52 protein-coding genes, 1 tRNA gene and 1 other annotated feature (2 of these 54 running past the window's edge) are annotated in these 55,888 nt (G+C 67.6%); of the genes, 33 read left to right on the forward strand and 20 right to left on the reverse strand.

Annotated features, from left to right (window positions below):
• Positions 1-426, forward strand: the final stretch of a protein-coding gene (locus EDF69_RS12650; RefSeq protein WP_132884114.1) for a PQQ-dependent sugar dehydrogenase. It extends 1,044 nt beyond the left edge of the window; only the last 426 of its 1,470 coding nucleotides appear in the window; the start codon falls outside the window, past its left edge; the stop codon is at positions 424-426.
• A gap of 54 nt (positions 427-480) precedes the next feature.
• Here EDF69_RS12650 and EDF69_RS12655 read toward each other — a convergent pair whose 3' ends face one another.
• The 4 genes from EDF69_RS12655 to EDF69_RS12670 all read right to left on the reverse strand — a co-directional run bounded on the left by EDF69_RS12655 (position 481) and on the right by EDF69_RS12670 (position 4,114).
• Positions 481-957, reverse strand: coding sequence for a DUF2141 domain-containing protein (locus tag EDF69_RS12655; RefSeq protein WP_132884115.1), 477 nt, complete (start codon positions 955-957; stop codon positions 481-483).
• Positions 958-1,070: 113 nt separating this feature from the next.
• The gene (gene clpX / locus EDF69_RS12660) at positions 1,071-2,336 is read right to left on the reverse strand and encodes an ATP-dependent Clp protease ATP-binding subunit ClpX (protein ID WP_125960446.1); all 1,266 of its coding nucleotides are present in this window, start codon (positions 2,334-2,336) and stop codon (positions 1,071-1,073) included.
• 144 nt (positions 2,337-2,480) lie between these two features.
• A complete protein-coding gene (locus EDF69_RS12665; protein ID WP_132884117.1) occupies positions 2,481-3,107 on the reverse strand; it encodes an ATP-dependent Clp protease proteolytic subunit in 627 nt (208 codons plus the stop codon).
• Positions 3,108-3,196: 89 nt separating this feature from the next.
• A complete protein-coding gene (locus EDF69_RS12670; protein WP_132884118.1) occupies positions 3,197-4,114 on the reverse strand; it encodes a glycosyltransferase family 2 protein in 918 nt (305 codons plus the stop codon).
• Between the two features lie 296 nt (positions 4,115-4,410).
• Here EDF69_RS12670 and EDF69_RS12675 point away from each other — a divergent pair, with 296 nt between their 5' ends.
• From EDF69_RS12675 to EDF69_RS12685, 3 genes are all read left to right on the forward strand, one after another.
• Entirely contained in the window at positions 4,411-5,418 is a 1,008-nt protein-coding gene (locus EDF69_RS12675; RefSeq protein WP_132884119.1) for a DUF5700 domain-containing putative Zn-dependent protease, read from the forward strand.
• Between the two features lie 17 nt (positions 5,419-5,435).
• Positions 5,436-6,389 (forward strand): hypothetical protein, encoded by a 954-nt coding sequence (locus EDF69_RS12680; RefSeq protein WP_132884120.1) that lies wholly within the window; start codon positions 5,436-5,438, stop codon positions 6,387-6,389.
• A gap of 87 nt (positions 6,390-6,476) precedes the next feature.
• Positions 6,477-6,965: a M1 family metallopeptidase gene (locus EDF69_RS12685; protein WP_165890060.1), complete on the forward strand. Its 489-nt coding sequence runs from the start codon at positions 6,477-6,479 to the stop codon at positions 6,963-6,965.
• A gap of 157 nt (positions 6,966-7,122) precedes the next feature.
• Here the strand turns inward: EDF69_RS12685 and tig are convergent, their stop codons facing one another.
• Complete coding sequence (tig, locus tag EDF69_RS12690) at positions 7,123-8,778, reverse strand: trigger factor (RefSeq protein ID WP_132884122.1); 1,656 nt, start codon at positions 8,776-8,778, stop codon at positions 7,123-7,125.
• Between the two features lie 69 nt (positions 8,779-8,847).
• Positions 8,848-8,932: transfer RNA gene (locus EDF69_RS12695), tRNA-Leu, on the reverse strand.
• Between the two features lie 113 nt (positions 8,933-9,045).
• Between EDF69_RS12695 and EDF69_RS12700 the strand changes: the two genes are divergently transcribed.
• Positions 9,046-9,279, forward strand: a complete 234-nt coding sequence (locus EDF69_RS12700) for a hypothetical protein (protein WP_129340580.1) — start codon at positions 9,046-9,048, stop codon at positions 9,277-9,279.
• Positions 9,280-9,290: 11 nt separating this feature from the next.
• Complete coding sequence (locus EDF69_RS12705; protein ID WP_129340579.1) at positions 9,291-9,509, forward strand: hypothetical protein; 219 nt, start codon at positions 9,291-9,293, stop codon at positions 9,507-9,509.
• Positions 9,510-9,529: 20 nt separating this feature from the next.
• On the opposite strand, the gene EDF69_RS12710 is transcribed toward EDF69_RS12705, so the two are convergent.
• The 4 genes from EDF69_RS12710 to gatC form a co-directional block, all read right to left on the reverse strand.
• Positions 9,530-10,450: an oxygenase MpaB family protein gene (locus EDF69_RS12710; RefSeq protein WP_132884123.1), complete on the reverse strand. Its 921-nt coding sequence runs from the start codon at positions 10,448-10,450 to the stop codon at positions 9,530-9,532.
• A gap of 331 nt (positions 10,451-10,781) precedes the next feature.
• Positions 10,782-12,284 carry an Asp-tRNA(Asn)/Glu-tRNA(Gln) amidotransferase subunit GatB gene (gatB, locus tag EDF69_RS12715; protein WP_132884124.1) on the reverse strand — a complete coding sequence of 501 codons (1,503 nt, stop codon included), beginning with the start codon at positions 12,282-12,284 and terminating at the stop codon, positions 10,782-10,784.
• Positions 12,285-12,461: 177 nt separating this feature from the next.
• Complete coding sequence (gene gatA / locus EDF69_RS12720) at positions 12,462-13,946, reverse strand: Asp-tRNA(Asn)/Glu-tRNA(Gln) amidotransferase subunit GatA (protein ID WP_132884125.1); 1,485 nt, start codon at positions 13,944-13,946, stop codon at positions 12,462-12,464.
• Positions 13,946-14,233, reverse strand: a complete 288-nt coding sequence (gene gatC / locus EDF69_RS12725; protein WP_125962276.1) for an Asp-tRNA(Asn)/Glu-tRNA(Gln) amidotransferase subunit GatC — start codon at positions 14,231-14,233, stop codon at positions 13,946-13,948. The genes gatA and gatC overlap by 1 nt, the downstream gene beginning before the upstream one ends.
• A gap of 152 nt (positions 14,234-14,385) precedes the next feature.
• Here gatC and EDF69_RS12730 point away from each other — a divergent pair, with 152 nt between their 5' ends.
• The 5 genes from EDF69_RS12730 (at position 14,386) to EDF69_RS12750 (ending at position 18,964) form a co-directional block, all read left to right on the forward strand.
• Positions 14,386-15,495 (forward strand): DUF3089 domain-containing protein, encoded by a 1,110-nt coding sequence (locus EDF69_RS12730; protein WP_132884126.1) that lies wholly within the window; start codon positions 14,386-14,388, stop codon positions 15,493-15,495.
• Positions 15,492-15,953: a Holliday junction resolvase RuvX gene (ruvX, locus tag EDF69_RS12735; RefSeq protein ID WP_132884127.1), complete on the forward strand. Its 462-nt coding sequence runs from the start codon at positions 15,492-15,494 to the stop codon at positions 15,951-15,953. Before EDF69_RS12730 ends, ruvX begins: the two co-directional genes overlap by 4 nt.
• 52 nt (positions 15,954-16,005) lie before the next feature.
• Complete coding sequence (locus EDF69_RS12740; protein WP_132884128.1) at positions 16,006-16,554, forward strand: hypothetical protein; 549 nt, start codon at positions 16,006-16,008, stop codon at positions 16,552-16,554.
• A gap of 206 nt (positions 16,555-16,760) precedes the next feature.
• The gene (locus EDF69_RS12745) at positions 16,761-17,750 is read left to right on the forward strand and encodes an aspartate carbamoyltransferase catalytic subunit (protein ID WP_132884129.1); all 990 of its coding nucleotides are present in this window, start codon (positions 16,761-16,763) and stop codon (positions 17,748-17,750) included.
• Positions 17,747-18,964 carry a dihydroorotase gene (locus EDF69_RS12750; RefSeq protein WP_132884130.1) on the forward strand — a complete coding sequence of 406 codons (1,218 nt, stop codon included), beginning with the start codon at positions 17,747-17,749 and terminating at the stop codon, positions 18,962-18,964. Before EDF69_RS12745 ends, EDF69_RS12750 begins: the two co-directional genes overlap by 4 nt.
• Before the next feature lie 13 nt (positions 18,965-18,977).
• Here EDF69_RS12750 and EDF69_RS12755 read toward each other — a convergent pair whose 3' ends face one another.
• Complete coding sequence (locus EDF69_RS12755) at positions 18,978-20,204, reverse strand: SPOR domain-containing protein (RefSeq protein WP_204991380.1); 1,227 nt, start codon at positions 20,202-20,204, stop codon at positions 18,978-18,980.
• A gap of 200 nt (positions 20,205-20,404) precedes the next feature.
• On the opposite strand from EDF69_RS12755, the gene EDF69_RS12760 reads away from it, so the two are divergent.
• A complete protein-coding gene (locus EDF69_RS12760) occupies positions 20,405-21,421 on the forward strand; it encodes an SPOR domain-containing protein (RefSeq protein ID WP_132884132.1) in 1,017 nt (338 codons plus the stop codon).
• 316 nt (positions 21,422-21,737) lie between these two features.
• Here the strand turns inward: EDF69_RS12760 and serB are convergent, their stop codons facing one another.
• Positions 21,738-22,619, reverse strand: coding sequence for a phosphoserine phosphatase SerB (gene serB, locus EDF69_RS12765; protein WP_132884150.1), 882 nt, complete (start codon positions 22,617-22,619; stop codon positions 21,738-21,740).
• Here serB and miaA point away from each other — a divergent pair.
• From miaA to leuA, 6 genes are all read left to right on the forward strand, one after another.
• Positions 22,618-23,547 carry a tRNA (adenosine(37)-N6)-dimethylallyltransferase MiaA gene (gene miaA / locus EDF69_RS12770; RefSeq protein ID WP_425336639.1) on the forward strand — a complete coding sequence of 310 codons (930 nt, stop codon included), beginning with the start codon at positions 22,618-22,620 and terminating at the stop codon, positions 23,545-23,547. The two genes, serB and miaA, sit on opposite strands and share 2 nt — an antisense overlap.
• An 82-nt stretch (positions 23,548-23,629) precedes the next feature.
• A complete protein-coding gene (locus EDF69_RS12775; protein WP_132884134.1) occupies positions 23,630-25,375 on the forward strand; it encodes an acetolactate synthase 3 large subunit in 1,746 nt (581 codons plus the stop codon).
• Positions 25,376-25,428: 53 nt separating this feature from the next.
• The gene (gene ilvN, locus EDF69_RS12780; protein ID WP_125962287.1) at positions 25,429-25,944 is read left to right on the forward strand and encodes an acetolactate synthase small subunit; all 516 of its coding nucleotides are present in this window, start codon (positions 25,429-25,431) and stop codon (positions 25,942-25,944) included.
• A gap of 83 nt (positions 25,945-26,027) precedes the next feature.
• On the forward strand, positions 26,028-27,047 hold the full coding sequence (gene ilvC, locus EDF69_RS12785) for a ketol-acid reductoisomerase (protein WP_125962288.1): 1,020 nt from the start codon (positions 26,028-26,030) through the stop codon (positions 27,045-27,047).
• A gap of 291 nt (positions 27,048-27,338) precedes the next feature.
• Positions 27,339-27,950, forward strand: coding sequence for a YceI family protein (locus EDF69_RS12790; protein ID WP_339538453.1), 612 nt, complete (start codon positions 27,339-27,341; stop codon positions 27,948-27,950).
• A gap of 265 nt (positions 27,951-28,215) precedes the next feature.
• Positions 28,216-29,886 (forward strand): 2-isopropylmalate synthase, encoded by a 1,671-nt coding sequence (leuA, locus tag EDF69_RS12795; protein WP_132884135.1) that lies wholly within the window; start codon positions 28,216-28,218, stop codon positions 29,884-29,886.
• A 228-nt stretch (positions 29,887-30,114) separates the two neighbouring features.
• Here the strand turns inward: leuA and folE are convergent, their stop codons facing one another.
• On the reverse strand, positions 30,115-30,738 hold the full coding sequence (gene folE, locus EDF69_RS12800; protein ID WP_132884136.1) for a GTP cyclohydrolase I FolE: 624 nt from the start codon (positions 30,736-30,738) through the stop codon (positions 30,115-30,117).
• 142 nt (positions 30,739-30,880) lie between these two features.
• Between folE and EDF69_RS12805 the strand changes: the two genes are divergently transcribed.
• The 4 genes from EDF69_RS12805 (at position 30,881) to EDF69_RS12820 (ending at position 34,009) form a co-directional block, all read left to right on the forward strand.
• On the forward strand, positions 30,881-31,072 hold the full coding sequence (locus EDF69_RS12805; protein WP_132884137.1) for a hypothetical protein: 192 nt from the start codon (positions 30,881-30,883) through the stop codon (positions 31,070-31,072).
• A gap of 58 nt (positions 31,073-31,130) precedes the next feature.
• Positions 31,131-31,412: an SWIB/MDM2 domain-containing protein gene (locus EDF69_RS12810; RefSeq protein ID WP_125962299.1), complete on the forward strand. Its 282-nt coding sequence runs from the start codon at positions 31,131-31,133 to the stop codon at positions 31,410-31,412.
• Between the two features lie 151 nt (positions 31,413-31,563).
• Positions 31,564-31,619: a sequence feature (sul1 is cis-regulatory element that is thought to sense ions involved in sulfur or methionine metabolism; They are found in Alphaproteobacteria), on the forward strand.
• Positions 31,620-31,685: 66 nt separating this feature from the next.
• Entirely contained in the window at positions 31,686-33,179 is a 1,494-nt protein-coding gene (locus tag EDF69_RS12815) for a SulP family inorganic anion transporter (RefSeq protein ID WP_132884138.1), read from the forward strand.
• Between the two features lie 137 nt (positions 33,180-33,316).
• Positions 33,317-34,009 (forward strand): hypothetical protein, encoded by a 693-nt coding sequence (locus EDF69_RS12820; protein ID WP_339538457.1) that lies wholly within the window; start codon positions 33,317-33,319, stop codon positions 34,007-34,009.
• A 75-nt stretch (positions 34,010-34,084) separates the two neighbouring features.
• On the opposite strand, the gene EDF69_RS12825 is transcribed toward EDF69_RS12820, so the two are convergent.
• A complete protein-coding gene (locus tag EDF69_RS12825) occupies positions 34,085-34,618 on the reverse strand; it encodes an Rrf2 family transcriptional regulator (RefSeq protein ID WP_132884139.1) in 534 nt (177 codons plus the stop codon).
• An 86-nt stretch (positions 34,619-34,704) separates the two neighbouring features.
• Here EDF69_RS12825 and EDF69_RS12830 point away from each other — a divergent pair, with 86 nt between their 5' ends.
• Positions 34,705-35,484 (forward strand): class I SAM-dependent methyltransferase, encoded by a 780-nt coding sequence (locus tag EDF69_RS12830; RefSeq protein WP_132884140.1) that lies wholly within the window; start codon positions 34,705-34,707, stop codon positions 35,482-35,484.
• A 9-nt stretch (positions 35,485-35,493) separates the two neighbouring features.
• Here EDF69_RS12830 and EDF69_RS12835 read toward each other — a convergent pair whose 3' ends face one another.
• Positions 35,494-35,940, reverse strand: a complete 447-nt coding sequence (locus EDF69_RS12835) for a MerR family transcriptional regulator (protein WP_132884141.1) — start codon at positions 35,938-35,940, stop codon at positions 35,494-35,496.
• A complete protein-coding gene (locus tag EDF69_RS12840) occupies positions 35,937-37,628 on the reverse strand; it encodes a long-chain-fatty-acid--CoA ligase (RefSeq protein WP_132884142.1) in 1,692 nt (563 codons plus the stop codon). Before EDF69_RS12840 ends, EDF69_RS12835 begins: the two co-directional genes overlap by 4 nt.
• 228 nt (positions 37,629-37,856) lie before the next feature.
• On the opposite strand from EDF69_RS12840, the gene EDF69_RS12845 reads away from it, so the two are divergent.
• Genes EDF69_RS12845 through EDF69_RS12870 form a run of 6 tightly spaced genes read left to right on the forward strand, consistent with a single transcriptional unit; the run spans position 37,857 to position 45,749 of the window.
• Positions 37,857-38,996: a thiolase family protein gene (locus tag EDF69_RS12845; protein ID WP_125962295.1), complete on the forward strand. Its 1,140-nt coding sequence runs from the start codon at positions 37,857-37,859 to the stop codon at positions 38,994-38,996.
• Positions 38,993-41,314 (forward strand): 3-hydroxyacyl-CoA dehydrogenase/enoyl-CoA hydratase family protein, encoded by a 2,322-nt coding sequence (locus EDF69_RS12850; protein WP_132884143.1) that lies wholly within the window; start codon positions 38,993-38,995, stop codon positions 41,312-41,314. Before EDF69_RS12845 ends, EDF69_RS12850 begins: the two co-directional genes overlap by 4 nt.
• Before the next feature lie 44 nt (positions 41,315-41,358).
• Positions 41,359-43,149, forward strand: coding sequence for an acyl-CoA dehydrogenase C-terminal domain-containing protein (locus EDF69_RS12855; protein ID WP_132884144.1), 1,791 nt, complete (start codon positions 41,359-41,361; stop codon positions 43,147-43,149).
• Positions 43,150-43,165: 16 nt separating this feature from the next.
• Positions 43,166-44,071: an NAD(P)H-dependent flavin oxidoreductase gene (locus tag EDF69_RS12860; RefSeq protein WP_239555471.1), complete on the forward strand. Its 906-nt coding sequence runs from the start codon at positions 43,166-43,168 to the stop codon at positions 44,069-44,071.
• Complete coding sequence (locus EDF69_RS12865; protein WP_204991293.1) at positions 44,068-44,817, forward strand: electron transfer flavoprotein subunit beta/FixA family protein; 750 nt, start codon at positions 44,068-44,070, stop codon at positions 44,815-44,817. Before EDF69_RS12860 ends, EDF69_RS12865 begins: the two co-directional genes overlap by 4 nt.
• On the forward strand, positions 44,814-45,749 hold the full coding sequence (locus EDF69_RS12870) for an electron transfer flavoprotein subunit alpha/FixB family protein (RefSeq protein ID WP_132884581.1): 936 nt from the start codon (positions 44,814-44,816) through the stop codon (positions 45,747-45,749). Before EDF69_RS12865 ends, EDF69_RS12870 begins: the two co-directional genes overlap by 4 nt.
• 279 nt (positions 45,750-46,028) lie before the next feature.
• On the opposite strand, the gene EDF69_RS12875 is transcribed toward EDF69_RS12870, so the two are convergent.
• On the reverse strand, positions 46,029-46,445 hold the full coding sequence (locus tag EDF69_RS12875) for a membrane protease subunit (protein WP_125960928.1): 417 nt from the start codon (positions 46,443-46,445) through the stop codon (positions 46,029-46,031).
• Between the two features lie 296 nt (positions 46,446-46,741).
• Between EDF69_RS12875 and sugE the strand changes: the two genes are divergently transcribed.
• The 3 genes from sugE (at position 46,742) to EDF69_RS12890 (ending at position 49,163) form a co-directional block, all read left to right on the forward strand.
• The gene (sugE, locus tag EDF69_RS12880) at positions 46,742-47,059 is read left to right on the forward strand and encodes a quaternary ammonium compound efflux SMR transporter SugE (RefSeq protein WP_132884580.1); all 318 of its coding nucleotides are present in this window, start codon (positions 46,742-46,744) and stop codon (positions 47,057-47,059) included.
• Between the two features lie 360 nt (positions 47,060-47,419).
• Positions 47,420-47,827 carry a DUF2147 domain-containing protein gene (locus EDF69_RS12885; RefSeq protein ID WP_132884582.1) on the forward strand — a complete coding sequence of 136 codons (408 nt, stop codon included), beginning with the start codon at positions 47,420-47,422 and terminating at the stop codon, positions 47,825-47,827.
• A 34-nt stretch (positions 47,828-47,861) separates the two neighbouring features.
• Positions 47,862-49,163 carry an OmpP1/FadL family transporter gene (locus EDF69_RS12890; RefSeq protein WP_132884579.1) on the forward strand — a complete coding sequence of 434 codons (1,302 nt, stop codon included), beginning with the start codon at positions 47,862-47,864 and terminating at the stop codon, positions 49,161-49,163.
• Between the two features lie 199 nt (positions 49,164-49,362).
• On the opposite strand, the gene EDF69_RS12895 is transcribed toward EDF69_RS12890, so the two are convergent.
• Genes EDF69_RS12895 through EDF69_RS12905 form a run of 3 tightly spaced genes read right to left on the reverse strand, consistent with a single transcriptional unit; the run spans position 49,363 to position 53,252 of the window.
• Entirely contained in the window at positions 49,363-49,653 is a 291-nt protein-coding gene (locus EDF69_RS12895) for a DCL family protein (RefSeq protein ID WP_132884578.1), read from the reverse strand.
• 12 nt (positions 49,654-49,665) lie between these two features.
• Positions 49,666-52,263 carry a DEAD/DEAH box helicase gene (locus EDF69_RS12900; protein WP_204991381.1) on the reverse strand — a complete coding sequence of 866 codons (2,598 nt, stop codon included), beginning with the start codon at positions 52,261-52,263 and terminating at the stop codon, positions 49,666-49,668.
• A gap of 26 nt (positions 52,264-52,289) precedes the next feature.
• Positions 52,290-53,252 carry a HamA C-terminal domain-containing protein gene (locus EDF69_RS12905; RefSeq protein ID WP_132884576.1) on the reverse strand — a complete coding sequence of 321 codons (963 nt, stop codon included), beginning with the start codon at positions 53,250-53,252 and terminating at the stop codon, positions 52,290-52,292.
• Between the two features lie 521 nt (positions 53,253-53,773).
• Here EDF69_RS12905 and EDF69_RS12910 point away from each other — a divergent pair.
• On the forward strand, positions 53,774-55,888 hold the 5' portion of the coding sequence (locus EDF69_RS12910; protein ID WP_132884574.1) for a sigma-70 family RNA polymerase sigma factor. It continues 210 nt past the right edge of the window; 2,115 of the gene's 2,325 nt are visible here — the first part of the coding sequence; it begins with the start codon at positions 53,774-53,776; its stop codon lies off the right edge, out of view.

Raw genomic sequence — 55,888 nt, forward strand, 5'->3', positions numbered from 1 at the left:
GAAACCGGAAAGGAAGAGATCAATCTCGTCTCGACCGCAAACGCCGGCAACTACGGCTGGCCCGCGAAGGAGGGCACGAGCGTAGTCCTCCCGCCGGCTCCCAAGGACGCGATCGATCCGGTGATCGAGTACACGCGGCCTGAGGGCGGCGGGGTCGTCGGCGGCTACGTATATCGCGGGTCCGTCGCCTCGCTCCGGGATCAATATGTCTTTGCGGACAAGAGCGGGATCGTGTTCTCGGTCCCGCGATCGAAGATTGTTGCCGGAATCACGCTCGGGGCAGCGGCGCTGGAACGCCGTACGGCGGACTTTGCACCGGACCAGGGTACCCTTGGCCACCCCGCCCTCTTCGGTGAGGACCTGCAGGGCGAACTGTACGTAGTCGATGCTGGCGGTGACGTATTCCGCGTGCGGCAGGCCGATTAGCAGAGTCTCGCACCCACCTCGGACAGCTCTCCGAGGTGGGTGCGGGATCGAGCTCTATTTGACCGGCCCAATGCTCAGCCCGCGGCGGTAGTTCATCGTCACCGCCACGCGATTCTCGCCCGAGCGCACCGGGATCACCACCTTGGCGAAGTCCGGCTCCAGGCGCATCAGCGACAGCTTGGGGTCGCGGGAGAAGCCGCCGCCGTCGTTCCAGTCGGACTTGCCGTTGCCGTTCGCGTCGTGGCGGACCGCCACCGCATAATCGCCGGCGCGCGGCACGGCGATGCAGATGGTCGCGCCCTCGCGCGCGGGTGCCTCGACGCGGCCGAGCCAGCGGCCCTTCTTCAGGAAGCCGGCGCCGTCGTAGAGCTGGACACGGACCTTGCCGGTGCTGTTCTTGAGGCCGCGCACCGTCACCATCAGCCAGGTCTGCGTCGCAGCGGTGCAGGCGCCCGGATCGGCAGCCTGTGCGGACGCAGGGGCGGCGGCCAGCAGCGCCCCGCCGAGCAGCGTCGCGATTGTCGCGTTCATCTTTTCAAATCTCCGTTCTTGCAGCCGCGGCCCCCCTATCCGCAGCCCCCAAAGCAGAAACGGGCGCCGTTGCGGGCGCCCGTTTCGTGGTTCTGGCTAGGGCGCGCCGCCGATCAGGCGGCGTCTCCCGCCTTCTGCTTTTCCGCATAGACGCGGACCGGTTCCTTGCGGCCCTCGATCACGTCCTTGTCGACCACCACCTCGTCGACCCCGTCCATTCCGGGCAGGTCGAACATGGTGTCGAGCAGGATGCCCTCCAGGATCGAGCGCAGGCCACGGGCGCCGGTCTTGCGATCGATCGCCTTCTTCGACACCGCGACCAGCGCGTCGTCGTTGAAGCCCAGGCGCACGCCCTCCATGTCGAACAGCTTCTGGTACTGCTTGACCAGGGCGTTCTTCGGCTCGGTCAGGATCTTGACCAGCGCGTCGATGTCCAGGTCCTCGAGCGTCGCGATCACCGGCAGACGGCCGACGAACTCGGGGATCAGGCCGAACTTGAGCAGATCCTCCGGCTCGGTCTGGCGCAGCACCTCACCCGTGCGGCGCTCCTCGGGAGCGGCCACATAGGCGCCGAAGCCGATCGACTTGCCCTGCAGGCGGTCGCCGATGATCTTCTCCAGGCCCGAGAACGCGCCACCGCAGATGAACAGGATGTTGGTCGTGTCCACCTGCAGGAACTCCTGCTGCGGATGCTTGCGGCCACCCTGCGGCGGAACGGACGCGGTGGTCCCTTCCATCAGCTTGAGCAGCGCCTGCTGCACGCCCTCACCCGACACGTCGCGCGTGATCGACGGGTTCTCGGCCTTGCGGCTGATCTTGTCGATCTCGTCGATGTAGACGATGCCGCGCTGCGCCCGCTCGACGTTGTAGTCGGATGCCTGAAGCAGCTTCAGGATGATATTCTCGACGTCCTCGCCGACATAGCCGGCTTCGGTCAGCGTCGTCGCGTCCGCCATGGTGAACGGAACGTCCAGGATGCGCGCCAGCGTCTGGGCGAGCAGCGTCTTGCCGCAACCGGTCGGGCCGACGAGCAGGATGTTCGACTTCGCCAGCTCGACGTCGGCGCCCTTCTGGCCGTGGTTCAGGCGCTTGTAGTGGTTGTGGACGGCCACCGACAGCACGCGCTTGGCCTGCTTCTGCCCGATGACATAGTCGTCCAGCACATCGCAGATCTCCTGCGGCGTGGGGACGCCCCCGTCCTTCTTCGACACCAGCGCGGACTTGGTCTCCTCGCGGATGATGTCGTTGCACAGCTCCACGCACTCATCGCAGATGAACACGGTGGGGCCGGCGATGAGCTTGCGCACCTCATGCTGCGACTTGCCGCAGAAGGAGCAATAGAGCGTGCTCTTGGAGTCACCGCCGCTGAGCTTGGTCATTCACTTCTCTCCCGCGCACCTAGGCGCGTTACACCGCCCGACAGTCTACACTCGGGCACCGGTCCGGCAATCCATAAAACGCGTTGGTTATCAGGACGTTGCCCGCGCCGCCGGATTCAGGCGCGGGCATGTTCCAGCCGCGGATCAGGCCGCAGGCGCTTCCTCGGTCGGGGTCGGGCGCTTGTCGAACACCTGGTCGACCAGGCCGAACGCCTTGGCTTCGTCCGCCTCCAGGAAGGTATCGCGATCCATCGCCCGCTCGATCTCCTCCAGCGGCTTGCCCGTGTACTTGGCGTACAGGTCGTTCATCCGGCGACGGATGCGCAGGATCTCCTTGGCTTGGATCTCGATGTCCGAAGCCATGCCCTGGGCGCCGCCCGACGGCTGGTGGACCATGATGCGCGCGTTGGTGAGCGCGACGCGCATCCCCGGCTCGCCGCTGGCGAGCAGGAAGCTGCCCATCGATGCCGCCTGGCCGATGCACACCGTGCCGACGCGCGGGCGGATGTACTGCATGGTGTCGTGGATCGCCATGCCGGCGGTCACCACGCCACCCGGCGAGTTGATGTACATCCAGATGTCCTTCTTCGGGTTCTCGGACTCGAGGAAGAGCAGCTGGGCGGTGATGAGCGACGCCATGTGATCCTCGACGCCACCGGTCACGAACACGATCCGCTCACGCAGCAGGCGCGAATAGATGTCGAAGCTGCGCTCGCCGCGGCTCGACTGTTCGATGACGATGGGGACGAGGGCGTCGTGGATGTCCTGCATTGGGTTCCCGCTTGGTAAGGTTCGAAACACAACATCGGCGCTCGGATCGCCCGGCGCAAGGGCCGCGAGGTGCGATCCGCGGCGGGACGTCAGTTGCCGGGGGCCGGATGCGCCAGATAGGCCAGCCGCCGCACCTCCACCCGCCCGCGCACCACCGTGTCGAGGATCAGCCCCGAGAATCCGCACAGGAAGGCGAGGATCATCAGGCCCGTCACCAGGATCGCGGTCGGGAAGCGCGGCACGAGGCCGGTCTGTAGATAGGTGACCACCAGCGGCACCGCCAGCAGCAGCGCGACGGCCGCGAGGAGGAGGCCCACCGCGCCAAAGAACCACAGCGGCCGCTCGAAGCGATAGAGCGTCGCGATCGTCCGCGCGATCCGCCAGCCGTCGCGATAGGTGCTGAGCTTGGAATGCGACCCCTCCGGCCGCGCGAAATAGCAGGTCTCGACCTCCGCGACCGGCATCTTGAGCTCCAGCGCATGGACGCTGATCTCGGTCTCGATCTCGAACCCGCCCGACAGGGAGGGGAAGCTCTTCACGAAGCGGCGCGAGAAGACGCGGTAGCCGGAAAAGATGTCGGTGAAGCTGCGCCCGAACAGGCGGGCGAGAATGCCGGTCATCGCCCGGTTGCCGAAGCGGTGGCCGCGGCGATACGCGGCCTGGTGCTGCTCGACGCGCGAGCCGACGATCATGTCGAGCTGTTCGCCGACCAGCTGCGCCACCATCGCCGGCGCGACGCTGGCGTCATAGGTCGCGTCGCCGTCCGCCATCACATAGACGTCGGCCTCGATGTCGGCGAACATGCGGCGCACGACGGCGCCCTTGCCCTGGATGCGCTCGGAGCGGACCACCGCCCCCGCCTCCCGTGCGACCGCGACCGTCCGATCGCGGCTGTTGTTGTCATAGACATAGATCGTCGCGTCCGGCAGCGCCTCGCGGAACCCCGCCACCGTCTGCGCGATCGCAGCCTCTTCATTGTAGCAGGGCAGCAGGACGGCGATCTTCATGCAGGTTCCGGTAGCGTCTGAACTGCGCCCGCGCCTAGCCCATCCCTCAGACTGGCCGCCAGCAGAAAAGAAGATCGCGGAGAGCGTTGCCGCCAGCCCTGGCCTTGCCGCTTGACAGCCGTGTTGCCGGGTTAATACACCGGTCGGACTCTTGGGGGGAATGAATGCGGCAATATGGACGGGTCGGAGCTGCGCTGGCGGCTCTCTCTTTGGCGGGCGCGGTTGGAGCGGCACCCAGTGCGACACAGGATCGATCGGCCGCATCTGGCCGACCCCGTGCAAACCTTTCCGTTACGGTGGACGTAGAGGCGACCAAGGCGGTCCTGGCAGCTCTCCAGAACCCGGCGTTGACGACGGCGGACGCACTGCGCGTGGCTGCGCTTCCCGGCAACCAGGGACTGATCCGGAAGGCGCGCAACTATGGGCGTCCGGCTTCGAACGAACTGTTCGCAAAGGCCTTGGTCGCCGCGGCCCAAGGGAACGATGCCGAACCCGATCCCGCGAGGTTCCGCTTCGGGCAGGTGCGAAGTCATATCGAACAGATCCGCGCCACGCTGGGCAAGCTGGAGGACCCGCAGTCCAATCTTCTGGATCAGGTCAAAGGCAGGATCGCGGAGTTCACGCCGCCGGATCTGGGCGGACACGTCGTCGGCCACCTGATCGTGGGCGGCACGTCGGGCGGCTTCGCTTTCGGCGATCCGGAGTTCTTCCTAAACCTGGACCGGTTCCCTTCCGCGCCGCTCGCCGCCACGGTGATGCAGCACGAGCTGTTTCACGCCATCCAGGGGATCGCCAAGCAGGCGCGGCCGCTCTCGCCCAAGGCCCAGGCCTGCACGGCTGCGGTGCCGCATAGCAAGGAGCTGGTCCCGCTCTTCGCATCGCTGGAGATGGAGGGCAGCGCCAGCCTGGTCGGCGACGTCGCTGCGATGCCAGCCGGGATCGACGCGGGAAGCGACGAGGCGCGGCAAAGGACGTTGCGCAACATCGGCCTGGTCGATCGAAGCGTCACGCTGCTCGAACTGTCGGTCCATGGCCTGAATACGGACGTCGAGGTCCCGTACGACGACGTCTATGCCCTGGGCTTCTATGGCGACGAAGTGCTCTATGCCTTGGGCTATGTCATGGCGCGCGCGATCGTCGCGGAAGAGGGCAAGGGTGCGATTGCCGAGCTCACCGGGCAGCCGGGTGCACTGTTCGTGCAGCGCTACCGGAAGCTCCGCGGCTACGGCAAGTCGGAAGCCGTCCCGGCCCTTGGCGCCGAGACGCTCCGGTCGGCCGACCGCCTGGCGGCCTGCCTCGCCTAGACCTTTACCGGACGCATTTGACGGTGCTGGGAGACACCGTCCTGCCGTCCTTCGGCGGGACGCCGCACTTCTTTGATCAGGAAACGACAGTGTCGCTGGGGGCGGAGCGCCGTCGCGCCCGCTCTTTGACGGCCCGGGGATCAGAAACGATGAAGACGCTTACATACGGGCTCGGTGCCCCGGGGCTCACCCTGCTGGCTGCGACGTCGCTGCCTGCCGCGCCGGTTCAGAAGGACCAACCCGTCCGCGCGACGGGCAAGGTCCGCGCTTCCCTGGCAGACGGACGATTTGAAGGTCAGGTTTGCGTCGGAGCACGACCCCCGGCGACAGCAAAGACCTTCGTGCTCAATGCCGGACTGAACGTCGCGCGCGTCACGGATGGGAGCGGCAAGCCCGTGAGCTTCACCGGCTGGTTCGATCCAGGGGTCGACGGCGAGGCACGTGTGTATACGTTGGAAGATGCGCCCGCCACGATGTGCGTGTCCTACGTCGGCGCCTTCCCCGTCTATGCCGAGCGCGACGCACCGACCGACTTCAAGGGGCTGATCGCCTTCAACGCAGACAGCGTGCGCGCGTCCGAACAGGCGGTGTGGTTTCCCGCCCCCTTCGACCCTGTGCTGAAAACGCGGGTCGATGTGATGGCTTATGATCTGGAGATCGCCTGCGATGGCTGTCGCTTCCTCTACATGAACGGCAGCGGGGCGACCAAGGGTCCTGTCGCGCAGTTCAGAAGCGAGCTCGCGCGGCCCCTGCTCCTGTTCGGCGGCACGGGGCCGCTCACGCGGACCGGTGGCTTGACGATCCTCAACCAGTCAGTGACGGCGGCACAGCAGGCAGCACTGGCCGATCACTTCTCCAGAATTCGCGGCTTCTACGGCAGCTATCTTGGCCAGCCCATGGCCGACGATCCGACGCTGCTGCGGATGGTGACGCTGAACCAGGTGGACCGGGATCGCAGGGAAAGCTCCTAGGGATTTGCGACTTGGCCGACGATCGCGCTCAGCGGCTCTGTCGGTGCCATCGGGGATGCCCTGCTCGCCGGGGGAGAGAAGGCCGAGATGTACGCAGCGTACCTGTCCCACGAAACAGCACATTACTACTTCGGCACATTGACCCGACCGACCGGCCCCTACGCCTGGCTGCTGCTGGAATCGACCGCGCAGTTCCTGTCGATCAAGGCCCAGCAGGCGATCCTGGGCGAGGACGCAGCGTCCCGCCAGGTTGCGCAGCTTCGAAAAGCGATCGAAAAGCAGCCGCAGACGTTCGTCGCGCTCGACGAGATCACCGCCTCGCCGCAGATCGACGGGGGCTATCGCTATAACTACGCCCCCCTACTGCTGCTCTCGCTCGAGCGGGCGGTCGGCGAGGCCCAGACGCGCATGTTCATGCGGCGATTGTTGTCTGCGCCCCCGATCCATCGGTGGTCCGACATTGCCGAGATTGCCGTCCAGTCGGGGATCAAGCGCGAGACATGGGATCGCTGGCGCGCGGAGTGTGTCGCCGGCGGCACCCGCGCCTGCGTGGGCACGGGGACCGCCGCCCTTTAGCGCCCGGGTGCGTCGCGCCCGAGCATGCGACGGGTTGGAGAGCGAAGCCACTCCCGTGCGACGGCCCCGCGTCCGGTCGAAGAGGTGCACGCCAAAAGAAAAGGGCTGCAGGTCCGTTGCGACCTGCAGCCCTTTTTCGATCCGGTCGGACGCGCGCTTAGGCGGCGTCGTCGGCCTTCTTCTTGGCGGCCTTCTTCTTCGGTGCGGTCTCGCCGCCCTCGTCCGAAGCGCCTTCTTCCTTGGCAGCCTTCTTGGTCGCAGCCTTCTTCTTCGGCGCGGCGGGTGCTGCCTCGGCGTCGGCGGCGGCCGGCTCGATGTCGGCGGCTTCGGCCTTCTTGGTCGACTTGCGCTTCGGCTTCACCGGCTCGGCAGCCGCTTCTTCGGTGCCGTGGTCGTGGTCGTGGCCATGCGCGTGGTCATGGTCGTGATCATGGTCATGGTCGTGATCATGGTTGTGGACGTGGGTGCCGCTGGCGAACCCGTCCTCGCTCTCGATCGCGGCTTCCAGCTCCTCGCGGGTCACTTCGCGGTCGGTGATCTCGGCCTTGTCGAACAGGAAGTCGACGACCTTGTCCTCATACAGCGGCGCGCGCAGCTGGGCAGCCGCCATCGGCTCCTGCTGGACGTACTGGATGAAGCGCTCGCGGTCCTGCGGCGAATACTGCTGCGCTGCCTGCAGGATCAGGCGCTGCATTTCCTGCTGGCTCACCTCGACGCCGTTCGCCTGGCCGATCTCCGACAGGAGCAGGCCCAGGCGGACGCGACGGACCGCGATCGCGCGGTAATCCTCGCGCTCGTTCTCCAGCTCGGCCATCGCCGCCTCGGGGTCGGCCTCATGGGTCGCCTCGTGCTGGAGCTGCGCCCAGATCTGGTTGAACTCGGCTTCGACCATCGACGGCGGAACCTCGAAGTCGTGGTCGGCGGCGAGCTGGTCGAGCAGCTTGCGCTTCATGTGGGTGCGGGTCAGGCCGTTCAGTTCCTGGCCGGCCTGGTCCTTCAGGATGCCACGCAGCTGCTCCAGGCTTTCCAGGCCCAGCGCCTTGGCGAACTCGTCGTCGGCGACGGTCTCGCCGGCCGGCACGCGCACGTCGGTGACCTTGAGGTCGAAGGTCGCCGGCTTGCCCTTCAGCGTGTCGACGCCATAATCCTCGGGGAAGGTGACCTCGATGGTCTTCTCGTCACCCTTCTTGATGCCGACGAGCTGGTCCTCGAAGCCCGGGATCAGGCGGCCCGAGCCGATCTCGATCGACATGCCCTCGCCGGTGCCGCCCTCGAAGGCGACGCCGTCGACCTTGCCGGCGAAGTCCATGACGACCAGGTCGCCGGTGGCGGCCTCATGGCCTTCCGGCGCATCTTCGTGGCGCTTGTTCTGGCTGGCGAGCTGCTGGATGCGCTCGTCGATGGCCGATTCGTCGGCCGGAACGGTCAGACGCTCGAGCTTGATGCCCTCGATGGCGGGCGCCGGCACGTCCGGGAGCACTTCCAGCTCGACCTTGACGATTGCGTCCTTGCCCGGCTCGAAGCCCTCGTCCAGCGACACCTGCGGCTGAAGCGCGGGGCGCAGCTTCTGCTCGGAAAGCAGCGTCTGCACGCCTTCCTGGATCGAGGTGTTGAGCGCTTCCTGCGTCAGCGCCGGGCCGTGCATCTTGCGCACCAGGTTCGCGGGAACCTTGCCGGGACGGAAGCCGGGCATGCGGATCTGCGGCGACACGCGCTTCACCTCGGCATCGACCTTGGCGTCGATTTCGGCCGCGGTGATGGTGAGCGTGTAGGCCCGCTTCAAACCCTCGTTCAACGTCTCGACAGTCTGCATTCTCGACAGCTTTCGTCCAATAGGATCGGGATCACGGTGTCCTACAAGCTTCGCTTGCGAGAGCGAAGCTGGTGCGGGCGAAGGGAGTCGAACCCCCACATCTTTCGATACTGGAACCTAAATCCAGCGCGTCTACCAGTTCCGCCACGCCCGCGAGCGGACACCGCCGGCACGGCGGCGTCTATAGCAGCCACACAGGCTGGAGCAAGCGTCGTGGCAACCACGGGCCTGCCTGGCGCGTTCAATGCGCGTCCAAGGAGAGACACCATGCCCGTAGAGCCCCCCATCCCGGCCGCCCCGCCGGAGGCGCCGCCCCCGCCCGGCAACCCGGCTGCGCCCGACGCGCCCCAGCCAGAGGCACCGCCGCAGCCGGCCGAGCCCGGCCAGCCTTCGGCGCCCCCGCCGGAGATCAGCCCGCCCGGGCCCGACATCGACTATCCCAGTCCGGGCGCCGACCCGGTGATCACGCCGGCCCCCGGCCAGCCGATCATGCACGCGTAAAGGAGAGTTTCATGAGCGACCGCGAACGCAGCCCCCACCCCGACAGCGATCCGGCAGCGGACAACGACACCCGCAGCGACATCGAGCAGGCCGTGCAGGCCCGTTCGGACGATGTCGAGCGGCTCGGGTCCAAGGTCGGCACCACCTCCCCGCTCGACCCGCCGGGCGAGTTCGCCGGCACCGCCGGCACCGGCGGCGTGGTCAAGAACCAGGACCTGACGCAGCAGTAATCGGCCGCGTACCGCGCCGCTCAGGCGGCGCGGTACAGCCACTCCGCAGGCAGGCCCATCCTGCGGCACGCCTGCGCGGGTGGTGCGCTGCGGATCACCAGCCGATCCGCCGCCATGCCCGCAGCCCGCACCAGCCGCGCACCGCCGCGCGGTAGGCCGGCTTCCGGCCCAAGCTCCAGAACCTCCCGCGCGCTCGCCGGCAGCAGGTCGACCGCGGCACGCAGCAGCAGCCGCTGCATCGGACGCAGCGCACGCAGGAACGCCGGCGCGTCTCGCATGATCGCCAGGAACTCGTGGATCTCGGGCGCGGCCCGCAGCTTGGGCAGCATGGCAGCGAGCATCGCCTCCCAGCCGGCCTCGCTGTCCGCCGTGCCGGTGGCGCCGAACAGGCGCGCGCCCGGCTGCGCTTCCCGCCAGAAGCGGTCGCGATCGGCTGCGTCCAGCGGGTGGACGAAGCGGTGGTAGGCCATCAGGAAGCCGTACGAGGCGGTCGCCTGCACCCAGTCGAGCAGTTCGGGATCCATCGCCGCATAGGCCTGCCCCTCCCGCGTCGTCCCGCGCACGCGGGCGTGCTGGCGCCCCACCCCGGCGATCATCGCCTCGGCGACGCTGGCGGGCGCGTAGACCGTGACCATCGCGGCAAGCCCGGTGCGGCGCAGGCGCGTCACCGGATCGCTGCGAAAGCTGCTGTGCTCCCAGACGCCCGACCGCACGCGCGGCTCGCCGAGTTCGAGCAGCACCGCCGCCACGCCACCGATGAACAGCGACACCGGGTTCTTGAACACCCGCCACGAGACCGAGTCGGGCGCGACCAGCGCGGGCTCGCCCGCTGGCCGGGTGAAGTCGACCTGCGGCATGCCGTCGCCCGCGAACAGCGACGCACTTTCGCGCTCCAGACGGCGCTGGAGCGGCATGGGAAGCGAGAGAGCGGCGGCAGTCATGGCCGTTCGACGCGCAGCCGCCGGCCGAGGTTCCCGCCGGCTTGGGTCCGCAGGGCTCCGCACGAGACCGCACCCCGGCGAAGGCCGCGGCCCAGTTGGGGACGCGGACGAAGGCCGCCCCCTCTCCCACCTTTGTGCTCCCGCGTAGGCGGGAGCCCAGGGTTCCGAACGCCGGCACCCGTTGTTCTGCATGGCCCTGGATTCCCGCCTGCGCGGGAATACGAGGATGGATCGGACGCGTACGCCCTCTCACGCGTCCCCCAACTGGGCCCCGGCCTTCGCCGGGGTACACGAGTGGCGGGAGGAAGCTCCCCCGCCCCTCCGACGCCCCTTACCCCAGCGTCTTCTTCAGCAGCTCGTTCACCACCGCCGGGTTGGCCTTGCCGCCCATCGCCTTCATCGTCTGGCCGACGAAGAAGCCGAACAGCTTGTCCTTGCCGCCGCGATAATCGGCGACCTTGTCGGCGTTCTTCTCCATCACCTCGGCGATCACCGCCTCGATGGCGCCGGTGTCGCTGGTCTGCTTGAGCCCGCGCTCCTCGACGATCGTGCCGGCGCCCTCGCCGGTTTCCAGCATGATCTCGAACACCTGCTTGCCGAGCGTGTTGGAGATGGTGCCGTCAGCAACCAGGCCCAGCAGCTCGGCGCCCTGCGCAGGGGTCACCGGGCTCTCGCCGATGTCCTTGCCCAGCCGGTTGAGCGCGCCGAACAGGTCGGAGATCAGCCAGTTCGCCGCGGCCTTGGCGACCTCGCTCTCGCTTTTCTTCTGGACCAGCGCGCTTTCGGCCAGCAGCGCCTCGAACCAGCGCGCCGTCTCCGCCTCGGCGGTCAGCACCGCGGCGTTGTAGGCGGACAGGCCCAGCGCCTGTTCGTAGCGCTGGCGCTTTGCGTCCGGCAGCTCGGGCAGCGACTGGCGGCATTCCTCCAGGAACGCGTCGTCCAGCACCAGCGGCAACAGGTCCGGGTCCGGGAAGTAGCGATAGTCGTGCGCGTCTTCCTTTGACCGCATCGAGCGGGTCACGCCCTTGTCGGGATCGAACAGCCGCGTCTCCTGGACGATGCGGCCGCCGTCCTCCAGCACCTCCACCTGACGCTTCGCCTCATACTCGATCGCCGCCATGACGAAGCGCACGGAGTTGACGTTCTTGGTCTCGGTCCGCGTGCCGAACGGCTCGCCGGGCTTGCGCACGCTGACGTTCACGTCGGCGCGCATGGAGCCTTCCTCCATGTTGCCGTCGCACGATCCGACATAGCGCAGGATCGTGCGCAGCTTGCGGACATAGGCGCCGGCCTCGGCGGGCGAGCGCATGTCCGGACGGCTGACGATCTCCATCAGCGCCACGCCCGAGCGGTTGAGGTCGACGTAGGAGCGCGTCGGGTGCTGGTCGTGCATCAGCTTGCCCGCATCCTGCTCGACGTGGATGCGCTCGATACCGATCTCCTTGGTCTCGGCGTCCGGATCCTTCTCGTCCAGGCTGATCAGCAACCGGCCCTCGCCCACCAGCGGGTGGTAGAGCTGGCTGATCTGATAGCCCTGCGGCAGATCGGCGTAGAAATAGTTCTTGCGATCGAACCGCGACCATTTGTTGATCTGCGCGTCGATCGCCATGCCGGTGCGCACCGCCTGGCGGATGCATTCCTTGTTGGGCGTCGGCAGCATGCCGGGCATGGCCGCATCGACCAGGCTGACCTGCGTGTTCGGCTCCGCACCGAAGGTGGTCGCCGCGCCGGAGAAAAGCTTGGCGTTGGAGGTCACCTGGGCGTGGACCTCTAGGCCGATCACGACCTCCCAGTCGCCGGTCGCGCCACGGATGCGGTAGGTGGACTCAGTCATCTTGTTTCAATCCACGGGTTGGGCGACGCAACAGCCGGTGCTTCACCCTGGGTTCGGTACTCGTGCCCGGTTTCGGCGTCGCTCGACGCTTTGCCGGTCGATCGTCATCGCGTCTCACTGCCCGATCGGGGATCAGGCCGGCCAAAGCGCCAAGCCCGTTCACCCAATCAAGAAAGCTTACCACCAAGCCTCGGGACGTGCGGTGAAGCCGGCGCGCTCCTCGATGGCGAGGCCGGCGTTCAGCACGCCCTGCTCGTCGAGCGGCTTGCCGATCACCTGCAGGCCTAGCGGCAGCCCGCCCGCGTCCAGCCCGCCCGGTACGCTCATGGCCGGCAGACCCGCAAGCGACGACGGCACGGTGAAGACGTCGTTGAGGTACATGGCGATGGGATCGTCCGACTTCTCGCCCAGCGCGAACGCCGCGGACGGCGCCGTCGGGGTGAGCAGCAGGTCGCACTGCGACCATGCCTTTTCGAAGTCCTGCGCGATCAGCGTCCGCACCTTCTGCGCCTGCGTGTAATAGGCGTCGTAGAAGCCGGCCGACAGCACATAGGTGCCGATCATGATGCGGCGCTTCACCTCGTCGCCGAAGCCGGCGGCTCGGGTGGCGGCGTACATGTCCTGCAGGTTCGCGCCCTCGGGCAGCTCGCGCTGGCCGTAGCGCACGCCGTCATAGCGCGCGAGGTTGGACGACGCCTCCGCCGGCGCGATGATGTAATAGGCCGGCAGCGCGTATTTGGTGTGCGGCAGCGACACCTCGACGATCTCGGCACCCGCATCGCGCAGCCAGTCGATGCCCTGCTGCCACAGCGCCTCGATCTCGGCCGGCATGCTGTCGACGCGATATTCCTTGGGGATGCCGACGCGCTTGCCCGCGAGGTTGGACGAAAGCCCCGCCTCCCACTTCGGCACCGCCAGGTCGAGCGAGGTCGAGTCCTTCACGTCGAAGCCCGACATCGCCTCCAGCATGATCGCGCAGTCGCGCACGTCGCGCGCCATCGGCCCCGCCTGGTCGAGCGACGAGGCGAAGGCGATCACGCCCCAGCGCGAGCAGCGGCCATAGGTCGGCTTGATGCCGCTGATGCCGGTGAAGGCGGCCGGCTGGCGGATCGAGCCGCCGGTGTCGGTGCCGGTCGCCGCCGGGCACAGCCGCGCCGCGATCGCCGACGAGCTGCCGCCCGAGGAACCACCGGGTGCGAGCGGGGCATTGTCGCCGCCGCCGCGCCGCCAGGGCGAAATCACGTTGCCGAACGCCGAGGTCTCGTTGGACGAGCCCATCGCGAACTGGTCCATGTTGAGCTTGCCGAGCATGCCGGCGCCCGCGTCCCACAGCCGCTGCGACACCGTCGACTCATAGGTCGGCGTGAAGCCCTCCAGGATGTGGCTCGCCGCGGTGGACGTCACACCCTTGGTGCAGAACAGGTCCTTCATGCCGATCGGCACGCCGGCCAGGGGCTTGAGCGTCTCGCCGGCAGCGCGCGCGTCGTCCGCCTGCTTGGCGGCGGCGAGCGCGTGGTCGGGCGTCTCCACCAGGAAGGCGTTCAGATCCTTGGCGCGCGATACCGCGGTCACGAACGCGTCGGCCACTTCGCGCGCGGAAAAGGCGCCGGAGCGCACGCCGTCGCGGATGCCGGCGACGGTCAGGTCGGTAAGCTCGGTCACTATTCGATCACCTTGGGCACGGTGAAAAAGCCGTGTTCGGCCTGGGGCGCGTTGGCGAGCACCGCGTCGCGCACGTTGCCGTCGGTGACGACGTCCTCGCGCAGGCGCAGCGTGTTGGGGATGACGGCGGTCATCGGCTCGACGGCAGAGGTATCCACCTCCCCCAGTTGCTCGATCCAGCCGAGAATGTTGCCGAGTTCGGGCGCCAGGCGCTCCGCCTCGGCATCGGTGATGGCGATGCGCGCGAGGCTCGCCACGCGCTTCACGGTTGCAGTGTCTACGGACATGGGTCCGCGGCTAGCATCCCCGCACCCCCGCCACAAGCGGGCGGCGGCCTCTGCGCCACATGGCCCGACGGTTGCGTAATGCGCATGCTTGCCGCACGGGAAGCCGGTTGCGTCGACCTCCTCGATGCTGCACTGCACAACGGAGAGCCCGCGTGGCGCGCAAATTCCTCTACGGAGTGGCAATTCTGGTCATGCTCGCGCTCGGCGGCACCTTTGCATTTCGGATGTTCGGCGCGGAACTCCTGCGCTGGAGCATGGTGCCGAGCGCGCGCTTCGCGGAACAGCCGGCGGCGGCGCCCACAGCCTATGCGGACCCCGACATGTGGCTCGCGCGGCCGGGCACGGCGAACGACCCGGCGCGCTGGACGCCGCCCGGCATGGGCGTGCCCGAGCGTGCCGAGGCAGCGGTGTTCTTCATCCACCCGACCTCCTACCTCCGCAAGAACCAGTGGAACGCACCGCTCGCCGACGAGGAGGCGAATTGGCGCGCTGCCCTGTTCCTGCGCGGCCAGGCGAGCGCCTTCAACGCCATGGGCGAGGTCTGGGCACCGCGCTATCGCCAGGCGACGTTCGGCGCATTCCTCACGACCGTGAGCGATGCCGAGCGCGCGCTGGATCTCGCCTATGCCGACGTGCTGCAGGCGTTCGATTCGTTCCTGACCCAGGTCGACCCGAACCGTCCGATCGTGCTCGCCGGGCACAGCCAGGGCTCGCTGCACCTCACCCGCCTGCTCAAGGATCGGGTTGCGGGCAAGCCGCTCGCCCGCCGCATCGTCGCCGCCTATGTCGTGGGCTGGCCGGTGTCGCGCACTGCCGACCTGCCGGCACTCGGCCTCCCCGAATGCACCGCGGCCGACCAGCCCGGCTGCATCCTGTCTTGGCAGGCCTTTGCCGAACCGGCCGATCCGCGCCTGATCACCGACACCTTCGATGCGACCACCGGCTTCACCGGCGCCTCGCGCAAGGGCACGCCGCTCATCTGCACCAACCCGATCACCGGCACGCCGGGGGCGGACGCGCCGGCAAGCGCGAACCTCGGCACGCTGTTCCCGAACGCCAACCTCACCAACGCGACGCTGGAGCCTGGCCGGGTGGCGGCGCGCTGCGACGGGCGCGGCTTCCTGCTGATCGGGACGAACCCGCCCGACGTGGGCAGCTACGTCCTGCCGGGCAACAACTATCACGTCTATGACTACAGCCTGTTCTGGGGCAGCGTGCGCGCCGACGCCGCGCGCCGCCTGAAGGCGTGGAAGGCCCGATGATCACCACCGACTCTGCCGCGTTCCGCGCAGCGCTTCCCAACGGCGGGCGCCTGCTGGGCCTAGACGTCGGCACCAAGACGATCGGCACGGCCGCCTGCGATGCGGGCTGGAGCTTTGCGAGCCCGGCCGTGCTGATCCGCCGCACCAAGTTCACCAAGGACAAGGCTGCGCTGGTCGCCCTGATCGCGGAGCGCCAGACGGTCGGCCTCGTCATCGGCCTGCCGCTCAACCTGGATGGAAGCGATTCGCCGCGTACCCAATCGACCCGTGCCTTTGCCCGCAACCTGGACGACTTGGGCCAGCCGATCCTGCTGTGGGACGAGCGTTGGTCGACGGTCGCCGTCGAGCGCGTGCTGATCGAGCAGGACATTAGCCGCGCCAAGCGCGCCGAGGCAGTGGACAAAATGGCCGCCGCGCATATCTTGCAGGCCGCAATCGACGCGCTGGTGAACAGCTGACGCGCACTTGGCTCCGCGCTATGGGGCACCGGACATAGACAGGACACTATTCATGGCATCCCGCAGCAGCAGCTCCGCCCGCGACCTCAGCTGGCTCGTCGCGATCGACGGCGCCGCCGTCCTCGGCAGCTTCGCGCTCGCCTGCATGACCCCGTTCGCAGCGCTTGCGGCCGCTTCGGCGCTCACCCTCTCGCGTCGCGCCGGCATCATGGCGGTGCTCGGCGCATGGCTGCTCAACCAGATCATCGGCTTCGGCTTCCTCGGCTATCCGACCGACCCGATGACGATCCTGCGCGGTGTCGCGATCGCAGTGAGCACGCTCGCCGGCTTCGGCGTCGCCAATGCGGTGCGCGGCTCCACCGGCACGCTGTCGCTCGCGCGCATGGTCGCGGCGATTGCGGGTGCGTTCGTCGCCTATGAAGTCGTGACCTACCTCACCGCGATGGTGCTGGGCGGGACGGAGAACTTCACCCCCGCGATCGTTTGGATGCTCGCCCGCAACGACGCGATGTGGTTCACCGGCCTGATGGCGCTCTACCTCGCGCTCACCGCCGGTGCGCCGTCGGTGTTCGGCCGCCGCCCCCAGCTGCGCCTCGCCTGAACCTCCCCCGTTCGCCTCGAGTAGGGATCGAGCTTGTCGAGAGCCCGTATCGAGAGGGGCGGCGTGCGCGACCTCTCGACACGCCGTCTCGACAAGCTCGACGGCTGCTCGAGGCGAACGGAACGGGATACGTCGGTCCAGCCTAGCTGACCGATCACCCTGCACGCCTTGCGCGTGCCCGCGGCGGGGATTAGGCGATCCCCTCGATGCACATTTCCGATCACAGCCCCGCCGCCCAGATCCCCGGGGGCGCGGTGTTTCCGCACCGCCACCTGACCGGCATCGAGGGCCTCCAGCCCCACGAGATCCTGTTCCTGCTCGACGAGGCGGAACAATGGGTGGAGGCGAACCGTAGCCGCGCCCAGAGCGACCGTCGGCTGGAGGGCATCACCCAGATCAACGCCTTCTTCGAGAATTCGACGCGCACGCTGCTGTCGTTCGAGATCGCGGGCAAGCGGCTCGGTGCGGACGTCGTCAACATGCACGCCGCGCAGTCGAGCGTGAAGAAGGGCGAGACGCTGATCGACACCGCCGTCACGTTGAACGCCATGCGCGCCGACGTGATCGTCATCCGACATTCCGCCTCGGGCGCGGTCAAGCTGATCGCGGGCAAGGTCGACTGCCCCGTCCTCAACGCCGGCGACGGCTGGCATGAGCATCCGACGCAGGCGCTGCTCGACGCGCTCACCATCCGCCGCCGCACCGGCGCCATCGCCCACCGCAAGGTCGTGATCTGCGGCGACATGCTCCACAGCCGCGTCGCCCGCTCCAACATCCTGGCGCTCACCACCCTCGCCGCCGAAGTGCGCGTGGTCGCCCCCTCGACGCTGATGCCGGCGGAGATCGAGCGCATGGGCGTGACGCCCTTCACCGACTTCGACGCAGCCCTCGAAGGCGCCGAGGTCGTGATGATGCTCCGCCTCCAGAACGAGCGCATGAACGGCGGCTTCATCCCTTCCACCCGCGAGTATCACATGCGCTACGGCCTCACCTCCGAACGGCTGAAGCGCGCGGCGCCCGGCGCCCTCGTCATGCACCCCGGCCCGATGAACCGCGGCGTTGAGATCACCTCCGAGGTCGCTGATGACCTTGAGCGTTCGGCGATCACCGAACAGGTCGAGATGGGGGTCGCCGTCCGCATGGCCTGCCTGGACGTGCTGACCCGGCGCTCGCGCGGCGTGGAGGGCTGGGCATGACCCTCGCCTTCGTCAACGCGACGCTCGTTTGCCCCGCCAACGGCGTCTCCTCCGGCACGCTGCTGGTCGAGGGCGATCGCATCTCGGCAGTCGGCGACGTGGCGGTACCCGAGGGTGCCGAGCGCATCGACGTGCGCGGCAAGCTGCTCGCCCCCGGCATCGTCGACCTGGGCGTGTTCGCGGTCGACCCGGCCGCCTTCCGCGCCGGCGGCATTGTCCGCATCGGGCTGATGCCCGACCAGTCGCCGGTGCTGGACGACCCTGGCATCGTCGAGCGCGCCGCCAAGGCGGGCAAGCCCGACCTGTGGATCCACCCGATCGCCGCCGCCACGCGCGGGTTGGCGGGCACCGACCTCGCCGAAATGGCGACCAACGCCAGTGCGGGGGCGCGCGCGGTCGCGACCGGCCGCCGCTGGATCGGCGACTCCGGCGTGATGCGCAAGGTGTTGCGCTACGCCCGCGATTGCGGCCTTACGGTCATCGCCCACGCCGAGGACGGCGGACTGGCCGGGGGCGCAGTCGCCACCGAGGGCGAGACCGCCAGCCGGCTTGGCCTGCCCGCCGCGCCATCAATGGCCGAGGCGCTGGCAATCGCCCGCGACCTGATGCTGGTCGAAGAGACCGGCGCCGCGATCCACTTCCGCCAGGTCACCACCGCCGCCGGCTTCGACCTCGTCCGCCGGGCCAAGGCGCGCGGGCTGCCGGTCACCTGCGGCATCACTCCCGCGCACCTGCTGCTGTCCGACAACACGCTGAACGACTATCGCACCTTTGCCCATCTCTCGCCGCCGCTGCGGTCGGAAGGCGACCGACAGGCCGCACTTGCCGCGGTGCGCGACGGGACGGTCGACGTGCTGTGCTCGGGCCACGACCCGCGCGGGCCGGAGGAAAAGCGCCTGCCCTTCACCGATTCGAGCGAAGGCATGGCCGGCGCGGAAACGCTGCTCGCCTTCGGCCTCGGGCTGGTCCGCGACGAGGTGCTCACGCTCGATCGCCTGTTCGCGCTGCTCGCCGTCAACCCGGCGCGTGTGCTCGGCATCGACACCGGCACGCTGGCGGCCGGCAGCCCCGCCGACCTGGTGATCGCAGACGCCGACGCCCCCTGGTTGATCTCGGCCGAGCGCATGGCCGCCAAGGCCGGCAACACGCCGTTCGACGGCCTGCCGGTGCAGGGCAAGGCATTGAAGGTCATGAAGGGCGGCCGCTTCCTCTGAAGCGGCCCGCCGGTCAGCGGGCGGCGACCTGCCGCTCGCGAGCGACCCAGGCGGCCACCCGATCGCCCGCCTCGGCGCGGACGAAGCAGCGGCCGCCCTGCGCGTGCAGCCGCTCGCACAGCGCCACCGCCTCCGGCCGCGCGAACCCGCCCACCGACAGGCGATAGAAGCGGCCATCGCCGACCCGCGCCTCCACGCCGGACGGGGTGAGCCCTGCTAACGCCCGGTAGCGACGTCGCGCCGTCTCCCAGGCGTCTCTCGCCACGGCCGCATCCTCATGCGCGCCGAGCTGCACGTAATAGCGCCCCCGCGCGGGCGCGGCCGCTTCGATCCGCCGCGGCGCCTCATGCGAAACCGCCACGCGCGCGGCAATCGGCTGCACGATCTCCTGGCGCGGTGCGAAGCGGACACCACTGGCAGGCGTTGCGGCGGCTTGTTCCACCTCTACCGGCGCGGGCGCCTGCGCCACTGCCACCGGTGCCGCCGCAGCCGGGCGCACCAGCGCGAGCGCCAGCGGCTGCCCCGGATCGGCCACCGCCTCGGTACCGAGCAGAGTCGCCACCTGCTGCGAGGAGGTCGTCGGCCGTACGAACGCCATCCACTCGCGCATCCGCCGCTCGAGCTCGTCGCCGGTCAGGTCGACGGCCGCCACGGCACGCGCCTCCGCCCAGCGCCCGCCCAGCGCGAGCGCCAGCGCCAGGTTCTGCCGCGCGGTCGCGCTGGCGCCAGCGCCGCGCGCCTCTTCGCCGATCAGCACCGCCCCGCCGATCGGATCGCCCGCCAGAGCCAGCGCCAGCCCGCGATCCGCCGGTCTCAGAACCTCCGCATAGCTGGCAAGCGTCGCCCGCGCCGCGGTCCAGTCGCCGAGCGCCGTCTGTGCAAGCGCCAGGTCGAGCGCCGCGCGCGGCTCGCGCGGGTCGAGCGCCAGCGCATCGCCCGCCGCCTGCGCGGCCGAGGCGAAGCGACCCGCCTGCAGATAGGCATGGGCTAGCAGCGCGCGATGCGCGGGATCGGAAGGCGACAGCGCCACCAGCTGCTCGGCGTATTTCACGGCAGCCGAGCCGCGATGCTCCGCGATCGCGACCTCCGCCTTGTTGACGAGCTTGTCGATCCGCGACGGGCTGCGCGCCCCTGCAGCGTCGCTCGCCACGGCCGGGTCGCCGGAGCCGCTGGTGCTACATCCGGCGCCCAGCAACAGGGCGGACGCGCCCACGGAAAACAGGGCACGGCTCCTCAGCATTCCACCCCTGCCCCAGCCGCCTGCACGTCGCCCATTCCCGGTCCCTTGATTGCGCGCGCAACCTGTCCCGTTTCCGGATAAGATTGGGTTAATGGCGGCGGCACGAGCATGCCCGCACGCGCACGCACGGCATTGCCCGCGAGGGTGGCGCCCGGGTGCTTGCCGCGATAAGCGGGCAGCGACGCGGAAGGATGAAGACCATGCGAGCCAAGCTTTTTCTCGGGACCGCAGCCCTGCTGCTGCTCGGCCAGCCGGCATTTGCCGACGTCAAGGACGGGGTGGACGCCTGGACCCGCGGCGACTTCGCCCGCGCGGTGAAGGAATGGCGCGGCCCGGCGCTGAAGGGCGACCCGGACGCCCAGTTCAACCTCGCGCAGGCGTACAAGCTCGGCCGCGGAGTGCCCGCCGATCTCGCCCAGGCGGAGCAATGGTATGCCAAGGCAGCCGCCCAAGGCCATCCGCAGGCGGTGACCAACTATGGCCTGGCGCTGTTCCAGAACGGCCGCCGCCAGGAAGCGGTCAAGTGGCTCGAACAATCCGCCGCCCGCGGCGAGGCGCGTGCGCAGTTCGTGCTCGGCACCATGTTGTTCAACGGCGACGCCGTGTCGAAGGACTGGGTCCGCGCCTATGCGCTGATGACCCGCGCCTCCAGTTCGGGGCTGCCGCAGGCGTCGCAGACCCTCGCGCAGATGGACAAGTACGTCTCGCTCCAGGATCGCCAGCGCGGGCTGGAGATGGCCCGCACCATCGAGGCGCAGGCGGCACGCGCGCCGGTGACCGCCACCGCGGTCGCTGCGGCAGCGCCGACAGCAGCCGCGGCCCCGGCGCGCACCGCCGCTGCGGCACCTCCCCGGACTGCACCGGCGATGCCGGCTCCGGTACGGACCGCATCAGCCCCTGCTCCTGTGCGGACGGCACCCGCGGCGGCGGCGACTACGGTGGCCGCTCGCCCGGCTACGGTGGCGTCCCCCCGCCCCGCGACGCCGACCGCCGCTACCGCCACCAGCGGCGGCTGGCGCGTCCAGCTCGGCGCTTTCCGCGAGAGCGGCGGCGCCCAAGCCTTGTGGTCGCAGGTCCGCGCCAAGTTCCCGGGCCGCACGCCCGAATATGTCCAGGCCGGCGCTGTCACCAAGCTGCTGGTCGGCCCCTACGCCTCCAGCGCAGAGGCCACGCGCGCCTGCTCCGCGGTCAAGTCCTGCCTCCCGGTGAAACGCTGACGCGGGCCGCGCTGCGCTGACGCAAGCGCAAGGCAAGCCGCGGCCGCAGCGCCCGGTAACCCTGGACTCCCGCCTGCGCGGGAGTACGCCTCTTCACTTGCAGGCGCACCCTCCCCGCAACCGTGCTGCTGCGAAGGCAGGAGCCCAGAGCCCCAATCGCCACGCGGCGTAGCCCTGGCGACCGAACGGGTTGAACCCCCTTACTGTACCCCGGCGAAGGCCGGGGCCCAGTTGGGAAAGATCCGATGGTTGCGCGCTACCGCGCTACGCGCCACCGCCCGCGACTGGACCCCGGCCTTCGCCGGGGTACGGTCTCTTAATCCAGCACCCAGCGATCCCGCGCATAGCCCTGCGCGTAAAGCAGCGCCGACAAATCCCCATGGTCGATCCGCGCGCCCGCCGCCGCGGCCACGATCGGCTTGGCACGGAACGCGACCCCCAGCCCGGCCCGGCGGATCATCGCCAGGTCGTTGGCCCCGTCGCCCACCGCGAGCGTCCCGGCCGGATCGAGCCCGAGCGTCGCGACCGCCTCGACCAGCGTCGCTTCCTTGGTCGCCGAGTCCACGATCGGCTTCGCCACCGTCCCGTCGAGCACGCCGTCGGCGATCATCAGCCGGTTGGCGATCGCGCGACCGAAACCGATCTGGCGCGCGACCGGCTCGGCAAAGCGGGTGAAGCCGCCCGAGATCAGGATCGTCTCCGCTCCGTTGGCGCGCATCGTCTTCACCAGCGCCTCGGCGCCCGGCGTGATCCGCACACGTTCGGCAAGGCAGCGTTCGATCGCGTCCTCGCCCAATCCCTTGAGCAGCGCCACCCGCGCGTCCAGCGCAGCGGCGAAGTCGAGCTCGCCGCGCATCGCCCGCTCGGTCACCTCGGCGATCTGCGGCTTGATGCCGGCATAGTCGGCGAGTTCGTCGATGCACTCGACCGTGATCATGGTCGAATCCATGTCGGCGATCAGCAGCCGCTTGGCACGGCCCTCCGCCGGCTGCACCACCACGTCGGTGCCCGCAAAGGCGCCTTCCAGCACGCCGCGGGCGAGATCGGGCCCGTGCGCGAACGGCACGTCCGCCGCGCGTCCTTCCTCGATCCAGGCGACTGCACTAGGCGCACAGCCCGCCGCCGCCAGCCGGTCCGCCGCTGCCGAAATATCGCCTGCGCCGATGCGTTCGGCTGCTATCAGCGTCGCGATGAACATGGTGCATACCCCTTTGCCGAAGGTCGCGCTCATTGCAGGGCCGACCGCCAGCGGCAAGTCCGCGCTGGCAATCGCCGTCGCCGAACGCCACCGCGGCACCGTCATCAATGCCGACTCCGCCCAGGTCTACCGCGACCTGCGCGTGCTGAGCGCCCGCCCGAGCGCCGAAGAAGAGGCGCGGGTTCCCCACCGCCTGTTCGGCCATGTCGATGGCGGCGAGGACTATTCCGCCGCCCGCTGGGCCGCAGAGGCGCGCGCGGCGATCGACGCGACGCTGGCCGAGGAACGGCTGCCGGTGCTGGTCGGCGGCACGGGCCTGTACCTGCGCACGCTGCTGGACGGCATCGCCCCGGTCCCGGAGATCGACCCGGCCATCCGCGCAGAGGTTCGCGCGCTCCCCGTGGCAGAGGCGCACGCCGCGCTCGCGCGCCTCGACCCGCAGGCGGCCGAGCGGCTGCGCGCGAGCGATACGACGCGGGTGGCTCGGGCGCTGGAGGTGGTGCGCTCGACCGGCCGGCCGCTCGCCGAGTGGCAGGCCGCGCGCGAAGGCGGCATCGCCGGCCGCATTGACCCGGTGCCGCTGATCCTGCTTCCCGACCGGGCGTGGCTGGTCGAGCGCTGTGACCGGCGGCTCGAAGCGATGTTCGGAGGCGGCGCGGTCGAGGAAGTGGCGGCGTTGCTCGCCCGCGAGGACCTGAGCCCGGACGCACCCGTGCGCCGCGCCATCGGGGTGCCGCAGATCGCCGCCTTTCTCCGGGGCGAAATCAGCCGGGAACAGGCACTTGCCGAGAGCCGCCTCGCCACGCGCCAATATGCCAAGCGCCAATACACCTGGTTCCGCAACCAGCCGCCCGCCGACTGGCGCCGCGCCGACGCGATGGAATCATGCGACTCAGAAGGTTTTTTTGAACAAAAGTTGTCCAACTAGCCTTGCATCCTTGCTTTCCTGTCGGTAGGCGGCCTGCGTCCGAGAGGCTGCTGCTGCAGCTGCGAAGTAAGGAGGACGTGACGTGGTCGAGAAAAGCGGAGCCGAAATCCTGGTCGAGGCGCTGGTCGATCTCGGCGTGGAGCTCGTGTTCGGCTATCCTGGCGGCGCGGTGCTTCCGATCTATGACGCGCTCTTCAAGCAGTCGAAGATCCGCCACATCCTGGTCCGCCACGAACAGGCGGCGACCCATGCGGCGGAGGGCTATGCCCGCTCGACCGGCAAGCCCGGTGTCGTGCTGGTCACCTCGGGTCCGGGCGCGACCAATGCCGTCACCGGCATCACCGACGCGCTGCTCGATTCCATCCCGATGGTGGTCATCACGGGCCAGGTCCCGACCGGGCTGATCGGCACCGACGCGTTCCAGGAAGCGGACACGGTCGGCATCACCAGCCACTGCACCAAGCATAACTATCTCGTGAAGAACCCGGAGCGCCTGGGCTCGGTGGTGCACGAGGCGTTCCACATCGCCACCTCCGGCCGCCCCGGCCCGGTCGTGATCGACATCCCGAAGGACGTGCAGGTCGCAACCGCGCGCTACAGCGCGCCGGGCCCGATCCAGCACAAGACCTATCGCCCGCAGGTCGAGCCCGACGCGGCCGCGATCGAGGCGGCGGTCGAGATGCTGGCCGCGGCCGAGCGCCCGATCTTCTACACCGGCGGCGGCATCATCAACTCGGGGCCTGAGGCGTCGCAGCTGCTGCGCGAGCTGGTGGCGATCACCGGCGCCCCGGTCACCTCCACGCTGATGGGCCTGGGCGCGCTCCCCGCGTCGTCGGACAAGTGGCTGGGCATGCTCGGCATGCACGGCACCTATGAGGCGAACCTGGCGATGAACCAGGCCGACCTGATCGTCTGCCTAGGCGCCCGTTTCGACGATCGCGTCACCGGCCGGCTCGACGCGTTCAGCCCCCACAGCCGCAAGATCCACGTCGATATCGATCGCTCGTCGGTGAACAAGAACGTGCGCGTCGACCTGCCGATCGTCGCCGATTGCGGCCGCGCGCTCGCAGCCATGATCGAGCTCTGGAAGGCGCGGGCCTATCCCACGCCGGACCTGAGTGAATGGTTCGCCCGCATCGCCGGCTGGCGCGCCAAGCACTGCCTCGATTTCGAGGATCGCGCCGACGAAATCATGCCGCAACGTGCGATCCGCGCGCTGTACGAAGCGACCAAGCACCGCGCGCCGATCATCTCGACCGAGGTCGGCCAGCACCAGATGTGGGCCGCGCAGCACTTCGGGTTCGAGGCGCCGAACAAGTGGCTGACCTCCGGCGGTCTCGGCACCATGGGCTACGGCCTGCCCGCGGCGATCGGCGCGCAACTGGGCGATCCGGACGCGCTGGTGATCGACATCGCCGGCGAGGCCTCGATCCAGATGAACATCCAGGAGCTGGCGACCGCGACCCAGTATCGCCTGCCGGTCAAGATCTTCATCCTCAACAACGAATATATGGGGATGGTCCGCCAGTGGCAGGAGCTGACCTATTCGGGCCGTTATTCCGAGAGTTACAGCGAAAGCTTGCCGGACTTTGTAAAGCTGGCCGAGGCCTATGGCTGGAAGGGCATCCGCATCGAACACCCGGACGACCTCGACGCCGGGATCGACGCGATGCTCGCCCATGACGGGCCGGTGGTGGTCGACTGCCGGGTGTCGAAGCTCGCCAACTGCTTCCCGATGATCCCCTCGGGCGCGGCGCACACGGAGATGATCCTGTGGGCGAGCGAGGTATCGGGCGAGATGGACGACGAGGCCAAGGCGCTGGTCTGACACCGGCACCGCCTCCCCTCTTTCCCACAGATTTCAACCGGATCGGCTGAACCATGCACATCAAGGAAGAAGTGCGCGAGCGGCACACGCTCGCCATCATCGTCGACAACGAACCCGGCATCCTGGCGCGCATCGCCGGGCTGTTCACGGCGCGCGGCTACAACATCGAGAGCCTGACCGTCACCGACATCTCGGAAGACGACCTCATCAGCCGCATCACCATCGTCACCTCCGCCTCCGCGCCGGTGATGGAGCAGATCATCGCCCAGCTCGAGCGGCTGGTGCCGGTGCACAAGGTGGTCGACCTGACCGCGCTCGGGCCGCACGTCGAACGCGAGCTGGCGCTCGTGAAGGTGGTCGGCTCGGGCGAGCACCGCATCGAGGCGCTGCGCCTGGCCGAAGTCTATCGCGCGCGGGTGCTCGACGCGACCATCTCCAGCTTCGTGTTCGAGGTGACCGGCGGCACCGGCAAGGTCGACACCTTCATCGAGCTGATGCGCGAAGTCGGCCTGGTCGAGGTCGCCCGCACCGGCATCGTCGCCATCGCCCGCGGCCGCGAAGCCGCCTGATCCCATCCCGCTCCTGCAGCGGCAGGAACGCAGAACCAAACCGCCCCGCGGGGGCGCACAAGACCGAACCGAAAGGGAAGAACATGCGCGTTTACTATGATCGCGATGCCGATCTGAACCTGTTGTCGAACAAAAAGATCGCGATCCTGGGCTATGGCTCGCAGGGCCATGCCCATGCGCAGAACCTGCGCGACAGCGGCGTGCAGAACATCGCCATCGCGCTCCGCCCCGGCTCGCCCAGCGCCAAGAAGGCCGAGGACGCGGGCTTCAAGGTGCTGCCGAACCAGGAAGCCGCCGCCTGGGCCGACATCCTCATGATCCTGGCGCCCGACGAGCACCAGGCCGCCGTCTATGACGCGGACATCAAGGGCAATCTGCGTCCCGGCGCGGCGCTCGCCTTCGCCCATGGCCTCAACGTCCACTTCGGCCTGATCGAGCCGCCGGCAGACGTTGACGTCATCATGATCGCCCCCAAGGGTCCGGGCCACACCGTGCGCTCCGAATATGTCCGCGGCGGCGGCGTCCCCTGCCTGATCGCCGTCCACCAGGACGCATCCGGCAACGCGCACGACATCGCGCTCGCCTATGCCTCCGGCGTCGGCGGCGGCCGCTCGGGCATCATCGAAACCAACTTCCGCGAAGAGTGCGAGACCGACCTGTTCGGCGAGCAGGCGGTGCTGTGCGGTGGCACGACCGCGCTGGTCCAGGCCGGCTTCGAGACGCTGGTCGAGGCGGGCTACGCCCCCGAAATGGCGTATTTCGAGTGCCTGCACGAGCTCAAGCTCATCGTCGACCTGATGTACGAGGGCGGCATCGCCAACATGCGCTACTCGATCTCGAACACCGCCGAGTACGGCGACATCAAGACCGGCCCGCGCATCATCACCGAAGAGACCAAGAAGGAGATGAAGCGCGTGCTCGCCGACATCCAGTCGGGCCGGTTCGTGAAGGACTTCGTGCTCGACAACCGCGCCGGCCAGCCCGAGCTCAAGGCCAGCCGCAGCGCGGCCAAGCGCCACCAGATCGAGCAGGTCGGCAGCGAACTGCGTGCGATGATGCCCTGGATCGGCGCCAACAAGCTGGTGGACAAGGACAAGAACTGAGGGGTCAGACGGGAGCGCGCGAGCACTCCCGTCCCTGTCCCCGTTCGTCTCGAGTAGGGATGGAGCTTGTCTAGAGCCCGTATCGAGAGAGCCGCAAGCGCCGCCCTCTCGATACGCCGTCTCGACAAGCTCGACGGCTACTCGAGGCAAACGGAACAGGGGAGATTGGCGGGCAGCGGGGGCGAGAAACCGAACGCCCGCGAAACGACCCGTTTCGCATTGGCTGGTTTGACAGCGAGGGGACGGCGGCAGACAAATCCGCCGTCCTTTTTCGTTGGTGGAGACCTTCCGATGCGCATGCCCCTGATCCTTGCCGGCGCCGCCCTTGTCGTCGCCACCCCGCTCGTCGCCCAGCAGATGGCGATCCCCGGCACCACCGACGTCAGCCGCGTCACCGGCGGCACCTACAAGACCGATCCCGGCCACACGCTGATCGGCTGGCGCGTGAACCACCTGGGCTTCAACGACTATTTCGGCATCTTCGGCGACGCCGAGGGCACGCTGGTGCTCGACCCCAAGCAGCCGGCGGCCGCCAAGCTCGACATCACCATCCCGGTGAACAAGCTCACCACCGCGAGCGCCGGGCTCACCAAGCACATGATGAGCAAGGACTTCTTCAACGCGGAAACCACGCCCACCGCGCGCTTCACCTCTACCGCGGTGAAGGTGAACGGCACGCGCGCGGCGATCACCGGCAACCTGACGCTGAACGGCGTCACCAAGCCCGTGGTGCTCAACGCCCGCTTCACCGGCGCCGGCGCCAACCCGATGTCGAAGAAGGAGACCATCGGCTTCGAGGCGGACGCGGTCCTCAAGCGTTCCGACTTCAACATGACCTACGGCATCCCCGCCGTGTCGGACGAGGTCGAACTCGACATCACCGTCGCCTTCGAAAAGGCCTGAGCATCCCTGGAGGGGGCGCAGCATCGCGCCCCCTTCCCCCCCTCTCCCGGATCGTTTCGCGCTCGCGTCAAAGCGGCTGGACAAGCCCTCCCCCACGGGCCATGACGGCAGCCGTGATCGCAGCACTGCGCCTTCTTCGACTTATCCGCCCTTAGGGGCGTGTCGCGCGTGCGTGCGTGGCCCCTAAGGGCTGCTTTCTTCCGACCGAACCGCTGAACGACGCCCCGCGGCTGCTTGCGCGCGGGCGACCTGCAAAGAGGCTGCGATGCTGCGCGATCCTTCGACCAAATACCGCCCCTTCCCCCAGGTGGACGTGCCCGACCGGCAGTGGCCGTCGCAGACCATCACCCGCGCGCCGCGCTGGCTGTCGACCGACATGCGCGACGGCAACCAGGCGCTGATCGACCCCATGGATGCGGAAAAGAAGACCCGCTTCTTCGACCTGCTCGTGAAGGTGGGCATCAAGGAGATCGAGGTCGGCTTCCCTTCCGCCGGCGCCACCGAATTCGACTTCATCTCCGGCCTCGTTCGCAACGGCCGCGTGCCCGACGACGTGACCGTCCAGGTGCTGACCCAGTCGCGCCGCGACCTGATCGAGAAGAGCTTCCAGTCGCTGGAGGGCGCGCCCACCGCGATCGTCCACCTCTACAACGCCGTCTCCCCCGCCTGGCGCCGCATCGTGTTCGGCATGAGCCGCGACGAGGTGCGCGAGATCGCAATCACCGGCGCCAAGATCCTGCGCGACGAGGCGGGCAAGCGCCCCGACACCGACTGGCGCTTCGAATATTCGCCGGAAACCTTTTCCACCGCCGAACTCGACTTCTCGGTCGAAGTCTGCGCGGCCGTCATGGACGTGCTGCGCCCCACCCCGGAAAAGCCGCTGATCCTCAACCTGCCGGCGACGGTCGAGGCGGCGAGCCCCAACGTCTATGCCGACCAGATCGAGTGGTTCTGCCGCAACGTGCCGAACCGCGACAGCGTCATCATCAGCCTCCACCCTCACAACGACCGCGGCACCGGCGTCGCCGCCGCCGAGCTCGGCCTGATGGCCGGTGCCGACCGCGTCGAGGGATGCCTGTTCGGCAATGGCGAGCGCACCGGCAACTGCGATCTCGTGACACTCGCCTTGAACATGTACACGCAAGGCGTTGATCCCGGCCTGGATTTTTCCAACATCGACGAGGTCATCAACACCGTCGAATATTGCAACCAGCTGCCTGTCCACCCGCGCCACCCCTATGCCGGCGAGCTGGTGTTCACCGCCTTTTCCGGCAGCCACCAGGACGCGATCAAGAAGGGCTTCGCGGCCCAGGCGCAGCGCAACGACGGCCTGTGGGACGTGCCCTATCTGCCGATCGACCCGGCCGACCTGGGCCGCGACTACGAGGCCGTGATCCGCGTCAACTCGCAGTCGGGCAAGGGTGGCGTCGCCTGGGTGCTGGAGCAGGACAAGGGGCTGAAGCTCCCCAAGCGGATGCAGGCCGACTTCAGCCGCCACGTCCAGCGCGTCGCCGACGAGACCAGCCGCGAACTGAACGCCGCCGACATCTGGGGCGCGTTCGAGGCGGCGTACCTGCCGAGCAGCGGCGACCGGTTCGAGCTGGTCGATTATTCGGAAAGCCATGGTGCCGCCGGCCAGGCTCGGACCTTTGTGGGCCAGCTGCGGCTCGACGGCGAGACGCGGTCGATCTCGGGCAAGGGCAACGGCCTGCTCTCCAGCCTGCTCTCGGCACTGCGCGACGATTGCGGCATCGACCTCGACGTGGTCGACTATAGCGAGCACGCGATCGGCAACGGCTCTGATGCGCAGGCGGCGGCCTATCTCGAATGCACGCTGCCCGACGGCACCCGCGTGTTCGGCGCCGGCATCGACGCCGACGTGGCGACGGCGACGGTTCGCGCGGCGCTCAGCGCCGCCAATCGCGTCGCGGCCTAACCTCCCGCCGCGTCCTGTACCCCGGCGAAGGCCGGGGCCCAGGTGGGAAGGCCTCGCGAGGGCGCGCCAGACCAGCCAGACCACCGCACCTGGGCCCCGGCCTCCGCCGGGGTACGGTTCGGTTCAAGCTTCGGCCCACTCGTGCTCCTGCGCAGGCAGGAGCCCAGGGCCACAGGCGCTCCGCTCCGCAACCCTGGACTCCCGCCTGCGCGGGAGTACGGTCCGGGCCTACCCCAGCCCCATCAGCGCCAGCACTTCCTTGCGGCTGCGGTCGTCGTCGCGGAACACGCCCATCATCCGGCTGGTCGTCATCGTGACCCCCGGCGTACGCACGCCGCGTGCGGTCATGCAGGCATGGCTCGCCTCGATCACCACCGCGACGCCGCGCGGCGCCAGCCGATCCCAGATGCAGTCGGCGACCTGCGCGGTCAGCCGCTCCTGCACCTGCAGCCGACGGGCGAAGCCGTGCAGCACGCGCGCCAGCTTGGAGATGCCCACGACATGGTCCTTGGGCAGATAGGCGATGTGCGCCTTGCCGATGATCGGCGCCATGTGGTGTTCGCAATGCGACTGGAACGGGATGTCGCGCAGCAGCACGATCTCGTCATAGCCGCCCACCTCCTCGAAAGTGCGCGACAGGTGATGCGCCGGATCCTCGCCATAGCCCTGGCAATATTCCTTCCAGGCACGCGCCACCCGCTTGGGCGTATCGAGCAGCCCCTCGCGCTCGGGATCGTCGCCGGCCCAGCGGATCAGCGTGCGGATCGCGTCGGCCACCTCGTCGGGCACGGGCAGCTTGGGCTGCGGCGCGACCAGGTCGCCGTCGACGGTCGCAGGATTGTCGGCTTGCATTCTACTTCCCTTGGCCGGTCATGCCCTCGGCCGGCACAAAGCACCTCGCCGGAGCCACAAAACGTCGCGCCCGGCGCACACCGCGTTGACGTCTCGAAGAAGGCAGCGTTAATTCCTCGTCGCGCAAAAGGGAACCGCGGCCATGGCGGGCCGCGTGGCGCAGGGGGAGGACGGACGCATCGGCACCATGGAGCACGGCAGGCCGGCGAGCGAACCGGGGGGTCTCGCGAGCGATGCGCACGCGCACGTCGCCCGCCACGCGCCGATCCTGCACGATGTCCCGGTGGTGCCGCACCATCTTCACAAGCGACAAGCCTCCCCAAACCGCGCATAAGCAAGGCAACCAGGCGGCGACCCAAGGGTTCGGACCGCAGGATATAAGGAGAACCAGAATGGCCAAGACTTCGACCACGACCGCAAAGACCGGCGCCGCTCGCGGCGGTATCGCCAAGCCCGTCACGCCGTCGGAAGACCTGGCGAAGATCACCGGCAAGGACCCGCTGCCCCGCAGCGAGGTGGTCAGCAAGATGTGGGAATACATCAAGAAGAACGACCTGCAGAACCCGCAGGACAAGCGCGAGATCCTGGCGGACGAGACGCTCGAGAAGCTCTTCGGCAAGAAGAAGGCTTCCATGTTCGAGATGAACAAGCTGCTCAACGCGCACATGAGCTGAGCCTGTCGGAGCCGTCCGGCAATCCGGACGGCTCCGCAGCCATTCCGCCGGCACCAGCTGCCGGCTCCCGTTTCCTCCAGCCGCTGCCTTTCGCCCCTTCGGCGCGGGCTTGCATCCGCGGGATCGCGCCACTAGGTGGCAGCGCAACTCGCAAGGACCCGGTGCAATCCCGGGTGGCTATTCCGGCCGCCGATCCGCCGGACAACAGATCACATGGACCGCGAAGACGCCGCGCAACGTGCGGCGCCATGTGCCTGCCCGTGGTTTTCTGACATGACCAACCCCGTTTCCCGCTTCCGGACCGAATGGTTCACCAGCGCTGCAGAGGCGCGCCGCGACGTGCTCGCCGGCATCGTCGTCGCTCTGGCCCTGATCCCGGAGGCGATCGGCTTCTCGATCATCTCCGGCGTCGATCCGCGCGTCGGCCTCTATGCCTCGGTCGCGATCGCGATCGTGATCTCGTTCCTGGGCGGCCGCCCGGGCATGATCTCGGCCGCCACCGCCGCGGTCGCCGTCGTCGTAACCCCGCTGGTCCGCGACCATGGCGTCGAATATCTGTTCGCCGCCACCATCCTGATGGGGCTGATCCAGATGGTCGCCGGGCTGCTGCGGCTCGATCTGCTCATGCAGTTCGTCTCGCGCTCGGTCATCACCGGCTTCGTCAACGCGCTCGCGATCCTGATCTTCATGGCGCAGCTGCCGCAGTTCGTCGGCGTCACCTGGCATACCTATGCGATGGTCGCAGCCGGCCTCGCCATCATCTACCTGGTACCACGCGTGACCAAGGCGGTACCCTCCCCGCTCGTCGCCATCCTGGTGCTCGCCGCGATCAGCATCGCGCTCGGCCTGCCGGTCCGCACCGTGGGCGACATGGGCAAGCTGCCGGAAGGCCTCCCGAGCTTCGCGCTTCCCAACGTGCCACTCACCTGGGAGACGCTGCGCATCATCCTCCCCTATTCGCTCACCATGGCCGCGGTCGGCCTGCTCGAATCGCTGCTCACCGCGCAGATCGTCGACGACATGACCGACACGGACAGCGACAAGCGGCGCGAGTGCATGGGCCAGGGCGGCGCCAACATCGCAGCCGCACTGGTCGGCGGCATGGGCGGCTGCGCGATGATCGGCCAGTCGGTGATCAACGTCACCTCCGGGGGGCGCAAGCGCCTGTCGACCTTCACCGCTGGCACCTTCCTGCTGTTCCTGCTCGCCGTGCTTGGCCCCATCGTCGGCCGCATCCCCATGCCGGCACTGGTAGCGGTGATGGTGATGGTGTCGATCGGGACCTTCAGCTGGAACTCGCTCCTGAACCTGCGCCGCCACCCGCCCACCTCCTCGGCGGTGATGCTGGTGACGGTCGCGGTGGTCGTCGCCACCCACAACCTCGCCGGCGGCGTGCTGGCGGGGGTGCTGCTGTCGGGCATCTTCTTTGCCGGGAAGGTCCGGCGCATGTTCTCGGTCGAGCGGGAGGCCGGGATCGACGGCACCGCCACCTACCGCGTCCAGGGCGAGATCTTCTTCGCCTCGGTCGATCGCTTCACCCGCGCCTTCCAGGCGGAGGACAGCGCCGCCCGCGTGGTGATCGACGTCTCCGCGGCGCACTTCTGGGATATCTCGGGGGTCGGCGCGCTCGACAAGATCGTCGCCCGCCTGCGCCGCGACGGCCGCGAGGTCGAGGTGATCGGCTACAACCGCGCGAGCGCCGACCTGGTCGACCGCTTCGCCCTCCACGACAAGACCGGCGTCGAACTGGGCGCGGTGCCGCACTGAGGTTCGCGAGGCAGCTCCGAAACCGCGGTCGCAATGTCGGCCGAGCGGCGGCAGCCGCGCGAAATCCGCTCGCCAACGCGCTGCAATCGGGCAATGCTGCCGCGCGGGCGCGCCCATGCATCGCCGGAGGGCTGAACGTGCTGAACCGTACCATCTTGCTCGTTGCCGCTGCCGCAACCCTCGCTGCGCCGGAGGCGCGGGCCGACGAGTTGCAGAACCGCGTCATGGCGGCGATGCGCGCCAGCCGCCCGGATGCATTCCGCTTCCAGCGGACAAGCATCACCGACCGCACCGGTTCGGCCCGCACGACGGTGGTGGAACACTATGATCCCGGCCGCCCGGCCGCGCTTCGCTGGCAGCTCGTCAGCGTGGACGGTCGCGCGCCGACCGCCAAGGAAGCCGAGAAGTCGCGCAAGGCGAAGCGCGGCCCCGACCCCTCCTATGCCGAGCTTGCGAAATGGTTCGGCGCGCCGGCGACCCGAAGCGAGCCGACGCCGGGCTATGTCACCTACCGCTTTGCCCGGCTTCCGGCCGGATCCGTGAAGATCGGCTCCCACGACGCTTCCGCCGACACCCAGGCCGAAGCATGGGTGAACGTCCGGGCCAAGACGCCGTTCGTCGAGCGCGTCCGGTTCACGTCCACCAAGGGTTTCCGGATGATGATGGTCGCATCCGTGAAGAGCATGGATGTGGTCAGCCGCTTCGCGCTGCTGCCGGGCGGCCAGGTCGTGCCGGCTGCTTCCGAAACCACCCTCACCGGATCGCTGCTCGGCAAGTCGGGGCGGATCCACGCCACCGCGAGCTACGCCGCGTTTCAGCCGGTCCGATAGGCTCTCACCCGGCCTAGCGGCTCCCTGGTCTCCACCGGCCGCATCTCCGGCGACAGGCGCGCCAGTGCCTCGCGCTCACTCTGCTCCAGTGCGCCCAGCATCTCCTTCAGCGCCTGCGTCTGCCGGCGCGGCCGCTGGATCCGGTCGTGGACGCGCAGGGCCGACTTCCCCTTCTTGATTGGCGTGGGCGTCGCAGCGCGCGTCGAAGCTGCGGGCCAGTTCGGCCAGGCTGACGCTGCCCAGTCGCGCCAGCAGCAACGCCTCCGCCTCGGCCAGTGCGTCCTCCAGCGCCGCGTTGACGACCTTTTCCACCGCGCAATCCGGGTTCGCATGCTCGTTGCCGATGGCGAAGAGCCGTGGGCCTCCCACCGCGCGATGAACGTCGAGCAGCGACACCTTCTCCAGGTCGGCCGCGATCGCCCAGCCGCCGCCATGGCCCTTGCCGGAACGGACGTAGCCCGCGTCGCGCAGCCCGGCCATCGTTCGGCGGATCACCACCGGGTTGGTCCCCAGCATCCGCGCGATGGTGTCCGACGTCATCGGCCCCGGGTGCCGGGCCATGTGCAGGAGCACGTGGAGCATGCGGGAAAGGCGGCTGTCGCTGGGCATCGGGTCAACCATCGCATGCCCACCGGGATTGGCAAGCGGACACACTCACGATACTTAGTATGTTACGTGATTCGCGAGGAGGTGAAATGCGCAACTTCGAAGACCCGACCCACTGGGATGCGGCCGCCCGCCGCTATGAGAAGACCGCCCATCCGTTCACCCAGGGCTATGCGGAGGCGGCGCTGGCCCGCGTTCCCCTCGCCCGCGAAAGCCGCGTGCTCGATGTCGCCGCCGGGACCGGCGCGCTCGCGCTGGCAGCGGCCCGCACCGGCGCGCAGGTACTGGCGACCGACTTCTCGCCCGCGATGGTCGCGCGCATCGCGGCCGCCGGCCTCCCCAATGTCGACACGCGTGTGATGGATGGTCAGGCGCTCGACCTGCCGGATGCCGCCTTCGACGCCGTGTTCTCGATCTTCGGCGTGATCATGTTTCCGGACTGGCGCCGGGGCCTTGCGGAGATGGCGCGGGTGACGCGCCCCGGCGGCGTCGGCGTGGTCGCGACCTGGCAGGCGCGTGGCGCCGCGACCTTCCTGCTGCTCGGGCAGATCCGCGAGAAGCTGTTTCCGGAGAAAGCCGGCGCGACCATGCCGGAGGGGATGGAGGCGCTCAGCACCCCGCAGCGCCTGGCCCATGAACTCGCGACCGCCGGCTACCGGGACGCGCAGATCGAGGAAGTCACCCGCGACTTTCCGCTGGACCTCGCCGCGCTCGCCGATCCGGACACGCTGTTCGGCATGTCGCCCAACTGGACCAGCCTCGACGCGGCAGAACGGGCGGAGGTGATTGCCGAGGTCCGGCGGAGGGCGAGCGGACGGCCGGTCCTGCCGATCGCGTCCACGGCGCTCGTGGCGGTCGCGCGACGATAATCGCGCGCCCTACTCGATCGCAGGCCGCACGCCCGGCGGCAGGCGCTCCAGCGCCTCGCGCTCGATCTGCTCCAGTTCGCCCAGCGTCTCCTCCAGCGCCTGCTTCTGCCGGCGCAGCCGCTGGATGCGGTCGTGGACGCGCAGGGCCAGCTGGCGCATCTGCTCGTGGTGCTGCGGGTCCGCGTCGTAGAGGTCCAGGAACTCCTTGATCTCGCGAATCGAGAAGCCCAGCCGCTTGCCGCGCAGGATCAGCTGCATCCGCGCCACTTCCCGCCGGGTATAGATGCGCGTGGTGCCGACGCGGCGCGGCTCGATGAGGCCCTGGTCCTCGTAGAAGCGCAGCGTCCGCATCGTGACGCCTAGCTCCGCCGACACCTCCTGGATGCCCGACAGCTGCTCGCCGTCCTCGGGCTCCGCAGGGTGATCCGCCTGGCGCAGGGATGCCGCGCGCCTCATGCGGTCGCGCCCGCCTGCTCGGCCTTGGCGCGTTCCTCGGCGACCAGTTCCTTCTTGGAAAGCTTGCCGATCAGCGTCTTGGGGAGGGCGTCTCGGATTTCGAGCTCGCGCGGCATCTCGATCTTGCTGATCCGCCCGCGCAGGAACTCGCAGAGCGCCTCGACGCTCGCCTCATGGCCCGGCCGCAAGGTTACGAACGCCTTGGGTGCCTGGCCGCGATACCGATCGGGCAGGCCGATCACCACCGCTTCGGCCACTGCCGGATGTTCATACAGGGCCTCCTCGATGACGCGCGGATAGACGTTGTAGCCGCCGCACAGCAGCATGTCCTTTATCCGGTCGACCAGGAAGAGATAGCCGTCCTCGTCGAAATAGCCGACGTCGCCCGTGCGCAGCGCCCCGTCGATGAAGCACTCCTCGGTCGCGTCCGGCCGCTTCCAATAGCCCATCATCACCTGCGGCCCGCGCACGCACACCTCGCCGCGCTCGCCCTGCGGCATCAGCTTGCTGGGGTCGATCAGGTCGCGGATCTCCAGCACGGTGCCCGGGAACGCCGGCCCCGTGCTGTTGCTCTTCACCACGCCGCCGTTGAGCGGGTTGCAGGCGATGATCGGCGAGGCCTCGGACAGGCCATAGCCCTCCACCACGCGGCAGCCGGTGCGCTCCTCGAACGCCTGGCGCACCTCCAGCGGCAGGGGCGCGCCGCCCGAGATGCAGGTATGGCAGAAATCGAGCCGCGGCACCCGGCTCTCGTCCAGCTGGTTCACCGCATTGTAGATGGTGGGCACCGCGAAGATCTGGGTCGGGCGCGTCCGCTTCAGGGTGCTGAGGAACTGGTCCATCTCGAAGCGCGGCAACAGGATCATCTCGGCCGCGGTCTCGACCGAATAGTTGAGCACCGTCGTCAGCGCGAAGACGTGGAACAGCGGCAGCACGCCCAGCGTGCGCTCCTGCTGGTCTGGCGGGCGGCCGACGTGGAGCACCATCTGCTGGCTGTTGGCCGTCAGGTTCGCGTGGCTGAGCATCGCGCCCTTGGGCTCGCCGGTGGTGCCGCCAGTATATTGGAGCACCGCCAGATCGCTCGGCGACTGCGCGACCGGATCGGGCGCGGCGCGGTTCGACACCAGCCGGCTCCAGCGGAGGTGCCGGGGATCTTGGCCGATGCGCGCAAGTTCGCGGCGCTTGAACAGGCGCAAGCCGATCGACTTGGCCCAGGGCAGCACGTCGGCGAGCGAAGCTGCCACCACATGGCGCACCTCGGTCCCCGCGCAGGCGGCGAGCAGCTTGTCGTGGATCGCGACCAAGTCGGGCACGATCACCACCTCGGCGCCGGAGTCGACCAGCAGGTGGTGCAGTTCCCGCTCCACGTAGAGCGGGTTCATCGCCACCACCACTCCGCCGATCTTCAGCACCGCGAAATAGGCGATCACATAATAGGGCGTGTTCGGCAGGCAGAGGCCGACGCGCGTGCCGGGACGGACGCCCAGGTCCTGCAGACCGCGGGCAGCGCGCTCCACCTGCTCGCCGATCTCGGCATAGGTCCAGGTGCGGCCCAGGAAATCGATGGCGGTGCGCTGCGGATATTGCGACGTCGCTCGCGCCAGCAGGCTCGGTATCAGCCGGGGCTCGATCTTCGCCGGCACCGCGCCGGCGGGGGCGCGCTCGGTCACGGGCGTCGCCGCGCTCATCGGGCGTGCTCCAGCATCCAATGGGGCTGCGTCAAACTGCACATGCGGCCTTTGCCTCCTCTCCGGCGCCGCCTGCTCTCGTTCCGTCGGACTCGCTTTCACGCGGGCTCTCGACATGTCGGCGCCTGTTCCTACCTTAAACAGAAATCGGTTGACGTATAGGGAAATCTCGCACCATTAGGAACGAAAGGTGCCGTTAGGATGCCCAAAGCCTCGGAGAGGATTGAGATGAAGAGCGTCGTGATCGCGGGCTATGCCCGTTCCCCCTTTCATCCCGCGCACAAGGGTGCGCTTGCCCGGGTTCGCCCGGACGACTTGGCCGCCCAGGTGATTCGCGGCCTGATCGACCGCACGGGCGTCGACCCGAAGGATATCGAGGACCTGATCGTCGGCTGCGCCTTTCCGGAAGGCGAGCAGGGCATGAACGTCGCGCGCCTCGTCGGCCTGCTCGGCGACCTGCCGCTGTCGGTCGGCGGCATGACCGTGAACCGCTTCTGCGGATCCTCGATGAGCTCGATCCACATCGCCATGGGCCAGATCCAGATCGGCGCGGGTGAGGTGTTCATCTGCGCGGGCGTCGAATCGATGAGCCGCGTGCCGATGATGGGCTACAACCCCCTTCCCAACCCTGCGCTCGCAGAGAAGATGCCGGGCGCCTACATGGGCATGGGCGAGACCGCCGAGCGCGTCGCCACCAAGTACCAGATCACCCGCGAGACCCAGGAAGCCTTTGCGGTCGATAGCCAGAAGAAGGCTGCCGCAGCGCAGGCCGGCGGTCGCCTCAATGACGAGATCGTGCCGATCCAGACCAAGAACGGCGTCGTGAGCGAAGACGGCACCGTCCGTCCGGACACGACCGCAGAAGGCCTGGCCGGCCTGAAGCCGGCGTTCGACAAGGAGGGCTCGGTCACCGCCGGCACCTCCTCGCCGCTCACCGACGGCGCCGCCGCCGTGCTCGTCACCAGCGAGGATTATGCGCGCGCGCACGGCCTGCCGATCCTCGCCCGTCTGAAGACGGTCGGCATCTCCGGCCTGGAGCCCGAAGTCATGGGCCTCGGCCCCATCGGTGCCTCGCGCAAGGCGCTGGAGCGCGGCAACGTCGACGCGAACGCGCTCGACGTCATCGAGATCAACGAGGCCTTCGCCAGCCAGGCGCTCGCCTGCATCCACGACCTCGGCCTCGACACTGCCAAGGTGAACATCGACGGCGGGGCGATCGCGATCGGCCACCCGCTCGGCGCCACCGGCGCACGCATCGTCGGCAAGGCCGCGTCGCTGCTGAAGCGTGAGGGCGGCAAGTATGCGCTCGCCACCCAGTGCATCGGCGGCGGCCAGGGCATCGCGACCCTGCTGGAGGCAGCCGAATGAGCGAGCCCATTCGTAAGGTCTGCGTGATCGGCGCCGGCACCATGGGTGCCGGCATCGCCGCCCAGGTCGCCAACGCCGGCGTGCCGGTGCTGCTGCTCGACATCGTCCGCGACGAGGCGAACCGCAATGCGGTGGCCGAGGGCGCGGTCGCCAAGCTGCTCAAGACCGACCCTGCCCCCTTCATGTCGAAGCGTGCGGCCAAGCTGGTCGAGACCGGCAACATCGACGACCATCTTGACCGCATCGCCGAGTGCGACTGGGTGATCGAGGCGATCGTCGAGCGGCTCGACCTCAAGCAGAGCCTCTATGCCAGGATTGAGGCGGTGAAGCGCCCCGGCACCGCGGTGTCGTCCAACACCTCGACCATCCCGCTCGGCCAGCTGGTCGACGGGCGCTCGGAGCAGTTCCGCCGCGACTTCCTGGTCACCCACTTCTTCAATCCGCCGCGCTACATGCGGCTGATCGAGGTGGTGGCGGGCCCCGCCAGCGACCCCGAACTGGTGGCGCGCGTGTCGGACTTCGCCGATCGCAGCCTCGGCAAGACGGTGGTTCCCGCGCACGACACACCGGGCTTCATCGCCAACCGCGTTGGCACCTATTGGCTGGCGGTCGCGATCAACGCGGCGATGGACCAGGGCCTCACCGTCGAGGAAGCCGACCAGATCGGCGGCAAGCCGATGGGCGTGCCCAAGACCGGCATCTTCGGCCTGATCGACCTGGTCGGCGTCGACCTGATGCCACTGCTGTCCAAGAGCCTGACGGCCACGCTGCCGCAGGGCGACCCCTATTTCGACACCGTGCGCCCGCTGCCGCTGGTCGATCGCATGATCGCGGAAGGCTATACCGGTCGCAAGGGCAAGGGCGGCTTCTACCGCCTCGACCGTTCGAACGGCGGCAAGGTCAAGCAGTCGATCGACCTCAAGACCGGCGAGTATCACGACAGCCGCAAGCCCGCGTCGCTGCCCTCGGGCGCCGACCGGGACCTGGGCAAGCTGCTCGCCGCCAAGGGCAAGGTCGGCGACTATGCCTGGACGGTGCTCAGCCATGTGCTCAGCTACGCTGCCATGCTGGTGCCGGAAGCGGCCGACGACATCGTCGCGATCGATGACGCGATGAAGCTCGGCTACAACTGGAAGTTCGGCCCGTTCGAACTGGTGGATCGCATCGGTGCGGCCAAGCTGGTCGAGCGCCTGAAGGCCGAGAACCGCCCGGTCCCGGCACTGCTGGAGCAGGTCGGAAGCGGCAGCTTCTATCGGATCGAAGGGGGCAAGCGCCAGTATTTCGGCCTCGACGGCGCATACCACGACATCGTCCGCCCCGAAGGCGTGCTGATGCTCGAGGACGTCAAGCGCGCCGGCGAACCGCTCGCCAAGACCGGCTCGGCAGCACTGTGGGACGTGGGTGACGGCGTCGCCTGCATCGAGTTCACCGGCAAGATGAACGCCCTCGACGGCGAGGTCATGAAGCTGATCCAGCAGGCGATCCCGATCGTCAAGGATCGCTTCAAGGCGCTGGTGATCTACAACGACGGCAGCCATTTCTCGGCCGGTGCCAACCTGGGCCTCGCGCTCTTCGCGCTCAACATCGCCGCCTATGGCGAGGTGCAGACGCTGGTCGTGGCCGGGCAGCAGGCGTTGAAGGCGCTGAAATACGCCCCCTTCCCCGTCGTCGCCGCGCCTGCGGGCATGGCGCTGGGCGGCGGCTGCGAGATCGTGCTCCACGCCGATGCGGTCCAGGCCCATGCCGAGACCTATATCGGCCTGGTCGAGACCGGCGTCGGCCTGATCCCGGGCTGGGGCGGCAATGGCGAGATGATTGACCGCTGGCAGCAGTCGGGCCAGCTTCCCAAGGGCCCGATGCCCGCCGTGGCCAAGGTGTTCGAGACGGTCAGCACCGCGATCGTGTCGAAGTCGGCGGCCGAGGCCAAGGAACTGATGTTCCTGCGTGCCAAGGACGGCATCACCATGAACCGCAGCCGGCTGCTCGCCGACGCCAAGGCAAAGGCGCTGTCGCTGGTCGACGGTTACACCCCGCCGGCCCCGCCCGAGTTCAAGCTGCCCGGCGCCAGCGGCCGCCTGGCGCTACGCATGGCGGCCGAGGGCTTCCACAAGCGCGGCATCGCCACCGACTACGACCTGGTCGTGTCGGACAGCCTCGCGGAAGTGCTCACCGGCGGCGAGGCCGACCTGGTCGACACGGTCAAGGAAGCGGACCTCCTCAAGCTGGAGGTCAAGGGCTTCATGACCCGCGTCCACGATAGCCGCACGGTCGCCCGCGTCGAGCAGATGCTCGAAACCGGCAAGCCGCTGCGCAACTGATTTTGCCGCCGGGCGCCTGGCGCCCGGCCGGAAAGGAGATCGACATGCAAGTCTACGAAGCCCCGCTGCGCGACATGCGCTTCGTGCTGCACGAACTGCACGGCGACGACGGGTTCGGCGATCTCGCCGCCCACGCCGAATTCACCCCCGACCTGCTCGACGCGGTGCTCGAGGAAGCCGCTCGCATGGCGCAGGAAATCCTGCTGCCGCTGAACGCGCCTGGCGACATCGAGGGCTGCCGTATCGAAAACGGCATCGTCCGCACCCCCGCCGGGTTCAAGGCGGCCTATGACCAGTTCCGCGAAGCCGGCTGGGCAGCACTTGCCTCCGCGCCCGAGTGGGGCGGCCAGGGCCTGCCGGAATCGATCAACAAGCTGGTCGAGGAGATGATCTGCGCGACCAACGTGTCGTTCAGCCTCTATCCGGGCCTCACCCACGGCGCGACCACCGCGATCGAGGGCCATGCCTCCGACGATCTGAAGCAGGCCTATCTGCCCAAGATGGTCTCGGGCGAATGGTCCGGCACCATGTGCCTGACGGAATCGCATTGCGGCACCGACCTGGGCCTCCTGCGTACCCGCGCGGTGCCGCAGGAGGATGGCAGCTACCGCGTCACCGGATCCAAGATCTTCATCTCGGCCGGCGACCACGACCTGACCGACAACGTCATCCACCTGGTGCTCGCCCGCATGCCGGACGCGCCTCCGGGCGTGAAGGGCATCAGCCTGTTCCTGGTGCCCAAGTACCTGCCCAACGCCGACGGCTCGGTCGGCAACGCCAATGGCGTCACTGTCGCCGGCATCGAACACAAGATGGGCATGAAGGCGTCGGCCACCTGCCAGATGAACTTCGACGACTCCGTGGGCTGGCTCGTCGGTGAGCCGCACAAGGGCATGGCCGCGATGTTCACGATGATGAACACCGAGCGCGTGTCGGTCGGCGTCCAGGGCCTGGGCATCGGCGCGGCCGCCTATCAAAGCGCCGTCGCCTATGCCAAGGAGCGCCTGCAGGGCCGTGCGCTGGGCGGTGCCAAGCGCCCCGACCTCCCCGCCGATCCGATCATCGTCCACCCGGACGTCCGCCGCATGCTGATGACGGCGCGTGTCTATACGGAAGGGTGCCGCGCGCTCGGCGCCTGGGTAAGCCGCGCGCTCGATGCCGAAAAGGCCTCAGCCGATCCGGAAGTGCGCGCCCGCGCCACCGACTTCATCGCACTGATGACGCCGGTCGTGAAGGCGCTGTTCACCGACCTCGGCTATGAGTCGGCGAACCTCGCGGTGCAGACCTATGGTGGCCACGGCTACATCCGCGAACATGGCGTCGAGCAGTATGTCCGCGACGCCCGCATCGCGATGATCTACGAAGGCACCAACGGCATCCAGGCGCTCGACCTCGTCGGTCGCAAGATGCCGGCCCGCATGGGTCGCAACCTGCGCGCCTTCTTCCACCCGGTGTCGAACTTCCTCGACGCACATGAAGGGGAAGAGGCGATCAAGCCGATGGCGCAGGGCCTGCGCCAGGCATTCGGCGCGCTCCAGCTCGCCACCGGCATGATCGCACAGCGCGGCATGAAGGATCCGGAAGAGGCCGGTGCGGCCGCAACCGACTATCTGCGCCTGCTGGGGCTGGTCGGCATGGGATACTGCTTCCTGAAGAGCGCCCGCATCGCCCAGCAGCGGCTGGCCGAGGGCACCGACGAGGCGGGCTTCTACAAGGCGAAGCTGGCCACCGCCGGCTTCTTCTTCGACCGCATCCTGCCGCAGGCGACTGCCGCCTTCCTGGCGATCAAGTCCGGCAAGCGCTCGACGATGGCGCTTGCCGAGGACGCCTTCTGAAGCCGGGGCTGACGCGATGATGCCCCCCGCCTGGGAACACCGGCTCGCGATACCCGCGATCGTCGCGCCGATGTTCCTGATCTCCGGCCCGGCACTGGTCACCGCCTGCTGCCGGGCGGGCCTGGTCGGCACCTTCCCCGCGCTCAACCAGCGCACCACGGAAGGGTTCGTCGCCTGGCTCGAGGAGATCGAGGCCGCACTCGACGCCGACAGCGCGCCCTATGGCGTCAACCTGATCGTCCATCGCAGCAACACGCGGCTGATGGACGATCTGGCGGCGATCGTTCGCCACCGCGTACCGCTGGTCATCACGTCGCTGGGCCTCGTGCCCGAAGTGATCGACGCGGTGCACGGCTATGGCGGGCTCGTCTTCCACGACGTGATCTCGACCCGTCACGCGCAAAAGGCGGTGGCGGCGGGCGTCGACGGGCTGATCGCGGTGGCGGCAGGCGCCGGCGGCCACGCCGGCACGCTCAGCCCCTTCGCGCTGGTGGCGGAGATCCGCCGCTTCTTCGACGGGCCGCTGGCGCTTGCCGGCGCCCTGTCGGAGGGGCGCCACATCGCCGCCGCCCGGATGCTGGGTGCCGACTTCGGCTATCTCGGCAGCCACTTCATCGCCTCGGAAGAAAGCCTCGCCAGCGCGGAGCAAAAGGCGATGATGGTCGGTTCTTGTGCCGCAGACGTCGTCCATACCGCTGCCGTCACCGGCGTCGGCGCGAATTTCCTGCGTCCCAGCCTGGAGGCCAATGGCTGGCAGCCGGGCGAGACGCCGACCCTCGACCTCGCCGAAGAGGCGCGGGCGTGGAAAACCATCTGGTCTGCCGGACAGGGCGTGGGCGCCGTCGACGCCATCCGCCCGGCGGCCGCCATCTGCACGGATCTGATCGCGGGCTATGCCCGTGCTTGGGAGAGAGAAGCATGAAGCTGTTGGTGCCGGTCAAGCGGGTGCTTGACTATAATGTGAAGCCGCGGGTGAAGGCGGACGGGTCGGGCGTCGATCTCGCCAACGTCAAGATGAGCATGAACCCGTTCGACGAGATCGCCGTCGAAGAGGCGATCCGCCTCAAGGAAAAGGGCGTCGCGACCGAGGTCGTGGTGGTCTCGATCGGCGAGCCCAAGGCGCAGGACACGCTGCGCACCGCGCTTGCGATGGGCGCCGACCGCGCCATCCTCATCACCGCGGACGTGCGTCCCGAGCCGCTCGGCGTCGCCAAGCTCCTCGCCAAGGTGGTCGAGGAAGAGCAGCCGCAGCTCGTGATTCTCGGCAAGCAGGCGATCGACGACGACAACAACCAGACCGGCCAGATGCTCGCCGCCCTGCTCGGCTGGGGCCAGGGCACGTTCGCGTCCAAGGTCGAGGTCGAGGGCGACACCGCCAACGTGACGCGCGAAGTCGACGGCGGCCTGGAGACGGTGGCGCTGCCGCTGCCCGCGATCGTCACCACCGACCTGCGCCTGAACGAGCCGCGCTATGCGTCGCTGCCTAACATCATGAAGGCGAAATCGAAGCCCTTGGCGCAGAAGACGCCGACCGATTACGGCGTCGACCTCACCCCGCGCATCACGATCCTCAAGGTCGAGGAACCCGCCAAGCGCGCCGCCGGCATCAAGGTCGACAGCGTCGACGCGCTGGTCGACAAGATCAAGAGCCTGGGAGTGATCGCATGAGCGTGCTGGTACTGGTCGAACAGCTCGACGGCCGCGTGAAGGACGCGACGCTCGCCACCCTCACCGCCGCCGCCAAGCTCGGGGACGTGGTTGCGCTGGTCGCCGGCAGCGGCGACGCCGCCACCCAGGCCGCCGACGCCGTGTCGAAGGTCGCGGGCGTGTCGAAGGTGCTGCTGGCCAACGATCCGGCCTATGCGAACATGCTGGCCGAGAATGTCGCCGCGCTGGTCGTGCCGCTGATGGCCGACCACGACGCCTTCCTCGCCAACGCCACCTCGATCGGCAAGAACGTCGCGCCGCGTGTCGCAGCCCTGCTCGACGTCATGCAGATCAGCGACATTGTCGCGGTCGAGAGCGCCGACACGTTCGTTCGCCCGATTTATGCCGGCAATGCGGTTGCGACCGTGCAGTCGAGCGACGCCAAGAAGGTCATCACCGTGCGCGCCACCGGCTTCGAAAAGGCCGCGACCGAAGGCGGCAACGCCTCGGTCGAACCCGTCACCGCGCCGGGCGACCAGGGCAAGTCCCGCTTCGTCGGTGCCGAGACCCAGGAGTCCGCCCGTCCCGAACTCACCAGCGCCGCGGTGATCGTCTCCGGCGGCCGTGCGCTCGGTTCGGAAGAGCAGTTCCACGCCCTCATCGAGCCGCTCGCCGACAAGCTCGGTGCCGCGATCGGCGCCAGCCGCGCGGCGGTCGACGCGGGCTTCGCCCCCAACGACTATCAGGTCGGCCAGACCGGCAAGATCGTCGCGCCGGACGTCTACGTCGCGGTCGGCATCTCGGGCGCCATCCAGCACCTGGCGGGCATGAAGGACTCCAAGACCATCATCGCCATCAACAAGGACGAGGACGCCCCCATCTTCCAGGTCGCCGACGTCGGCCTGGTCGGCGACCTCTTCCAGATCGTGCCCGAACTCACCGAGAAGCTGTAAGCCATAGGGGCGGGAGCAATCCCGCCCCTTCCTTTTACGCGGGCCGGCGGACACGGAACGCCCGCCCCACACCCGCCCTGTACCCCGGCGAAGGCCGGGGCCCAGCTACGGTGCCGCCACGATAGCGCGCCCCATCCGCCACACCCCAACTGGACCCCGGCCTTCGCCGGGGTACCCGGGGTGAACGGCGTCCGGCTGTCCACGGGATGACACCCTCCTCACCCTCCGCGCCCGCGGCGCCCGTCTTCGCGGGAGCACGCGCCTACAAGGGAGGGCATATCAATCTTCGGCGGCCCTCGCTGGGGCTCCCAGCAAGCGAGAAGCTTCCGTTATTGGAAGTCCGCTTTCGGTGGGGACGTAGATGACGTTGGCATCTTTCGCATCGATCGCCTGGATCTGCAGGTAACGCAGATATCCCTCGGGGCCTCCCAGGCTGTCCTGCAGGATACGGTTCGCTCGTGCAGCGCCCTCGGCGCGCAGGACTTCGGCGTCGGCAAGAAGCCTTGCACTTTCCAGCTTGGCGCGCGCCTCAAGGACGGCAACCTGCCTAGTGGATTGCGCCTCGGCCAACATGGCTCGACCCGCGGCTTCTTGCGAATAGACTTTGTACGCAGGCCAGCCAGCTAACCAGCCGGCGAACACCACGAACAATAGTAGAGTGGCACAACCACCCAGTTTCACGCCATCCTGATTCAAAAACGCCCCCTTTTTCGATGGTTCTTCTCAACGGGTGAATTGGAATTCATCCTGAGGAATGGTTTAGCGGGCCCAGGCGCCCCACGACAACGGCATTTCGCTGCCTCAAGCGGCCGCCTTCGACTTGCGCATGAAACGCTTCGGGCAATGTCGCGACTGACTGGGCGCGCGGACTCGAGCCCCCATTGATCCGGCCCATCCCCACCGCTATCTCCCCCATGCGGCGACCACGTTCCCGCCCCACTATGGGTATCAAGACCGGGACGGCCCGGCACCTCAGTCTTCTGGAGGTTGCCTTGGCTTGGATCGTTCTCATCATCGCGGGTCTGTTCGAGGTCGTTTGGGCCTCCGCAATGAAGCAGTCGCACGGCTTCACCCGCCTGTGGCCCAGCGTCGTCACCATCTCCGGCATGCTGGTGAGCTTCGGCCTGCTCTCCTGGTCCATGAAGTCGCTGCCGCTCGGCACCGCCTATACGGTGTGGACCGGGATCGGCGCGGTTGGCGCCTTTGCGATCGGCATCCTGGTGCTGGGCGAATCCGCCAGCCCCATGCGCCTGGTCGCGGCCTTGCTGATCGTCAGCGGCCTTGCGTTGATGAAGCTCGCCGGAAGCTGACCGGCCCGCGCGGCTGTCCTACATCGGCGCCAGCTGCTTCACTGGCGCCATGGCCGCTTTCGCCCCTTCTCCCGCGTCCAGACGGACTAGCCGGCGCCGCTGCGGCGTGTCGTCTTGGCCTAACCTTAGACTAACTTTCCGATCCGCAGCGCCTGGCCCGCGCGACGTGTGTGGCATTCCTGCACGAACCGCATGTCGCATGCGAAGAACCCCTGTTACGAGGGTTGACAGCCGGCGCGGGTACCGTAGCCTGCACGCAACTTCCGCATTCGTCAGCCACCGGCACCAATAGTCCGGGGGCGCTGGCGAAGGCGGGACACGACTTGCCATCACAGGCGAGCGGTAAGGAGAGGAACGATGATGCTGACGATGTTGCTCGCAGCGGCGGTCGCTGCCGCACCCCAGCCGCAGGACGCAGCCCTCGGCCGCTGGAAGGCCGAAACCAAGAACGGAATTGTCGAGATCAGCCGCTGCGGAGAATCGATCTGCGGCCGCCTGATCAGTTCCGATCACCTGCGCACCGATCCCACGCTCAAGGACGTCAAGAACAGCAATCCGGCGCTTCGCAGCCGGCCGCTCAAGGGGATGCAGATCCTGGGCGGGTTCAAGTCCAACGGCAAGGAATGGGTCGACGGCATGATCTACAATGCCGACGACGGCAAGACCTACAGCGCCAAGGTGACCCCGGTCGGCGCCAACCAGCTCAAGGTCCGCGGCTGCGTCTTCGTCCCGCTCTGCAAGACGCAGACCTGGACCCGCGTCCGCTAACTTCGCTTCAGATCAACCGTCAGGAAAGAGCCAAATGTCCCCTCGTATCAAGTTGTCGCTGCTCGCCGCTGCTCCGCTGTGGCTGGTCGCCTCCAGCGGCGTCGCCCATGCCCAGGCCTTTTACCTCCAGGAACAGTCGGCACGCGCCGCCGGCCGTGCTTTCTCGGGTGAAGTCGCCGACACCGGCCCGCAGTCGCTGTGGTGGAACCCGGCTGCCATCGCCGAGATGGACAGCGCCGAAGCCTCGATCGCGATCTCCGCGATCCTGCCGCGTGGCAAGGTGGTCGACGACGGCACGGTGATCGTGCGCCCGGGCCAGCCGCCGGCGCCGATCGGCGGCCAGTCGGTGTCCAAGAACCCGATCAACAACGGTTTCCTCCCCTCGGGCGCGGTCGCCATGCCGCTCAACGAGCGCGTGTCGATCGGCCTGGCGGTGACCTCGCCGTACAGCTTCACCACCAACTATGATTCGGACAGCTGGGCCCGCTACAGCGCCGACAAGACCCGCCTGCGCACGATCGACATCCAGCCGTCGATCGGCGTCGCCGTCACCGACTGGCTGCGCGTCGGCGCGGCGCTGAACGTCGAATACACCGATGCGGAACTCGGCAACGCGCTCCCGAACCTGTCGGCCGCGCTGCCGGACGGCAAGCAGGTGCTGAGCGGCGACGGCTGGGACTTCGGCTGGACCGCCGGCGTGCAGATGCACAACGACTGGGCGACCGTCGGCATCAGCTACAAGTCGGCGATCGAGCACACGCTGAAGGGCAGCCTGGAAGTAAGCGGCCTCGTCGGCCCGCTCGCCGGCCAGAACCGCACGCTCGACGGGGTGAAGGCGAAGTTCAAGACGCCCGCGCAGATCATCGTCGGCGGCCGTTTCCGCACCACCGATGCACTGACGCTCAACGTCCAGGGCATTCGCTACACCTGGGCGGACTTCGACGCGATCCGCCTCGGCTCCCCGATCAACTCGGCGATCCCGGAGAACTACCGCAACACCTGGAGCCTGGCCGGCGGCTTCGACTATGCCGCGACCCCGGACCTGACGCTGCGTGCCGGTGTCCAGCGCACGCTGACCCCGACCCGCGACGGCGAACGCGACGCGCGCGTGCCGGATTCGAACCGCTGGAACTTCGGTGCCGGCGGCTCCTACAACATCAGCCCCAGCTTCACGATCGACGCAGGCGCCAACTATGTGGCGTTCAAGGACGAGACGATCGACCGCATCACCGCGGCGTACGCCGGCACGCCGGTGCAGACGCCGGTTGTGACGGACGGACGGCTGGAAGACGCCTATGCGCTGATCTTCACCCTCGGCGGCCGCGTCCGCTTCTAACCACGCCGGGCGCGCGCCGTCCCCACCAGGGCGGCGCGCGCCTGTCGATTCGAAGAGCTGCTGGTGCCCTACAGGGGACAAAGATGGGCACTCAAATCATTGGCAAATTTCGGTCAAACGCGGCTGATCATGCGCCCGGTTTTCGGAATACCGGCTGTTCAGATGCTGGACTGACAAAGCTGACTTCGTGACACCGGCCCTACACGCATGCCTTGTGTGAGAATTTCTGAGTAGTGCCGTCAATGCGGTTCACCCAGAAACATTTGGTGCCGAAGTCTGCGCTGCGAACGCTGAAATCCTTGATGCCGGGGCCGATCCTCTGCACGGCGTCAGGGTGAAGCGCGAGCGCGGAGCTCAGGATCACCGCGTCGGCCGCGCTTACGCGATCCCCGATGTCGTATTTGCCCAGCATGGCATTCAGGAACGCGCGTGCTTCGGTCTGCGTATTGAAATGCAAATCACCATAGCTGACCGGCTTTTTCTTCCCCATCAGACCTCCCCTTTATACTGGCTGCGGACCAGTCATTGCGGCGCCGCCGCTCGGCAGCAAGCGCTCGCGCAATTCGCGCAACATCACGACCGGCAGCTCCATCGTGTCGAGTTCGTCCGCACGCTCGGTAATCCATTGCAGCGCCTGATCGCGATCGAGGTCGTCGCGGGCGATCTTCTCGAACAGTTCAACCGCCGTCATGCGGGACAATCCCAGTTCCATGAGCGATATCAGAGTGCGCGAGGACACGCCGAACTCGAGCTGCGTCCCGATGTCGAGATCGGCATCGATGAGGTCTTGGCGACCGATCTCGACGTAGTAAAGGTGAAGGATGTCCACATAGGCCGAGAAATACTTCGGCGCCCGGAACCGCGCGATCTGCTCCACGAGCATCATCGTCTCCCGGATGATATCCGGCAGCTTGTATGCCTTCCCAACTTCTTCGTGCCAAGCGATGTTGCGGCGGATGATCTCCGCAAGCGACTTGCCCTTCAGCCACTGAAAAACGATCAACGCTAGCAGCTTCGCGCGAGCGTCAGGCTCGAAGGCCGGAAACAGGCTCGCGTTGATGCGGCGCATGATGGTGACGAAGCGGTCATAGCTGTCGTCGCTGGCAACCTCGGCCGGTAGCAGGTTATCGGGCTCGCCCTTATACGCCCGGAACGTCTCAAGGAGGCGCTGCATGCCGATTGGACTCACGCCCGAGTGCCGCGTCGCCAAATCCGAACCGATCTCGATCTTCGCGGCGATCCTCGAAAGCGTCTGGTCCAGATTCTTTATGAAGGCGGCATCATGCCGCTTCGCCAGTTCGGCATCTGCAATGGAGCCGAGACGCATGTAGGTGGTCAGTAGATACGCGCCCACCTGCTCGAAATCGCCATCCCCGTCGACGTCCCTTGGAGCGCCCACGGCTCTCTCCTCTAGGTAGCCTAGCAACTCGCCGCCAGCATCGAGTACCGCGTCGCTTTCGCGCCGGATCGGATAGCGCGACCGGACCGGAACGCCGTGCGGCCAAGCGCTCCCGTCATGCGGGTCGACGCAGATGATGTTTCCCTGAAACTCGTCGCCCCAGCGTCCCGCCCGGCCGGCGAGGTTCCAGAAGTCGTGCGGCTCCATTGGGTTGCCCTTCCCCTTTCGGGGGCCACGCACCACAATGGTGCGGCAGGACAGGTTCACCCCTTCAACGAGCGTCGAGGTGCAGACGAGGAAGCGGATCTTACCCGAGCGGAACAGCCGCTCGATTTCGAGGCGAAGCAGGGAAGGCATGTTCCCGAAGTGGAAAGCAATTCCTCGCTCGACGAATTTGGCGAGACGGAAGCCGGGATGAACGCCCTTTCGGGCCAGTTCCGCAAGGGCAGCCAGCTCCGGATCGACCGCGCCCGGATCATGGTCGGGCTGAAGCTGGCTTATGAAATCCGCGATGTTCTCCGATTCTCCCGCACCATTAGCATAGACCAGCGTTCCTCCCCGGTCGCCGGTGGCGGCCGCTGCGATGAACGCCAGACGCTTGGGTATGCTGCTGGGCGAACTCGCGAGTTGGAGCGTGCCTATGTCCACCTCCTCACCGCCTTGTCTCGCGACGAGGTTCCAGAGCTTCGGCTTGCCCTTGGACTGCTTGGCCAAGATGACGTTCTGGAGCACAGTTGGCGCATCGCTGTCGACTGCTTGGGTCGTGGCGCCCGGAGGGGCATCGGCCAAGAGTTCTCCGGGGTTCTGCGTCGACGGGCTGATGAAAACCAAGCTCATCTTGGGATTGAGGCGGACCGCCCGCTCGACTGCATCCTGAAGGATCACGCCTCGCCCATCGTCACCGATCTTATGGGCCTCGTCCACGATCATCAGATCGATTAGGAAGTCCGCGCCGAGCACATTGGCAAGGAGGTGCATGCGTTCCTGCGTGAGCACCAGGATGAGGCGAGCGCCCCCGGCCCTTGCGTCGTCGAACTTGGTCCGAAGCGGGAGAGAGGAAACCACCACCCCTTTTACCGCCTTCAGGTATTGTTCGAGACTTGACTCGATCTCTGTCACGAGCGCTCGCGTGGGTGCGAGATATACCGCGACCTTCGCTTCGCCGGCGGTGATCTGATCCACCAGCCATTGCAGAACCAGGAACGTCTTTCCTGAAGCGGTCGGAGCGGAGGCCGAGAGCCAGTCCGCGCTCGACGCCCCCGTCCAGAACCGCTGCTGAAACTCGTTCACCTCAAGCCATCGCCCCGACGTCTCGACGAGTACCGACCTGTCCATCTCGCGCCGCTGGGTTTCGAGCCGAAGCGAAACACCGAGGCGTCCATCGAGGTCGTCCGCAACGAGGCCACGGCCAATAGCCAACGTAACGGCGCGAAAATTCGACAGCTGCCCGAGGAGCATGGCACCGGCGTCGCGGACCTTCTCGTCCTTCACGAGCACAACCGCCCCAACCGCGATCCTCAGGCCCGCCTCCTGATTCGCGCGCATATCGGAGCGGGCGAGGATGCTGCCGGCGAGGATGAGCCGATGCCAATCGAGCTTATCGGCGGTGTTGGCCTCGGGGTCGTCGACCAAATTGGACAGTTCGGATCTCACCGTCAGCTTGGTGAGCGTCGCGATCTCGTCGCCGACGCCTTCTGCCATGAGCCAGGACTGGAGGCCCGAAAGCGTCATCCCTCAAGCCCCATCACCTTCAGGAACACCTCGCGAAATTCCTCGGATGACGGAAGCGGCACGCAGAAGAACTCTATCTCGAGGCTTTCGAGCTTGTTCTTGGTGACCCCCTTCCCGACGCGCATCACCCAATCGGTCAGAGCGGCCTTCGAGGCTGCCGCGATGTCGTCGGCGACGCCCGTTGCTCCTTTAATGGGATAGAAGGGCACACCGAAACCCACCAAGGCCACACCGCAGTAGCGTACGCGTTTGGACATAGGGGAGGAGCGGTCGAAATACTTCCGGAGCGCCGCTGTCAAATTCTCGTTGGTCAGGTCCGCCCTGTCGCTCAGGAGAAGCAGATCGCGCTCTCGCTCTGCGCCCTCGTGCTCTTCTTCGATGAGGTATGGAGCGAGAGAATCGAGACATGCGGTGATAGCTTCTGCCGCTGTCGCATAGACCTTCGATTCACCCCAGTAGAGCTTGAGCACTCCATCGTCCGTAATGCCGGCGTACACACCGTCAGCGCCATGGTAGTGCATCTTCTCGTCAGTCTTCAGATCCATCTTGCAAAGGATCTGGGGAAACTTGAGGAATCGCTCAGCGAGAAGATACAGGAGCATCTCGCCACCTTCGCCGGTTTTCGCCAGATCGGTGAAAGAGCGCTTGGCGCGCTCGACGAGTTCAGCGACGGCCTCGGTGCTATTGAACTTGGCGTCTCGCGCCTTCGCCTCGGCGATCTTCGCCTTTGGCAAGGCGTAGCTGGTCGCAGCGTTGCGCATGAATTCAGTCAACCGGTGCAGCTGGATCCGGCCGTTCCCATCAAGCGCTAAGCAGTGACAGTGAACCTTGACCAGTTGGCCTTCGACCGCAACGTCGCGCTCTATAAGCGTCAGGTGAACGTCGAGCGCCTCCGGGTCACCGCTGAGGGCAGCCTCCAGATCAGTCGCGGTTATCGTCGACAGACAGCTTCCCCCCATGGAAATTCCACCGTGCTAAACAGGGACCGCTGAGATATCGCTGTCAAGCTATCTCAGAGAAGTGGCGTAACAGCCCTATGCAACAAATCGAATACCAAGCGACACGACTGTACTCGTTCGAGAGCGACCGGCGCGATGTCGTATCGCTCCGCGTCGACCAAGTCATACGCCATGTATCTGAACAGGACCTTCGCAATATTCTTACCGTTTGCCCAGCTGAGCCGTTGGCCGACGCCGCCGTCAAGAACGGCCTCTTCGACTGGCTCGTCGAGCGCTCCGGTTAGTCCAGAACCATGATGGACTTAAATTCCCGGACGACGGAAAGGTCGGAGTTCCTAAATGTGCCAAGGATAACGAATTTTTCTGGCGGACGGCGGAGTTCAAGGGCATGCTTCAAGGGGCTGGGTTTGGGGAACGAGATCACGTCGTATGAGGGGTGGGCGTTGCATTCGCGGAATTTTGCCTGAAATCCCGACGATACGATCTTCGTGACGTCCTCCGCCCCGCTCAATGCCGTCTCGATGACCGAAGAGGAACGGGCTTATCGCGCGTCGCGCGATCCCGCTCATCTCGTTGAAGTGGATGCAGCCGGACGATCGCATCTCCACCTCGCTGCGATGTCTGGCAAGGCAGCCGTCTGCCGCATCTACATCGCCGCCGGGTGCGACCCGTCGACGCACGATAATTCAGGGCGTACAGCAGCGGAGCTTGCAAAGGCTGCTGGCTATGCTGCGCTCGCGCGTTCGCTCGAGGCGCTGCCCGCCCGCCCTGCAGCGACCAGCACCCCCAAACAGGCCGGCAGCCGCCCCGAACTGCTGGATGCGGCCGAACAGCGCGGACTGGTATCAGGTAACCAGCAGGTCATTGCCGCGATCATATCGAATGGCCGGCTCCGTTGCCGCAATCCGAAGGGAGACACCCCGCTTCATCTGGCAGCTGCGGGCGGTCACCTGACCGCGTGCAACGCGCTCTTCGAAGCGGGTGCGGATCCGGGAGCGCGGAACGACGCCAAGCAGACTCCGGCAGAGATGGCGGCAGAATCCGGTCATCAGGACCTCGCCCGCCTGCTTAGCGGCCAGGAACCGGAGGCAACCGCACCCAGTCGCTCATCCCCGCCCCCCGCCGCGCTGCAACCCGAGGTGACAGAACTGCAGCCGTTTGCAGACGCTGGTTTCGATCTGATCGATTTCGACGCGCTCGAAGAGCCCGCCGCATATCATGCACGGCAGCAGATCGGCACAGTTTCGGCGATTTTCACCGCTATATCCCCTCGTTCCGGAATGCGGAGTGGCGGAGCGGAGGAGAATGACGACTGGGAACTGCCGACGAGTCTCGCAAAGGCGGGCGCAGCGGGTTCTTCGCAATTCCAAGCCGGCCGCCCCCCGGACCTCGATGACGCTGCGGATTTTTCGCATTCCTCCGCCAGCCGTCGATCCCGCCGGCCTCGGAAGCTCAGGGATACAACGTTCGCGCTGTCCGCGGATTTGGCGGAGACTTGGGCGGCCGAGGCGCTTGCCAGCGGCATGGTGAATGAGCAGGCAATCCGGGATTTAGTGAGCGCGTGCCGGGGAAACCCGAGCTGGGCGGATCTCGAGACCAATGTAGGCAAGGTGCTCGCAGCCGCCGGAATACACGTGATCCGCGAGGCTGGAGACTTCCGGCCCTTTCCCGACGCGTCCCTTGACTTGGTCGATGTGGCCGTGCTGAGCGAGGCAATTGTTGCCGCCTGCACCCGGGATGCCGTCGTTCCCGGCAGCGGCCCCTTCATTCTCGACCGGGCTACCGAGGAGCGAATCCTTCGCGAGATAGCGAATGCCCGTCGAGACCTGCTTGACGGAATTCTGGACACCCCCGGCGTCCTGGCCGAGGTCGTCCGGCGCGGCGAGCTTGTCTTGGCAGGCGAGCTTGCACCGGACGAGTTCACCGAATTGGATATCGATCCCGATGCTGACGATGGGGATGATGACGACTTCCCAGGCAATATCGAGATTCTGCGCAATGCCGTCGAAGAGGGTGTCAAAAGCGGAGGCCGGGCACGACGTGTTGCGATCCAGGCGCTCGAGGAGCTTGAAATCCGTCAGGACTGCTTGGTCGGCCTCGCCGCTAGCCAGGGCGAGGTGGCAGAAGGAACAATCCGCAGGCTGATGAGCATATGCGACCGCGCGGCCGAAGAGCTCGTCCTTAGGCACCTTTCGTTTATGCGGCGAGAAACCGCGAAGATGGCGAAAGCTGACGAGGATGCGGAGGAACTTTTCCAAGAAGCGTATTTCGGTCTTCGCCGGGCGTCGGAACGCTTCGACCCTGAACGCGGGGTGCGCTTCTATCTGTACGCATTGCTCTGGATCAGGCAGCGGATAAGCCGCTGGAGGGCCGACCAAGGATCGTTGATCCGCGTGCCGGTGCATCGCGTCCAGCTGAACGCGAAGATCACAACACACGCGGAGGAGTTCGAACGCTCACATTTACGCTCAGCAACGGATTTAGAGCTGGCGGCAGCTACGGGCTTCGAGGCTGCAACGATCAGGTCGCTTCAATTCGCGCTATCGGACCCGGTTCCGTTTCATCAGGTGGAAGGGGCGATAGCATCGCGCGCGGAAGGGCAGGACGAGATCTTTTCAAGAGCGCAACTCGCCAGC

The organism is Sphingomonas sp. JUb134 (assembly GCF_004341505.2).
Taxonomy (GTDB): Bacteria; Pseudomonadota; Alphaproteobacteria; order Sphingomonadales; family Sphingomonadaceae; genus Sphingomonas.

What these genes read in the sequence shown, in the direction of transcription:
- EDF69_RS12655 (WP_132884115.1), bottom strand. Translation starts at nt 957, where the DNA reads ATGAACGCGACAATCGCGACGCTGCTCGGCGGGGCGCTGCTGGCCGCC.
- clpX (WP_125960446.1), bottom strand. Translation starts at nt 2,336, where the DNA reads ATGACCAAGCTCAGCGGCGGTGACTCCAAGAGCACGCTCTATTGCTCC.
- EDF69_RS12665 (WP_132884117.1), bottom strand. Translation starts at nt 3,107, where the DNA reads ATGCAGGACATCCACGACGCCCTCGTCCCCATCGTCATCGAACAGTCG.
- EDF69_RS12670 (WP_132884118.1), bottom strand. Translation starts at nt 4,114, where the DNA reads ATGAAGATCGCCGTCCTGCTGCCCTGCTACAATGAAGAGGCTGCGATC.
- EDF69_RS12685 (WP_165890060.1), top strand. Translation starts at nt 6,477, where the DNA reads ATGTACGCAGCGTACCTGTCCCACGAAACAGCACATTACTACTTCGGC.
- tig (WP_132884122.1), bottom strand. Translation starts at nt 8,778, where the DNA reads ATGCAGACTGTCGAGACGTTGAACGAGGGTTTGAAGCGGGCCTACACG.
- EDF69_RS12700 (WP_129340580.1), top strand. Translation starts at nt 9,046, where the DNA reads ATGCCCGTAGAGCCCCCCATCCCGGCCGCCCCGCCGGAGGCGCCGCCC.
- EDF69_RS12705 (WP_129340579.1), top strand. Translation starts at nt 9,291, where the DNA reads ATGAGCGACCGCGAACGCAGCCCCCACCCCGACAGCGATCCGGCAGCG.
- EDF69_RS12710 (WP_132884123.1), bottom strand. Translation starts at nt 10,450, where the DNA reads ATGACTGCCGCCGCTCTCTCGCTTCCCATGCCGCTCCAGCGCCGTCTG.
- gatB (WP_132884124.1), bottom strand. Translation starts at nt 12,284, where the DNA reads ATGACTGAGTCCACCTACCGCATCCGTGGCGCGACCGGCGACTGGGAG.
- gatC (WP_125962276.1), bottom strand. Translation starts at nt 14,233, where the DNA reads ATGTCCGTAGACACTGCAACCGTGAAGCGCGTGGCGAGCCTCGCGCGC.
- ruvX (WP_132884127.1), top strand. Translation starts at nt 15,492, where the DNA reads ATGATCACCACCGACTCTGCCGCGTTCCGCGCAGCGCTTCCCAACGGC.
- EDF69_RS12740 (WP_132884128.1), top strand. Translation starts at nt 16,006, where the DNA reads ATGGCATCCCGCAGCAGCAGCTCCGCCCGCGACCTCAGCTGGCTCGTC.
- EDF69_RS12745 (WP_132884129.1), top strand. Translation starts at nt 16,761, where the DNA reads ATGCACATTTCCGATCACAGCCCCGCCGCCCAGATCCCCGGGGGCGCG.
- EDF69_RS12750 (WP_132884130.1), top strand. Translation starts at nt 17,747, where the DNA reads ATGACCCTCGCCTTCGTCAACGCGACGCTCGTTTGCCCCGCCAACGGC.
- EDF69_RS12755 (WP_204991380.1), bottom strand. Translation starts at nt 20,204, where the DNA reads ATGCTGAGGAGCCGTGCCCTGTTTTCCGTGGGCGCGTCCGCCCTGTTG.
- EDF69_RS12760 (WP_132884132.1), top strand. Translation starts at nt 20,405, where the DNA reads ATGCGAGCCAAGCTTTTTCTCGGGACCGCAGCCCTGCTGCTGCTCGGC.
- miaA (WP_425336639.1), top strand. Translation starts at nt 22,618, where the DNA reads ATGGTGCATACCCCTTTGCCGAAGGTCGCGCTCATTGCAGGGCCGACC.
- serB (WP_132884150.1), bottom strand. Translation starts at nt 22,619, where the DNA reads ATGTTCATCGCGACGCTGATAGCAGCCGAACGCATCGGCGCAGGCGAT.
- ilvN (WP_125962287.1), top strand. Translation starts at nt 25,429, where the DNA reads ATGCACATCAAGGAAGAAGTGCGCGAGCGGCACACGCTCGCCATCATC.
- ilvC (WP_125962288.1), top strand. Translation starts at nt 26,028, where the DNA reads ATGCGCGTTTACTATGATCGCGATGCCGATCTGAACCTGTTGTCGAAC.
- EDF69_RS12790 (WP_339538453.1), top strand. Translation starts at nt 27,339, where the DNA reads ATGCGCATGCCCCTGATCCTTGCCGGCGCCGCCCTTGTCGTCGCCACC.
- leuA (WP_132884135.1), top strand. Translation starts at nt 28,216, where the DNA reads ATGCTGCGCGATCCTTCGACCAAATACCGCCCCTTCCCCCAGGTGGAC.
- folE (WP_132884136.1), bottom strand. Translation starts at nt 30,738, where the DNA reads ATGCAAGCCGACAATCCTGCGACCGTCGACGGCGACCTGGTCGCGCCG.
- EDF69_RS12805 (WP_132884137.1), top strand. Translation starts at nt 30,881, where the DNA reads ATGGCGGGCCGCGTGGCGCAGGGGGAGGACGGACGCATCGGCACCATG.
- EDF69_RS12810 (WP_125962299.1), top strand. Translation starts at nt 31,131, where the DNA reads ATGGCCAAGACTTCGACCACGACCGCAAAGACCGGCGCCGCTCGCGGC.
- EDF69_RS12815 (WP_132884138.1), top strand. Translation starts at nt 31,686, where the DNA reads ATGACCAACCCCGTTTCCCGCTTCCGGACCGAATGGTTCACCAGCGCT.
- EDF69_RS12825 (WP_132884139.1), bottom strand. Translation starts at nt 34,618, where the DNA reads ATGCCCAGCGACAGCCGCCTTTCCCGCATGCTCCACGTGCTCCTGCAC.
- EDF69_RS12830 (WP_132884140.1), top strand. Translation starts at nt 34,705, where the DNA reads ATGCGCAACTTCGAAGACCCGACCCACTGGGATGCGGCCGCCCGCCGC.
- EDF69_RS12835 (WP_132884141.1), bottom strand. Translation starts at nt 35,940, where the DNA reads ATGAGGCGCGCGGCATCCCTGCGCCAGGCGGATCACCCTGCGGAGCCC.
- EDF69_RS12840 (WP_132884142.1), bottom strand. Translation starts at nt 37,628, where the DNA reads ATGAGCGCGGCGACGCCCGTGACCGAGCGCGCCCCCGCCGGCGCGGTG.
- EDF69_RS12845 (WP_125962295.1), top strand. Translation starts at nt 37,857, where the DNA reads ATGAAGAGCGTCGTGATCGCGGGCTATGCCCGTTCCCCCTTTCATCCC.
- EDF69_RS12850 (WP_132884143.1), top strand. Translation starts at nt 38,993, where the DNA reads ATGAGCGAGCCCATTCGTAAGGTCTGCGTGATCGGCGCCGGCACCATG.
- EDF69_RS12855 (WP_132884144.1), top strand. Translation starts at nt 41,359, where the DNA reads ATGCAAGTCTACGAAGCCCCGCTGCGCGACATGCGCTTCGTGCTGCAC.
- EDF69_RS12860 (WP_239555471.1), top strand. Translation starts at nt 43,166, where the DNA reads ATGATGCCCCCCGCCTGGGAACACCGGCTCGCGATACCCGCGATCGTC.
- EDF69_RS12865 (WP_204991293.1), top strand. Translation starts at nt 44,068, where the DNA reads ATGAAGCTGTTGGTGCCGGTCAAGCGGGTGCTTGACTATAATGTGAAG.
- EDF69_RS12870 (WP_132884581.1), top strand. Translation starts at nt 44,814, where the DNA reads ATGAGCGTGCTGGTACTGGTCGAACAGCTCGACGGCCGCGTGAAGGAC.
- EDF69_RS12885 (WP_132884582.1), top strand. Translation starts at nt 47,420, where the DNA reads ATGCTGACGATGTTGCTCGCAGCGGCGGTCGCTGCCGCACCCCAGCCG.
- EDF69_RS12890 (WP_132884579.1), top strand. Translation starts at nt 47,862, where the DNA reads ATGTCCCCTCGTATCAAGTTGTCGCTGCTCGCCGCTGCTCCGCTGTGG.
- EDF69_RS12895 (WP_132884578.1), bottom strand. Translation starts at nt 49,653, where the DNA reads ATGGGGAAGAAAAAGCCGGTCAGCTATGGTGATTTGCATTTCAATACG.
- EDF69_RS12900 (WP_204991381.1), bottom strand. Translation starts at nt 52,263, where the DNA reads ATGGCAGAAGGCGTCGGCGACGAGATCGCGACGCTCACCAAGCTGACG.
- EDF69_RS12905 (WP_132884576.1), bottom strand. Translation starts at nt 53,252, where the DNA reads ATGGGGGGAAGCTGTCTGTCGACGATAACCGCGACTGATCTGGAGGCT.